General features: G+C 64.9%; 50 protein-coding genes (2 of these 50 cut by a window edge). 27 read left to right on the plus strand and 23 right to left on the minus strand.

Annotation, left to right across the window (positions count from 1 at the left end):
* Positions 1-2,134, plus strand: the 3' portion of a protein-coding gene (locus J2W94_RS09245; RefSeq protein ID WP_310092463.1) for a hybrid sensor histidine kinase/response regulator. Its footprint begins 506 nt before the window's first position; only the last 2,134 of its 2,640 coding nucleotides appear in the window; its start codon lies off the left edge, out of view; its stop codon occupies positions 2,132-2,134.
* 22 nt (positions 2,135-2,156) lie between these two features.
* On the opposite strand, the gene J2W94_RS09250 is transcribed toward J2W94_RS09245, so the two are convergent.
* Positions 2,157-2,801: a response regulator transcription factor gene (locus J2W94_RS09250; RefSeq protein WP_310092465.1), complete on the minus strand. Its 645-nt coding sequence runs from the start codon at positions 2,799-2,801 to the stop codon at positions 2,157-2,159.
* Positions 2,802-3,170: 369 nt separating this feature from the next.
* Between J2W94_RS09250 and J2W94_RS09255 the strand changes: the two genes are divergently transcribed.
* Complete coding sequence (locus J2W94_RS09255) at positions 3,171-4,304, plus strand: OprO/OprP family phosphate-selective porin (protein WP_310093662.1); 1,134 nt, start codon at positions 3,171-3,173, stop codon at positions 4,302-4,304.
* Positions 4,305-4,325: 21 nt separating this feature from the next.
* On the opposite strand, the gene J2W94_RS09260 is transcribed toward J2W94_RS09255, so the two are convergent.
* Positions 4,326-5,582 (minus strand): flavohemoglobin expression-modulating QEGLA motif protein, encoded by a 1,257-nt coding sequence (locus tag J2W94_RS09260; RefSeq protein ID WP_310092467.1) that lies wholly within the window; start codon positions 5,580-5,582, stop codon positions 4,326-4,328.
* Here J2W94_RS09260 and J2W94_RS09265 point away from each other — a divergent pair.
* The gene (locus J2W94_RS09265) at positions 5,581-5,946 is read left to right on the plus strand and encodes a hypothetical protein (protein WP_310092469.1); all 366 of its coding nucleotides are present in this window, start codon (positions 5,581-5,583) and stop codon (positions 5,944-5,946) included. The two genes, J2W94_RS09260 and J2W94_RS09265, sit on opposite strands and share 2 nt — an antisense overlap.
* A 45-nt stretch (positions 5,947-5,991) precedes the next feature.
* Here J2W94_RS09265 and rsgA read toward each other — a convergent pair whose 3' ends face one another.
* Positions 5,992-7,089 carry a ribosome small subunit-dependent GTPase A gene (rsgA, locus tag J2W94_RS09270; protein ID WP_310092471.1) on the minus strand — a complete coding sequence of 366 codons (1,098 nt, stop codon included), beginning with the start codon at positions 7,087-7,089 and terminating at the stop codon, positions 5,992-5,994.
* Positions 7,090-7,282: 193 nt separating this feature from the next.
* On the opposite strand from rsgA, the gene J2W94_RS09275 reads away from it, so the two are divergent.
* The 3 genes from J2W94_RS09275 to J2W94_RS09285 all read left to right on the plus strand — a co-directional run bounded on the left by J2W94_RS09275 (position 7,283) and on the right by J2W94_RS09285 (position 10,038).
* Positions 7,283-8,572, plus strand: a complete 1,290-nt coding sequence (locus tag J2W94_RS09275; protein WP_310092472.1) for a pyridoxal phosphate-dependent aminotransferase — start codon at positions 7,283-7,285, stop codon at positions 8,570-8,572.
* A gap of 120 nt (positions 8,573-8,692) precedes the next feature.
* Positions 8,693-9,346 carry an SGNH/GDSL hydrolase family protein gene (locus J2W94_RS09280; protein ID WP_310092474.1) on the plus strand — a complete coding sequence of 218 codons (654 nt, stop codon included), beginning with the start codon at positions 8,693-8,695 and terminating at the stop codon, positions 9,344-9,346.
* Entirely contained in the window at positions 9,343-10,038 is a 696-nt protein-coding gene (locus J2W94_RS09285; RefSeq protein WP_310092476.1) for a class I SAM-dependent methyltransferase, read from the plus strand. Before J2W94_RS09280 ends, J2W94_RS09285 begins: the two co-directional genes overlap by 4 nt.
* A 57-nt stretch (positions 10,039-10,095) precedes the next feature.
* On the opposite strand, the gene J2W94_RS09290 is transcribed toward J2W94_RS09285, so the two are convergent.
* Entirely contained in the window at positions 10,096-10,902 is an 807-nt protein-coding gene (locus J2W94_RS09290) for a polysaccharide deacetylase family protein (RefSeq protein WP_310092478.1), read from the minus strand.
* Positions 10,903-10,966: 64 nt separating this feature from the next.
* On the opposite strand from J2W94_RS09290, the gene grxD reads away from it, so the two are divergent.
* Positions 10,967-11,896 (plus strand): Grx4 family monothiol glutaredoxin, encoded by a 930-nt coding sequence (grxD, locus tag J2W94_RS09295; RefSeq protein WP_310092480.1) that lies wholly within the window; start codon positions 10,967-10,969, stop codon positions 11,894-11,896.
* A 128-nt stretch (positions 11,897-12,024) separates the two neighbouring features.
* Here the strand turns inward: grxD and J2W94_RS09300 are convergent, their stop codons facing one another.
* Genes J2W94_RS09300 through J2W94_RS09310 form a run of 3 tightly spaced genes read right to left on the minus strand, consistent with a single transcriptional unit; the run spans position 12,025 to position 13,974 of the window.
* A complete protein-coding gene (locus J2W94_RS09300; protein ID WP_310092482.1) occupies positions 12,025-12,573 on the minus strand; it encodes a DUF924 family protein in 549 nt (182 codons plus the stop codon).
* Positions 12,566-13,162 (minus strand): hypothetical protein, encoded by a 597-nt coding sequence (locus J2W94_RS09305; RefSeq protein ID WP_310092484.1) that lies wholly within the window; start codon positions 13,160-13,162, stop codon positions 12,566-12,568. Before J2W94_RS09305 ends, J2W94_RS09300 begins: the two co-directional genes overlap by 8 nt.
* 35 nt (positions 13,163-13,197) lie before the next feature.
* Positions 13,198-13,974 (minus strand): AMP nucleosidase, encoded by a 777-nt coding sequence (locus J2W94_RS09310; RefSeq protein ID WP_310092486.1) that lies wholly within the window; start codon positions 13,972-13,974, stop codon positions 13,198-13,200.
* Positions 13,975-14,261: 287 nt separating this feature from the next.
* Between J2W94_RS09310 and J2W94_RS09315 the strand changes: the two genes are divergently transcribed.
* Together J2W94_RS09315 and J2W94_RS09320 are read left to right on the plus strand one after the other, a co-directional pair.
* Entirely contained in the window at positions 14,262-15,689 is a 1,428-nt protein-coding gene (locus J2W94_RS09315; protein WP_310092489.1) for an amidohydrolase, read from the plus strand.
* Positions 15,690-15,826: 137 nt separating this feature from the next.
* Complete coding sequence (locus J2W94_RS09320; RefSeq protein ID WP_310092491.1) at positions 15,827-17,089, plus strand: amidohydrolase family protein; 1,263 nt, start codon at positions 15,827-15,829, stop codon at positions 17,087-17,089.
* An 85-nt stretch (positions 17,090-17,174) separates the two neighbouring features.
* Here the strand turns inward: J2W94_RS09320 and J2W94_RS09325 are convergent, their stop codons facing one another.
* A complete protein-coding gene (locus J2W94_RS09325; RefSeq protein WP_310092493.1) occupies positions 17,175-18,737 on the minus strand; it encodes a sensor domain-containing diguanylate cyclase in 1,563 nt (520 codons plus the stop codon).
* Positions 18,738-19,109: 372 nt separating this feature from the next.
* Between J2W94_RS09325 and J2W94_RS09330 the strand changes: the two genes are divergently transcribed.
* The 3 genes from J2W94_RS09330 to J2W94_RS09340 are packed head-to-tail and all read left to right on the plus strand — an operon-like array spanning position 19,110 to position 21,158.
* Complete coding sequence (locus tag J2W94_RS09330; RefSeq protein WP_310092495.1) at positions 19,110-20,057, plus strand: DegV family protein; 948 nt, start codon at positions 19,110-19,112, stop codon at positions 20,055-20,057.
* A gap of 57 nt (positions 20,058-20,114) precedes the next feature.
* The gene (locus tag J2W94_RS09335; RefSeq protein ID WP_310092497.1) at positions 20,115-20,459 is read left to right on the plus strand and encodes a hypothetical protein; all 345 of its coding nucleotides are present in this window, start codon (positions 20,115-20,117) and stop codon (positions 20,457-20,459) included.
* A 15-nt stretch (positions 20,460-20,474) separates the two neighbouring features.
* A complete protein-coding gene (locus tag J2W94_RS09340; protein ID WP_310092499.1) occupies positions 20,475-21,158 on the plus strand; it encodes an ATP-binding protein in 684 nt (227 codons plus the stop codon).
* Positions 21,159-21,242: 84 nt separating this feature from the next.
* Here J2W94_RS09340 and fghA read toward each other — a convergent pair whose 3' ends face one another.
* The 4 genes from fghA to J2W94_RS09360 form a co-directional block, all read right to left on the minus strand.
* The gene (gene fghA, locus J2W94_RS09345; RefSeq protein ID WP_310092501.1) at positions 21,243-22,079 is read right to left on the minus strand and encodes an S-formylglutathione hydrolase; all 837 of its coding nucleotides are present in this window, start codon (positions 22,077-22,079) and stop codon (positions 21,243-21,245) included.
* Positions 22,080-22,139: 60 nt separating this feature from the next.
* The gene (gfa, locus tag J2W94_RS09350) at positions 22,140-22,715 is read right to left on the minus strand and encodes an S-(hydroxymethyl)glutathione synthase (RefSeq protein ID WP_310092503.1); all 576 of its coding nucleotides are present in this window, start codon (positions 22,713-22,715) and stop codon (positions 22,140-22,142) included.
* Between the two features lie 77 nt (positions 22,716-22,792).
* On the minus strand, positions 22,793-23,902 hold the full coding sequence (locus J2W94_RS09355) for an S-(hydroxymethyl)glutathione dehydrogenase/class III alcohol dehydrogenase (RefSeq protein ID WP_310092505.1): 1,110 nt from the start codon (positions 23,900-23,902) through the stop codon (positions 22,793-22,795).
* Between the two features lie 165 nt (positions 23,903-24,067).
* On the minus strand, positions 24,068-25,447 hold the full coding sequence (locus J2W94_RS09360) for a glutamate--cysteine ligase (RefSeq protein ID WP_310092507.1): 1,380 nt from the start codon (positions 25,445-25,447) through the stop codon (positions 24,068-24,070).
* A gap of 81 nt (positions 25,448-25,528) precedes the next feature.
* Between J2W94_RS09360 and J2W94_RS09365 the strand changes: the two genes are divergently transcribed.
* From J2W94_RS09365 to J2W94_RS09375, 3 genes are all read left to right on the plus strand, one after another.
* Positions 25,529-27,121, plus strand: a complete 1,593-nt coding sequence (locus J2W94_RS09365) for a peptide ABC transporter substrate-binding protein (RefSeq protein ID WP_310092509.1) — start codon at positions 25,529-25,531, stop codon at positions 27,119-27,121.
* 16 nt (positions 27,122-27,137) lie between these two features.
* Positions 27,138-27,833: a VIT1/CCC1 transporter family protein gene (locus J2W94_RS09370; RefSeq protein WP_310092511.1), complete on the plus strand. Its 696-nt coding sequence runs from the start codon at positions 27,138-27,140 to the stop codon at positions 27,831-27,833.
* A gap of 135 nt (positions 27,834-27,968) precedes the next feature.
* The gene (locus tag J2W94_RS09375) at positions 27,969-28,886 is read left to right on the plus strand and encodes an ABC transporter permease subunit (RefSeq protein ID WP_310092513.1); all 918 of its coding nucleotides are present in this window, start codon (positions 27,969-27,971) and stop codon (positions 28,884-28,886) included.
* Positions 28,887-28,893: 7 nt separating this feature from the next.
* Here the strand turns inward: J2W94_RS09375 and J2W94_RS09380 are convergent, their stop codons facing one another.
* Both J2W94_RS09380 and yihA read right to left on the minus strand, forming a co-directional pair.
* Positions 28,894-29,868, minus strand: a complete 975-nt coding sequence (locus J2W94_RS09380; protein ID WP_310092515.1) for a polysaccharide deacetylase family protein — start codon at positions 29,866-29,868, stop codon at positions 28,894-28,896.
* A 47-nt stretch (positions 29,869-29,915) separates the two neighbouring features.
* Positions 29,916-30,524 (minus strand): ribosome biogenesis GTP-binding protein YihA/YsxC, encoded by a 609-nt coding sequence (yihA, locus tag J2W94_RS09385; protein WP_310092517.1) that lies wholly within the window; start codon positions 30,522-30,524, stop codon positions 29,916-29,918.
* A gap of 187 nt (positions 30,525-30,711) precedes the next feature.
* Between yihA and J2W94_RS09390 the strand changes: the two genes are divergently transcribed.
* The 5 genes from J2W94_RS09390 to J2W94_RS09410 all read left to right on the plus strand — a co-directional run bounded on the left by J2W94_RS09390 (position 30,712) and on the right by J2W94_RS09410 (position 34,707).
* Entirely contained in the window at positions 30,712-31,551 is an 840-nt protein-coding gene (locus J2W94_RS09390; RefSeq protein ID WP_310092520.1) for a c-type cytochrome, read from the plus strand.
* A gap of 97 nt (positions 31,552-31,648) precedes the next feature.
* Positions 31,649-32,272, plus strand: coding sequence for a thiol:disulfide interchange protein DsbA/DsbL (locus J2W94_RS09395; protein ID WP_310092522.1), 624 nt, complete (start codon positions 31,649-31,651; stop codon positions 32,270-32,272).
* Positions 32,273-32,318: 46 nt separating this feature from the next.
* Positions 32,319-33,080, plus strand: a complete 762-nt coding sequence (locus tag J2W94_RS09400; protein ID WP_310092524.1) for a thiol:disulfide interchange protein DsbA/DsbL — start codon at positions 32,319-32,321, stop codon at positions 33,078-33,080.
* A 46-nt stretch (positions 33,081-33,126) separates the two neighbouring features.
* Positions 33,127-33,921: a thiol:disulfide interchange protein DsbA/DsbL gene (locus J2W94_RS09405; protein WP_310092528.1), complete on the plus strand. Its 795-nt coding sequence runs from the start codon at positions 33,127-33,129 to the stop codon at positions 33,919-33,921.
* A gap of 18 nt (positions 33,922-33,939) precedes the next feature.
* The gene (locus J2W94_RS09410) at positions 33,940-34,707 is read left to right on the plus strand and encodes an endonuclease/exonuclease/phosphatase family protein (protein WP_310092530.1); all 768 of its coding nucleotides are present in this window, start codon (positions 33,940-33,942) and stop codon (positions 34,705-34,707) included.
* 47 nt (positions 34,708-34,754) lie between these two features.
* Here J2W94_RS09410 and J2W94_RS09415 read toward each other — a convergent pair whose 3' ends face one another.
* On the minus strand, positions 34,755-35,567 hold the full coding sequence (locus J2W94_RS09415) for a sulfite exporter TauE/SafE family protein (protein ID WP_310092532.1): 813 nt from the start codon (positions 35,565-35,567) through the stop codon (positions 34,755-34,757).
* A gap of 89 nt (positions 35,568-35,656) precedes the next feature.
* On the opposite strand from J2W94_RS09415, the gene J2W94_RS09420 reads away from it, so the two are divergent.
* The 4 genes from J2W94_RS09420 to J2W94_RS09435 all read left to right on the plus strand — a co-directional run bounded on the left by J2W94_RS09420 (position 35,657) and on the right by J2W94_RS09435 (position 41,572).
* Positions 35,657-37,633 (plus strand): transglycosylase SLT domain-containing protein, encoded by a 1,977-nt coding sequence (locus J2W94_RS09420; protein WP_310092534.1) that lies wholly within the window; start codon positions 35,657-35,659, stop codon positions 37,631-37,633.
* Positions 37,634-37,826: 193 nt separating this feature from the next.
* Positions 37,827-39,071 (plus strand): multifunctional CCA addition/repair protein, encoded by a 1,245-nt coding sequence (locus J2W94_RS09425; protein ID WP_310092536.1) that lies wholly within the window; start codon positions 37,827-37,829, stop codon positions 39,069-39,071.
* Between the two features lie 168 nt (positions 39,072-39,239).
* Complete coding sequence (locus J2W94_RS09430) at positions 39,240-40,658, plus strand: glycosyltransferase family 2 protein (protein ID WP_310092538.1); 1,419 nt, start codon at positions 39,240-39,242, stop codon at positions 40,656-40,658.
* Positions 40,655-41,572 (plus strand): hypothetical protein, encoded by a 918-nt coding sequence (locus tag J2W94_RS09435; RefSeq protein ID WP_310092540.1) that lies wholly within the window; start codon positions 40,655-40,657, stop codon positions 41,570-41,572. Before J2W94_RS09430 ends, J2W94_RS09435 begins: the two co-directional genes overlap by 4 nt.
* A gap of 28 nt (positions 41,573-41,600) precedes the next feature.
* Here the strand turns inward: J2W94_RS09435 and J2W94_RS09440 are convergent, their stop codons facing one another.
* The 6 genes from J2W94_RS09440 to J2W94_RS09465 form a co-directional block, all read right to left on the minus strand.
* Entirely contained in the window at positions 41,601-42,671 is a 1,071-nt protein-coding gene (locus tag J2W94_RS09440) for a PQQ-dependent sugar dehydrogenase (RefSeq protein ID WP_310093664.1), read from the minus strand.
* Between the two features lie 304 nt (positions 42,672-42,975).
* Complete coding sequence (locus J2W94_RS09445) at positions 42,976-44,052, minus strand: acyltransferase family protein (protein WP_310092542.1); 1,077 nt, start codon at positions 44,050-44,052, stop codon at positions 42,976-42,978.
* The gene (nagA, locus tag J2W94_RS09450; protein ID WP_310092544.1) at positions 44,049-45,191 is read right to left on the minus strand and encodes an N-acetylglucosamine-6-phosphate deacetylase; all 1,143 of its coding nucleotides are present in this window, start codon (positions 45,189-45,191) and stop codon (positions 44,049-44,051) included. The genes J2W94_RS09445 and nagA overlap by 4 nt, the downstream gene beginning before the upstream one ends.
* Entirely contained in the window at positions 45,188-46,240 is a 1,053-nt protein-coding gene (locus tag J2W94_RS09455) for an SIS domain-containing protein (RefSeq protein ID WP_310092546.1), read from the minus strand. The genes nagA and J2W94_RS09455 overlap by 4 nt, the downstream gene beginning before the upstream one ends.
* Before the next feature lie 15 nt (positions 46,241-46,255).
* Complete coding sequence (locus J2W94_RS09460) at positions 46,256-47,302, minus strand: LacI family DNA-binding transcriptional regulator (protein WP_310092548.1); 1,047 nt, start codon at positions 47,300-47,302, stop codon at positions 46,256-46,258.
* 42 nt (positions 47,303-47,344) lie between these two features.
* Complete coding sequence (locus J2W94_RS09465; RefSeq protein ID WP_310092550.1) at positions 47,345-48,637, minus strand: sugar MFS transporter; 1,293 nt, start codon at positions 48,635-48,637, stop codon at positions 47,345-47,347.
* Positions 48,638-49,071: 434 nt separating this feature from the next.
* Here J2W94_RS09465 and J2W94_RS09470 point away from each other — a divergent pair, with 434 nt between their 5' ends.
* From J2W94_RS09470 to J2W94_RS09480, 3 genes are all read left to right on the plus strand, one after another.
* Positions 49,072-50,082, plus strand: coding sequence for a glucokinase family protein (locus tag J2W94_RS09470; RefSeq protein WP_310092552.1), 1,011 nt, complete (start codon positions 49,072-49,074; stop codon positions 50,080-50,082).
* A 135-nt stretch (positions 50,083-50,217) separates the two neighbouring features.
* Positions 50,218-52,998: a TonB-dependent receptor gene (locus J2W94_RS09475; RefSeq protein WP_310092554.1), complete on the plus strand. Its 2,781-nt coding sequence runs from the start codon at positions 50,218-50,220 to the stop codon at positions 52,996-52,998.
* Between the two features lie 228 nt (positions 52,999-53,226).
* A complete protein-coding gene (locus J2W94_RS09480) occupies positions 53,227-55,539 on the plus strand; it encodes a family 20 glycosylhydrolase (protein ID WP_430540579.1) in 2,313 nt (770 codons plus the stop codon).
* 79 nt (positions 55,540-55,618) lie between these two features.
* On the opposite strand, the gene J2W94_RS09485 is transcribed toward J2W94_RS09480, so the two are convergent.
* Positions 55,619-56,023 (minus strand): VanZ family protein, encoded by a 405-nt coding sequence (locus J2W94_RS09485; RefSeq protein ID WP_310092556.1) that lies wholly within the window; start codon positions 56,021-56,023, stop codon positions 55,619-55,621.
* Positions 56,011-56,815, minus strand: partial view of a class I SAM-dependent methyltransferase gene (locus tag J2W94_RS09490; RefSeq protein ID WP_310092558.1) — the 3' portion only. 377 nt of this gene lie beyond the right edge of the window; the window shows 805 of its 1,182 coding nt (coding positions 378-1,182); the start codon falls outside the window, past its right edge; the stop codon is at positions 56,011-56,013. The genes J2W94_RS09485 and J2W94_RS09490 overlap by 13 nt, the downstream gene beginning before the upstream one ends.

Consider the following 56,815-nt stretch of genomic DNA (forward strand, 5'->3'; position numbering starts at 1 on the left):
GGTGCGCGACGCGCAGGGCCGAGCGCTAGGCGTGCTGGTGGTGAAGCTGGTGTTCTCCGAACTGGAAGCGGCCTGGCGCGCCTTGCCCGACCCGGTCTTCGTCAGCGACGCGCATGGCGTGATCTTCCTGTCCGGCCGCGACCGCTGGCGTTATCTCGATCTGCGTCCCCTGCGCGAGAACGAACGCAGCGAACTGGCGCGCACCCGTCAGTACGGCGATGTGCCGCAGCGCTTGCTGCCCTACCGCGAGCTGCAAGCGTTCGCGCCGGATGTGCGCCGCGTACGCATGCCCGGCCAGGGCGAACAGATCTGGCTCTCGCAGACGTTGCCCGAACAGGGCTGGACGCTGCATCTGCTGCACAGCACCCGTTCCTCGATGATCGCCGCGCGCACGGTCGCCATCGCGGTGGCCGCCGGCCTGCTGGCGGTGACCTTCCTGCTGCTGTTCATCCATCAGCGTCGCCGACTGGCCCGTATGCGCGAACGCGGCCGGATAGAGCTGCAGCAACTGGTCGAACAGCACGCGATCGAACTGCGCACCGCCCAGGACGGCCTGGTGCAGGCCGCCGGCGGCGCCGACTACGGCGAAAGCCCCAGCCTGCAGCATCTGCCGCAGGGTGTATCCGTGATCGATGCCGATCTGCGCCTGGTGGCGTGGAATCGCCGTTACATCGATCTGTTCAAATTTCCCGCCGGCTTCATCCATGTCGGGCTGCCGATCGAGGACGTGTTCCGCTACAACGCGCGTCGCGGCTTGTTGGGACCGGGTCCGGTCGAGCACGCCATCGCCCGCCGGCTGGACCACCTGCGTTCGGGCAAGCCGCACATGCACGAACGCGAACGCAGCGACGGCACCGTGATCGAGATCCGCGGCAACCCGTTGCCCGACGGCGGCTTCGTCACCAGCTACGCCGACATCACCGCCTACAAGCAGGCCGCGCGCGATCTGCGCTCGCTCGCCGACGCGCTGGAGCACCGCATCGGCGAGCGCACCCGCGATCTGGCCGTGGCCAAGAGCGAAGCGGAAAACGCAAATCGCTCCAAGACCCGTTTCGTCGCCGCCGCGGTCCACGACCTGCTGCAACCGCTGAACGCCGCGCGCATGTTCGTCTCCGCGTTGCGCGACAAATTGCAGGAACCGCAGGCGCAGGGGCTGGCCGACAACGTGGAGGACGCGCTGGCCGCGCAAGACGCCATCCTCAACAGCCTGCTGGATATTTCCCGGCTGGAATCGGGCGCGCTGGAAACCCGGGTGCGGGATTTCGCGCTCGCGCCGCTGCTGGAAACGCTGGCGCGCGAGTTCGGCATGCTCGCCCACGCCCGCGGACTGCGCCTGGATTGGGTACCCACGCGAGCCGTGGTGCGCAGCGACGAAGCGCTGCTGCGGCGCATCCTGCAGAACTTCCTGTCCAATGCGCTGCGCTACACGCCCAAGGGCCGCATCGTGCTGGGCTGCCGGCGCGTGGAAGGCGGATTACGCATCGAAGTGCACGACACCGGCCCGGGCATTCCCGAGGCCCGCCAGGAGGAAATCTTCGAAGAGTTCCGGCGCCTGGACGACGGCATGGCCGACGATCGCGGCGCCGGCCTGGGACTGGCCATCGTGGAGCGCATCGCGCGCCTATTGGGGCATCGCGTGGGCCTGCGTTCCAGCGTGGGCCGCGGTAGCTGCTTCAGCATCCTGGTGCCGTGGGGAGACCGCAGCGCGGTCGCTGCGCCCGCAACCGAAGCTGCGGCGACCGACGACGATCGAGACCTGCGCGACTGCACGGTCTGGTGCGTCGACGACGATCCGCGCGTCTGCGAGGCCAGCCGCACGCTGCTGCAACGCTGGCACTGCCAAGTGCAACTCGCGGCGGGCGCAGGCGACGCGTTGGCGGCCGCGCAACCCGGCGCGGCGCCGCGCCTGTTGTTGCTGGACATGCGCCTGGGCAACCTCACCGGCCCCGAGCTGTATCCGCAACTGGTGGAACGCTGGGGCAGCGAACCCATCGTGATCCTGGTGACCGCCGAGCAGGACGACAGCGTGCGCGCCATCGCCCGGCAACATGGCTGGGGTTTCCTGCCCAAGCCGGTCCGCCCTGCGGCGCTGCGCGCGCTGATCATGCAGAGGCTGATGCGCGAGCAGGCCTGAGAGCTCCCGATCCGTCCCGCGGCTACGGATCGATCCCGCCTTCCTGCTCCAGCGCCTTCACCAGCACCGCCGCCTGGGTGCGGCTATTGCATTCGAGTTTCTTGAGAATGGCGGTCACGTGGACTTTCACCGTGTTTTCCGCCAGGCCCAGGTCGTAGGCGATCTGCTTGTTCAACAAACCGTCGGCGATGCACAGCAACACGCGAAACTGCTGCGGGGTCAGCTGCGCCAGCCGCGCCGCCAGCCGCGCGTCGGATTCCGAGCGCTCGGCGGTGATCGGCGGGAACCAGGTGCCGCCTTCGAGCACCGTCCGCACCGCGGTGCGGATGGTTTCCACCGGCGAGGATTTGGGAATGAAACCGGCGGCGCCGAACTGCTGCGCGCGGCGGATCACCGGCGGATGGTCGTTGGAGGAAATCACGATCACCGGAAGTTCCGGCCGCTCGCCGCGCAGATAGACCAGCGACGAGAAACCGCGCGCGCCGGGCATGGTCAGGTCCAGCAGCACCAGTTGCAGATCGGGATGCTCGGCCAGCAGCGCGGTGAGCGTGGAGGCGCTGGAAGCCTCCACCGTCGAAAGGTTTTCCACCGCTCCCTGCAACGCATGCAGCACCGCTGCGCGGAACAGCGGATGGTCGTCGGCTACCAGGATTTTGGTTGCGGTCATTGGGCAAGTCTGGCACGGACTTGAGGTTGGCGATGCCGCCATGCAGCAGAGTTCTTCCCTTCTCCCACCGGGAGAAGGTGGCGCGCAGCGACGGATGAGGGCGGGAGAATGACTTGCTACGGAAGGTTCAGTACAAACTGATTTGCCATGCCCTCATCCGCCCCCGTATCAAGTACGGGGCAGGCTCTTCGGGCACCTTCTCCCGGCGGGAGAAGGAAAATCAAGCTGCTAATACCAATGCGCTATTGGTACCGCACGCTGCCGCTGCCATCGTGCGGACCATCGACCACCGCCGGATCGCACCCGATGACTTCGCCACGCGCTCGCCTGCTCCCTGCCGTTTCCATACTGCTCCCCGCGGCCTCCGTCCTGCTGCTCGCCTGCGCGGCCAGCGCGCAGGCCGCCGATGCGGAGAACGAGGACAACGTCACCGGCAAGCTCGGCGGCCGCCTGCACTGGGACATCGCTGACTTCGACAACGATACGCGCGGCGCGCCCAACGCCAACGATTCGGATCTGCGTGCGCTCTGGCTGGATCTGTCCGGCAAGTTCTACGGACTGAACTACAAACTGGAAGCGGATTTCTCCGGCGACGAAGTGCTGGCCAAGGATGTGTACGTCAGCAAGAAATTCGCGCCCGGCACCCTGACCGTCGGACAGTTCAAGCAGTATTTCAGCCTGGACGACCGCATCAGCTCCAATCACATGACCTTCATCGAACGCAGCTATCTGGTCCAGAACCTGGCCCCCACTTACCGCCTGGGTGCGGCCTGGCTGACGGCGCGCGACGGCTACACCGTGGGCGGCAGCATCTACAGCCTGGAAAGCATCGATGTCTGGCAGACCGAAGGCTTGGCCGTCGCCGCACGCGGTACTTACGCGCCGTGGCGGGAGGAAGGAAAAGTGCTGCATTTTGGCCTGTCGCTGGCGCATGAGGACTACGACCATCCTGGCGCCGACGGCGCCTCCGCGCTGCGCATCCGGCCGCGGCCGGCCGGGATTTTTTCCGACAACAGCCGAGTGACGCTGGCCGATTTCAGCCAGGGCCGCGATACGCGGGTGGACAAGTATTCGCTGGAGCTGGCCGCCGTGAAGGGTCCCTGGACGTTCCAGGGCGAAGCCGGCGGCGCGCGTTTCGACGATGGCCAACAGGAGGCGCGGCTCTCCACCGGCTATGCGCAGGTCGCCTGGATGCTGACCGGCGAAGTGCGCCCCTACGACGCCAAGGCCGGCCGCTTCGGCCGCATCAATCCGCAGGGCCGCGCCGGTGCATGGGAACTGGCGCTGCGTTACGACACTATTTCCGGCCGCCAGCGGCCGGACGGCGAACCGTTGCTGCGCGACGTGCAGGTGAGTTCGCTGACCGCCGGCGTGAACTGGTATCCGCGACCGCATCTGCGGCTGATGCTGAACTGGATAGACAGCCGCAACCGCGACCGTCTGCAGGACCTCACCCTCGACCGAACCCGCGCCCTGGTCGGACGCGTGCAAATCGATTTCTGATCGAAGGGCAAAGCGGGAGCGCTAGTTTCCTTCTTCCGCTTCCGATATCCGATCCAGGCGGATGCGGTTGGCGAACAGCGAGAACGCCAGCACGCCCGCCAGCCCGTTAGCGCGGCTGACCCAGTGCGGCAACCATCGCGGCAGCGCCAGTACGCCGCTGTCGAACAGCGGCTCGAACGCCTTCACGTCGCCCAGGGTCATCTTGCCCGCGAACAGGCGGCGGCACAGGCGCAGCCGATCCTGCTGCAACGAGCGACGGAAAAAGGTATGCACGCCCACCAGGCCGCGCAGGTACACCGTGTCCTTGGTGAACGCCGCGCCGCCGCCGGTGGGCACGCCGCGGAACACGCGTTGCGCCGAGGAAAAACTTTCGGCGGGGTTCTGTCCCGCCTCGATGAAATAGTCGAACACCTGGATGAAGTCGGCGCCGTCCAATGCCATCGCCACCGCTTCGATGCGCAGGCTGATACGCTTCATGCGCTCGATGTCGATGCTGCCGGTGATCTGTTCGGCGAAGGTGGCCAGGCCTTCCTGGGTGGCGGTGACGCGCGGCGAGGACAGGGCCAGGCTGGGCAGATGGATCTGTTCGCGCCCGTTCAAGGCCGTCAGCGAGTGCACCAGCGCTTCGTGCTGCAGCAGTTGGCGGCGATCGTAATCGCTGAACGCGGCTCCCTGGCGCAGACGGATGCGGGTGGCGCCGGCGGCGGCTTTGGCGATCAGGTCCGGATCCAGCTCCACCACGATCACGCGGCTGCCGAAGAAATCGTCCAGATCGCCTTGCAGTTGCAGCTGCAATGCGGTGGCGGACACCGGAATCTGCTCTTCCGGCGCCAGCAATTCGTGATCCAGATCGTTGGCGATATCGATGAAATGCCGCGCCGCCTCGCGCGCGGTCGGCCCATCGCCGGGCAGGGCTTCGTCGGGCTGGCCGAACAGCGCGATGGAATGAGTGGTGACCGTGGGCGAACCCAGCGATTCCAGCAACTGCGCCGCAGTGTCCCAACTCTGCGCCGATTCGCGCAGATAGACGCCCAAGGGATGCGAAGCATCGGCGGCGGCGGCGATCTGGGCGAGTTCGCCTCGCGCCTCGGCGAAATCCAGCTTCGGGTAGTCGATCTCCGGCAGCACCGGCTGCCCGCGCGCGTAACTCTCCAAAAACGGCGCCTGCGCCGCCGCCGGCCAACTGGCCAGACTCAACAACCTGATCCCGCGCACGGCCTTGACCATGCGCGCATCGAGCGCGGCATGGTAGGGGATATCGGAAATCAGATCGGTCATGTCGGCTGCCTTGCTTCTGATTTTGCTGTTGTTGTTGCTGTTGTTGTTGCTGTTGTTGTTGCTGTTGCTGTTGCTGTTGCTGTTGCCAGAAAAATCCCGTGAGGCGCGGCAAGCGGGACGGGATCAACCCCGCAGGGGCGGCGCACAAGGATGTGCGCCGTTTCCGGAGGCGCAGGAGGCGCCTTACGGAAATTCCCGGCCTGCTTGCGAACCTGCGCAAAGCGCAGGCGCGCCGTTAGGGTGTGCTTTCTTTGGTTACTTTCTTTGCACAAGCAAAGAAAGTGACTCGCGCAAAGCGCGAAACTCTTTCAAGGTGGAGGTCAGCGCGAAAAGCCCCATCCGCCTTCGGCACCTTCCCCCGTAAACAGGGGAAGGGCTAATTCTGATGGCGCTCGGCCTCCGATTATTTTTAATGCTTTCCGTACTTCTCCTCCAATCGCTTGTGCAATGCCTTGCCCTGCACCCGCGCCTCCGACTTCTGCGCCAACCGCGCCGCCAGCTTGTCCGCCGCCGCCGCCACCTCATCGCGCAACTTCAGATAATTGATGAAACGCTCCTCATCGATATCGCCCCGCTCGATCGCCGCGCGCACCGCGCAGCCCGGCTCGGTCTGGTGCGAGCAATCGCGGAACTTGCACTGCTCGGCCAATGCCTCGATATCGGCGAACCCGCTTTCGGAAAGCTCTTCCTCGCCGGTCGGCTTCAACTCGCGCATGCCCGGCGTGTCGATCAGGCACGCCCCCGAGGGAAGAGGAATCAGCGCGCGATGGGTGGTGGTGTGGCGCCCGCGCGAATCGTTCTCGCGCACCGCCGCCGTCTTCATCCTGTCGATGCCCAGCAGCGTGTTGGTCAGGGTCGACTTGCCCGCCCCGGAGGAACCCACCAGCACCGCCGTCTTGCCCGCGCCCAACCAACCGTGCAGCGAGGCCACGCTGTGCGGATCCTTGGCGTTGACCGCGCACACGGTGATGTCCTGCGCGGCGAGTTCGGCCAGCGTCTCGACCGCGTCGGGCGCGTAGTCGGTCTGGTCGGCCTTGGTCAGCACCACCACCGGCTCGGCGCCGCCTCCGCCGACCAGCATCAGATAGCGCTCGATCCGGCGCGGATTGAAGTCGTCGTCCAGTCCGCAGACGATGAATACCGTATCCACGTTGGCCGCGATCACCTGCTGGTGATAGTGCTCGCCGGCGGCGCCGCGCTTGATCGAGGTGTGCCGCGGCAGCAAGGCGACGATCTTCTTGCCTTCCATCAGCACCCAGTCGCCGACGGCGGCGCGTTCATGGGAAGGAAAGCGCGGCTTCTGCCATTCGGGCAGGGATTCGGCCTTGAGCGCCGCTTCCGGCCCGTCGGCGACCACGTATCCCGACCGGTGTTGCTCGCTGACCCGCGCCGGTTTGGCCCGCGGATGGGCCGCGAAGGCCTGGGCCCAGAGCGTGTCCTCGGGCGGACCGGGGTAAGGCCAGCCGATCTGGCGCAGGGTGGGGAAATCGATGGGGGTACCGGGCATGAACCCATTGTAGGCGTGCCCGCCCCTCTGCCGTGGGAGCGCGGTCTCGGCGCGAGCTCTCTTCCGAGCCGCCTCAACCCGAACAGCCAAGCTCGCGCCGGGACGGCGCTCCCACACCAACATTTGGGCTGGTTCATCGCGATTGGGGGCAATTCCGCTAAGATTTAGTACTTTCCGCCGCCAGACCGCTCCGATGTCCACTCCGCCGATCAAACCGCTCGCGACCCGCGAGCGCCTGTCCGAGGTCCGTTACGAGATCCGCGGCGAACTGGCACGGCGCGCGCGCGACCTGGAAGCCCAGGGGCGCAAGCTGATCAAGTTGAATATCGGCAATCCCGGCGCCTTCGGTTTCCGCGCGCCGGAACACCTGCAACATGCGATCACCGGCGACATCGACCACACCGATCCCTACACCCACCAGCAAGGCCTTCCGGCCGCGCGCGAAGCGGTCGCCGCCGCCTACCTGCGCCGCGGCACGCCGAATGCGCATCCGGACCGCGTGTTCATGGGCAACGGCGTCAGCGAACTGATCGATCTGTCGCTGCGCGCGCTGCTCAATCCCGGCGACGAAGTGCTGGTGCCTTCGCCCGACTATCCGCTGTGGTCGGCCGCCACCATCCTCAACGACGGCCGCCCGGTGTATTACCGCTGCGATCCCGAGAACGACTTCCTGCCCGATCCGGCGGAGATCGAAACGCTGGTGTCTTCGCGCACCCGCGCCATTGTGCTGATCAATCCCAACAATCCCACCGGCGCGACTTATCCGCGCGAGCTGCTGGAGCGCATCGTCGCCATCGCCGCCAAGCACAAGCTGCTGTTGATGGTCGATGAGATCTACGACCAGGTGTTGTACGACGAGGCGAAATTCCAAGCGGTCGCGCCGCTGGCCGGCGACGTGCCCTGCCTGACCTTCAGCGGTCTGAGCAAGGTGCACCGCGCCTGCGGCTGGCGCGTGGGCTGGGCGGTGCTGTCGGGCGACGGCGAGGCGGTCGGCAATTTCCACCATGCGATGGACCTGCTGGGTGCGTTGCGCCTGTGCGCCAACGTGCCGGGACAGTACGCGGTGGAAGCGGCGGTCAACGGTCCGGACACCATTTCGGCGCTGTGCGCGCCGGGCGGACGCCTGTACGAAACCCGTCGTGCGGTGATCGAAGCCTGCGAGGCCAGCGACCACCTCGAACTGGTCGCGCCCGCCGGCGCGCTGTACGCGTTCCCGGCCGTGATCGGCGCTGCGGCCAAGGGGTTCGACGACCACGACTTCGCCCTGGAACTGATGGAAACCGAAGGCGTGCTGGTGGTGCCGGGCTCGAGCTTCAACGTGCCCTACCGCAACCATTTCCGCGTGACCCTGTTGCCGGAAGCCGACACGATGCGTGAAGTGTTCGCGCGCATCGACCGCGTGCTCGCGCGTCGCGCCGAGGCGGTGACCAAGGTGGTGCCCATTACCGCAAGCAAGGCGAAGTCGCGACCCGCGGCGGCGTGACGATTCTGCCGTCATCCCAGCGAACGCTGGGATCCATCTTGATCTTGCCGTTGCTTGTCCCCCTGGCGACTCGAAACAAAGTCAAAATGGATCCCAGCGTTCGCTGGGATGACGACAAGAATGACTGAGCTTTTCCGCACCCAGACTCACACTGCCGCCACCGAGCTTCGTTACCTCGCACTCGGCGATTCCTACACCATCGGCGAAGGCGTGCCGGAATCCGGCCGCTGGTCCGTGCAGCTTGCGCGGGCGTTGCGCGCCGATGGCATTCCCCTAGCCGACCCGCGCATCATCGCGCAGACCGGCTGGACCACCGACGAACTGGATGCGGCCATCGACGCCGTGCATCCGTTGGCCGAATACGACCTGGTCAGTCTGCTGATCGGGGTCAACAACCAATACCGCGGACGCAGCGTGGACGAGTACCGCGCGCAGTTCGCCGGCCTGCTGGAACGCGCCATCGGTTTCGCGCAATGGCGGCGCGAACGCGTGCTGGTGCTGTCGATCCCGGACTGGGGCGTCACCCCATTCGCACACGAGGCCGCGCGCGATGCGGGGCGGATCGCCATCGAGATCGACGCGTTCAATGCGGCCGCGAAAGAGGTCTGCGACGCACGCGGAGTGGCTTTCGTCGACATCACCGCGGTGAGCCGCGCGTACGGCGCAGAGCCGAGGATGCTGGCCGAAGACGGACTCCATCCTTCCGCCACGATGTATAACGAATGGATGCGACTGGCGCTTCCGGTCGTGCGCGCCATGGAGGCCGTTGGATGACCCACTCCTCTACTCGACCCTTCGACAGCGTCACCGCCGCGCGCATCGCCCGCGCTTATCTGCCCCGGCACCCGCTGGGCAATCGCTGGGACTATTACTACACCCGCGCCAAGCTGGGCAGCGATCCGCTGTATCCCGGGGTATTGCAAGCCTTGCGCGGCAGCGACGCCCCGGTGCTGGACCTGGGTTGCGGCCTGGGTCTGTTGGCGCATGCCTTGCGGCTGGACGGACAAACGATGGACTATCGCGGTGTCGACAACGACGCCGCCAAGATCGCGCGCGCGCAGAAAGTGGCCGAAAGGAATGGACTAGTCGATGCCAAGTTCGAGCTGGTCGACCTGGCCAAGGGGACACCCGAACACCGCGGCAGCGTCGCGATCCTGGACGTGCTGCAATACCTCACCGCCGACGATCAGCGGCGACTAATCGCCAATGCGATGGAGATGCTCGTTCCGGGGGCGCGACTGGTTATCCGCACCGCACTGGGCGACGACAGCCGGCGCGGCAGGACCAGCCGCATCACCGACCGCCTGGCCAATCTGATCGGCTGGATGCAATTCCACCCCAGGTGCTATCCGGACGCCGAAGCCCTGCGCGCGCGATTCGATGCAGCCGGACTGGAGACCGCCTTCTCGCCGTTGTACGGCAACACGCCTTTCAACAACTGGCTGATCGTCGCCAGCAAACCGTAGGTCGGGGCTGCGTCTGCGACTGATTGCAGTGTCGGGGACGTAGCCCGACCTACGCTCTTACAAATTCTCCGGCAGAATTGCGGCGTAGCCGCGTTCGCGCATCGTCTGCAGCACGCCTTCGATGATCGCCAGATTGTGGCCGTGCGCAGCGCCTTCGTGCAGCAGGACGATGGCACCGGGCTGAAGCCGGCCGACGATGCGTTTCACCACTTCACCGGGTTCGCCTCGCACACCGTCGAATCCACGTGCACTCCAGGCCACCCGCGCCAGTCCGTTTTTCTTCAATGAAGCGGAGACGAAGGGATTGGCCATGCCGACCACCGCGCGGAACCAGCGTGGCGGCTGCCCGGTGAGGTCGCGCAAGGTCGCTTGCGCTTGGTCTATTTCCGCGGCCATGCGCCGCGGTCCCAATGCCCAGAACCAGGCCTGCGGGTGCGAGCGACTGTGGTTGCCGATGCCGTGACCGCGATGCAGGATTTCGCGGGCGAGTTCGGGCCGTGCCGCGGCGCGGTCGGAGACCAGAAAGAAAGTGGCCTTGGCGCCGTAGCGGTCCAGCAGGTCCAACAAGGCGGGAGTTTCGTGCGAAGGCCCGTCGTCCACCGTCAGCCAGACCACGTTTTTCTCAGTCGGCAGGCGGCTGAGCACGGGACTGAACAGCCGCGATTGCGGTCGCATCGTTCCCCACAGGAACAGCATGTGGGTCGCTAACAGGCTCGCCAGTCCGATCGCCCAACCCCACCGCCACCAGACCAGGATCACGCCAAGGTGCAAGGCCAGCGCCAGCCAGATCCACGCATGCGGCTGGCGCGGGACGCGGTGCAATGCGCTATTCGGCGCGCAATTCTGTGTTTCCGACGCGGTCATGCCGCAATCATGCCATGCAGCGTAAAATCACGGCCCCGAAAGTCCGAAAGCCGGTATTCCCCCGATGTCCCTCGACCCCGCCCTGCGTTCCCGTATCGAATCCCTGCTGCAGTCCAACCGCGTCGTACTGTTCATGAAGGGCCAGCCGAGCATGCCGCAGTGCGGATTCTCCGCCAAGGCGGTCGGCGCGCTGTCCACGCTCGGCGTCGATTACGCGCACGTCAACGTGCTGGCCGACCAGGACATCCGCGAAGGCATCAAGGCCTACGGCGACTGGCCTACCATCCCGCAGCTGTACATCGACGGCGAGCTGGTCGGCGGCAGCGACATCATCGAGCAGATGAGCAACTCCGGCGAACTGGCTTCGCTGCTCGGCGTGGCCGCGCCGGACCGCACGCCGCCGAAGATCACCATCACCCCGGCGGCGGCCGAAATGCTGTCGAACGCGGCGGCCGATGCCGGCCCGGGCGGCGCGCTGTCACTGTCGATCAATGCGCAGTTCCAACCCAATTTCCAGCTGGCGCAGTTCGACGCCAATGCCATCGCCGCCGAATCCAATGGGGTGCGCATCCAGTTCGACCTGGCCAGCGCACGCCGCGCCGACGGCATCACCATCGACTGGGTAGACGACATCCGCGGCAAGGGCCTGGCCATCGACAACCCCAACGCGCCCAAGCCGGTGCAGACGCTCTCGCCCGCCGAAGCCGATGTACGCGTGGCGGCTGGCGAAGTGCTGCTGGTGGATGTGCGCCCCGCCGAAGAGCGCGCGATCGCGGCGGTAAAGTTGCCGTTCAAGACTTTCGATGGCAATGGCCGCGCCGAACTCGAAGCCTTGCCGAAAGACACGGCGATCGCCTTCCTGTGCCGCAGCGGGGGCCGCAGCCAGCAGGCCGCCGAAGAATTCCGCGCATTGGGTTTCTCCAACGTCTACAACGTCGTTGGCGGCACCAATGCCTGGGCGGACGAGATGGATTCTGGGTTGACGAAGTATTGAGTTTCTGAGCCCCTCTCCCTGTGGGAGAGGGGTTGGGGTGAGGGTACGGAGCATCCGAATCTGGGCGCTCGCGCCGTACCCTCATCCTCCGCCCTTCGGGCACCTTCTCCCGCAGGGAGAAGGGACTCTCAGCCGCTGAACCCGCCGCTGGCCAGATAATCGACCTCTTCCTGCGTCGACTCGCGCCCCAGCGCCTTGTTGCGATGGGGGAAACGCCCAAAACGCGCGATCAAGTCGCGATGCAACGCCGCGTACTTCATAAGCTCATCGTCGCCGATCTTCGCGAACAACTCCATCGCGTAGTCCTGGTCGGCCATCGCCTCCGAATGCTCGAACGGCAGATAGAAGAACGACCGTAGCGCGGCGTCCACCTGAAGATCGAAACCCGCATCGATCGCGCGTTGCGCGTAATGCCGCGCCAGCCCGTCCGTCGCATAGGAATGCGCGCTGCCGCGGAAACAGTTGCGTGGAAATTGATCCAGCAGCAAGGTCAGCGCCAACGCTCCTTCGGCGTCGCCCATCCAGCTTTCCAATTCGCAGCGCGCGGCGGCGAAATGCGCATCGCGGAACCGGTCGACGAAGGCGGCGTCGAAGGCGGCGTCGCGCGCGAACCATTTCTCGGCACCGGCAGTACGCCAGAAATCCAGCAACGCGCGCGACTCCACCCGGTTACTCATTGGTCGGCGAGTACTTGACCGTGTCCAGGATCAGGGCGAATGCCTTGCCCGCCATGGGTTCGTTGGCCTGCAGATTCTGCGTATAGGCATAGCACGTCCATTCCCCGCCGCAGGCCGCGCTTCCGACCATCACCAGATGCTGGCTGTATAAAGGCCCCACCGCCTCGACCTCGTTTTGATAGTGCGCCGCAAACAGCTCGTGCTTGCCGTATTGGCGCGAAAGAACCTCGGTTCGGTCGTATTCGCCGCCGTCGTCCGTCTGCGTGGCGGTGACCAGGTAGTCGACATACTCCCGCGGAACCGGCGCATCTGCGTTTTGGCAGGCGATGACGTGCGCATCCAGGTTAAGCACTTCGAACTCGGTTTTGTCGGCCTCCAGATAAACGTTGTAGCAGCTGCTGCCTTCGACTTGCTCGTGGCTGACCGCGTTCCAGTTGCCCGGGTATTTGAATGCCAGCCCATTGGCGGAGAACGCTTTGGGTCGGTCGACTTGGGGAGCGTCCGCCGGACGTGCCTTGAACTCCTGGGCCATCGCCGTGGAGGCAAGCAGCAACAGAACCGGAACGACGGCGGCAATACGATAATCCATTCGGTTTTCTCCTTCGTTGATTGTCGATCGATATTTTACTCGTCGAAACGCAAATGCCGCACCGACTTGCCGTGCCGGCGGATCAGCTTCAAGGCCTCGATGCCGATATTGATGTGACGGTTCACGAAGTCCGCACTGACGCGCGCGTCCGAGGCTTCGGTCTTCACGCCTTCGGGAATCATCGGCTGGTCCGAAACCAGCAACAAGGCGCCGCACGGAATGCGGTTGGCGAAACCGGCGGCGAAAATGGTGGCCGTTTCCATATCGATTGCCATGCAGCGCACCTTGCGCAGGTATTCCTTGAACTCGACGTCGTGTTCCCATACGCGACGGTTGGTGGTGTAGACCGTACCGGTCCAATAATCGTGGCCGAGGTCGCGGATCATGGTGGACACCGCGCGCTGCAGGGCGAAGGCGGGCAGCGCAGGCACTTCCGGCAACAGGTAATCGTTGCTGGTGCCTTCGCCGCGGATCGCCGCGATCGGCAGGACCAGATCGCCGAGCTGGTTCTTGCGCTTCAGGCCGCCGCACTTGCCCAGGAACAGCACCGCCTTGGGCATGATCGCCGACAACAGATCCATCATCGTCGCCGCGTTGGGGCTGCCCATGCCGAAGTTGATCATGGTGATGCCGTCGAAGGTGGCGCTGGCCATCGGCCGGTCCAGGCCTACCACCGGCGCGCCGGTCAATGCGGAGAACGCGTGCAGGTAGCCGCCGAAATTGGTCAGCAGGATATGTTCGCCGAATTGGTCCAGGGGCACGCCGGTGTAGCGCGGCAGCCAGTTGTCCACGATCTCGGTCTTGTCTTTCATCGCATGCTCTCTGTTCTTGTTGGTCCCCTCAATTGTGGCATGGGCCTGCGCTATAGCACTTGGCAAGCGCGGACCGGCCGGTTAGGTTTCGTACTGCCGGCTTTCGGTCGGCCGGCTTTATTGGGACTTGCGTATTTGCGTGACGACAGAAAGTAGGGCGGGCACTGCCCGCCGCTATTGTTTTCCCTATGGCGGGCAATGCCCGCCCTACTCAAACGTCGTCACTTACTTAAGAAAGTCTCAACAAATCAGCCAGTTTTGAAAATCAGAATTTCCGGGGAATCACCATGCGCTTCGTTCTGTTGGCCGTGATCGGCCTAGTTTCCGTGTGCGGGAATACCGGCATCGCCACTGCCAAGTCACGATTCACCCAGGATCCTTACCCCAGCACCTACCGCAGCATCGCCTCCGGTCCGGTGCTGATCGAGCACGCTACCGTGCTGACCGGCACCGGCGAACGCCTGGACGACGCCGATGTGCTGCTGACCGACGGCAAGGTGGTGTCGGTGGGCCGCGGACTGACCGCGCCCGCGGAGGCGACCCGGGTCGACGGCAGGGGACGCTGGGTCACGCCCGGCATCATCGACGTGCATTCCCATCTGGGCGTGTATCCCAGCCCAGGCATGAGCGCGCACAGCGACGGCAACGAAGCCACCGCGCCGGTCACCGCGAACGTGTGGGCCGAGCATTCCATCTGGCCGCAGGACCCCGGTTTTCAAACCGCGCTCGCCGGCGGCATCACTTCGCTGCAGATCCTGCCCGGCTCGGCCAATCTGGTCGGTGGACGCGGCGTGACCCTGAAGAACGTGCCCGCCACGACCTACCAAGCGATGAAATTCCCCGACGCGCCCTGGGGTTTGAAAATGGCGTGCGGCGAGAATCCCAAGCGCGTCTACGGCCAGAAGGGCGGACCTTCCACGCGCATGGGCAATATCGCCGGCTATCGCGCCGCCTTCATCGACGCCAGCGAATACCTGAAGAAGAACAATGCCAAGCAACAGCCGAAGAAGAAGCGCTGGTGGGAGCGCGCTTCGGGCAATGGCAGTGAGGACAGTTCCGGAGACACCGGCGGCAAGCGCGATCTGAAACTGGACACGCTGGCCGGCGCCATCGAGGGCGATATCCGCGTGCATATCCACTGCTATCGCGCCGACGAGATGGCCACGATGCTGGACCTGGCCAAGGAGTTCGGCTTCAAGGTCGCCGCGTTCCATCATGGCGTGGAGGCTTACAAGATCGCCGATCGCTTGGCCGCCGAGGGCGTGTGCGGCGCGCTGTGGGCGGACTGGTGGGGCTTCAAGATGGAGGCCTTCGACGGCATCCAGGAAAACATCGCGCTGGTCGACCGCCCCGCCAATAGCTGCGCCATCGTGCATTCGGATTCCGACGAAGGCATCCAGCGCCTCAACCAGGAGGCGGCGAAGGTGATCGCCAATGCGCAGCGGGTGGGCATCGAGATTCCGCCAGAACGCGCGATCCGTTGGATAACGCAGAACCCCGCCAAAGCGATGGGCATCCTGGAGCGGACCGGCACCCTGGAGCCGGGCAAGATGGCCGATGTGGTGGTGTGGAGCCAGAACCCCTTCAGCGTGTACGCGCACGCGGAACAGGTCTACATCGACGGCGCGCGCATCTACGACCGCAACGATCCGGCGCGGCAGCCGAAATCGGATTTCATGCTGGGACAGGAAGCGGCGATGGGAGGTGGGAAATGAGCGTCTTGAACCGCCGGTTGTTCGCGCCGTCATCCCAGCGAAAGCTGGGATCCATCTTGATCTTGCCGTTGCTGTCGCCATTGCAGCTGCGTTCGACCCCGCGCCCAAGGTCAAAATGGGTCCCAGCTTTCGCTGGGATGACGACAAGGTTGTTCTGGGTTTCAGTCCTTACCTTGCTATTCGCAGGCACGGCGTCCGCCCAGGACGTCCTCATCCGCCACGCCACCGTGCATACCGCCGGCGCCCAGGGCACGCTGCAGAACGCCGACGTACTGGTGCAAGGCGGCGTTATCCGTGCGGTGGGCGTCGACCTGCAGGCGCCTGCTTCGGTCGGCGTGGTCGAAGCCAACGGCAAACCGCTGACCCCCGCTTTCTTCGGCGGCATTACCGAGATCGGCATCGAGGAAGTGTCGGGCGAAGCCGAAACGGTCGACAGCGCGGTGACCCTGGCCACCGACCAGCCGATGCGGCCCGAGTTCGACGTGACCCTGGCCTACAACCCGGAATCGGTACTGATCCCAGTGGCCCGCATGGAAGGGTTGGGATTCACCCTGCTCGGCGCCAATACGGGCGGTTCCTTCATCGCCGGACAGGGCGGGGTAATGCGTTTAGATGGCGGCGCCGATCCGATCGGACCGCGCGTGCTGTTCGTGAAACTGGGCAGCGACGTGCTGGGCAAAAGCGGCAGTTCGCGGGCGGCGCAGTGGATGCTGCTGGATCAGATGGTCGGCGAAGCGCGCGGCCGTATCCCCGCCGATTCGCCGCATGCGCTGCTGACGCCTACCGGCCGCGCGGTCCTGGCCCGCTACCTGGCAGGCAACGGACGCATCGTGGTCAACGTGAACCGGGCGGCCGATATCCGTCAGCTGCTGCGCTGGGCGCAGCGCGAGAACGTGCGCATCGCCATCGCCAGCGGAGTCGAGGCCTGGAAACTCGCGGGACAGATCGCAGCGGCGAAAGTGCCCGTTTTCGTCGATGCGCTGGCCGACCTTCCCGGCGACTTCGACCAGATCGGAGCGACCTTGGAGAACGCCGCACGTCTGCACGCGGCCGGCGTGGAAGTGAGCTTCGCCCAGTTCGGCGACGCCTCGCACAACGCGCGCAAGATCCGTCAGTACGCGGGCAATGCGGTGGCCAATGGCTTGCCCTGGGAAGCGGGACTGCAAGGCCTGACCCGGGTGCCGGCGCGGGTACTAGGCGTGGACGACAAGCTGGGCACGATCGCACCGGGCAAACTGGCCGATCTGGTGCTTTGGACCGGCGATCCGCTGGACGTAGCCAACGTCGCGAGCCAGTTGTGGCTGGGCGGTCGCGCCATTCCCATGCGCTCGCGCCAGACCGAATTGCGCAACCGCTATCTGCGTGCGGCCGGGGCGTTGCCGCGTGCGTATTCGCCTTGAGTTACCTGCGAATTCCTAATGGTGCGTCATCCCCGCGAAGGCGGGAATGACCATCAAGAGGGCGCTAAAGCGCAGTTCGGGAACCTCAGACCGCCGCAGCTTCCAGGGTAGCCACGCGATTGCGCCCGCCGTGCTTAGCGATATACATCGCCTTGTCGGCGCGTTTGATCAAGGTCGCCACCGTATCGACGGCGCTGCACTGGGTGACGCCGATGCTCACGGTGACCGCGACCGGCACGCCTTCCACTTCCTGGCATTGGGCCTGGATTTTCAGGCGCAAGTGTTCGGCCATGGCGATGGCGCGCGCGCTGTCGGCGCCCGGCAAGCCCAGCACGAACTCCTCGCCACCCAGACGCCCCAGATGGTCTCCGTACTGCAGCTCTTCGCTCACCAGCCTTACCACTGCGCGCAGGCAGGCATCGCCCGATGCGTGGCCGAAGCAGTCGTTGACCTGCTTGAAATTGTCCAAGTCCAGAAACAGCAGCGACAGCGGCATGCCTTCGCGGCGCGTATTGAGCACCGCCCAGTCCAGGCGGTGCTCGATACCGCCGCGATTGAGCACGCCGGTCAGCCAATCGCGTTCGGCATGTTGCTGGGCGGTATCGCGTTCGCGGCGGAAGGTGAGCATGCGATCGGCCAGTCCCAGCGCCAGCACCACCGCGGTGAAGGCGAGCACCAGCGGCAAGCCGTATTGCAGCCACGGTTCGACGGCAATGCCCATGCTCAGTTGCACCGCGCGCGCGGTGCTGAAGAACACCAATGGAACCCAGGCGATCAGGATGAAGCCCGCATGCCGCCCACCCCCACGCCAGGCTTTGTACAGGGCGGTGATCGCCAGCAGATTGGTGAGCAGGAACAGGGCATTACCCAGGTTCGGAAACCATTCCTTGCGCGCAGGCCACGGCGATACCAGCAACAGCAGCAGCACCGCGGGAATGTAGATTCCCGCCCAGCGCATGGCCCGGCTCAGACGGGGCACGCGCAGCCGCAGGCCGGCGTAGTCCTGCAACATCCATACCGCGGCCATGGTCGACAGGGTGGCGATGAACCAGATGCCCGGTGCGCCGAACACCGCCAGCGCGCGCAAGCCCGGCAAAGCGTAGGCCTCTCCATACGAGCACAGCAGAAACAGCATCTGCAGCGCCATGGTCGCCGCGTACAACAGATACACCCGTTCCCGCAGCATCGCCCAGAACAACAGCACGGTCAGCGAAACGCCCACCAGCACCCCGACCGCTAGCAGCAGGATGCGCACCTGGGTCAGATCGTAGGCGATGTGCCGGGTGCGTGGCACCACGGCCACCTGCAAGGGATAACGCGCACCTTCCACGTTGATGGTGACTGGACCGTCGCCGTGCAGCGGAAACACCAACGCATGCCGCGAGTACTGCGGATCCAGATCTCGATCGAACAGGGTCTGGACGACCGGTGCGGCCGGGCCAGGACCCTGCACGCTGACGCGAGCGCTGTACGGGTGGTAGACAAGCAACAACGGCTGGTCGATTCCCGCGACGGGCTGCAATCGCCATTGGCCGTTGCCGATGACAGAGGGTTTGCGGGGATCGGCGATGAAATCGCGTTCGGCGAAGATGCCCGCATGCTGTTCGGCGGTGGGACTGGCATCGGCGGCGAGAGGATCGATACGCACGACGCCCCCCTCCTGGGCCTGGGCAGAACAAAGCGCTGCCATGCACCACGCCATCCCCAGCAGCCACCGCTTGCTCATCACGCCCCTTGCTTGCCCGGCACCAGTGTCGACCTCAGGCACAACCATTAACAAGCTTTACGCATATATAAATGTGACGAACGTCACGTTTCATATACGACTGAATGCCATCGAAGCCGCAAGGTACGGGCCTAGGCAAAGACGCCTGCCTTTTTGCCTAGTGCGAGAGGCAGCGGACATCTGGAACAGCCAGAACGCGATAGTGTGCACAAGCTCACATTTCTGCAGCGCAGCGGGTTGCAGATTTGCGCTACGTTGCCGGGCTTGTTTGCGATGCATGCCGGGAGGGGCTTCATGCGCATTGGGATAGTGGTGGACTCCGCCTGCGATTTGCCGCAGGACTTCATTCAACAGAACGATATCGTGCTGCTGCCCATCACCGTGCGCATCGGCGATGCGGTGCTGGCCGATCACCGCGACGAGGAAGCCACTCTGAGCTTTCTGCATGCGCACGTGGCAGAGCGCGGCCATGAAGCGGAAACGACCCCGTTCACGGTCAACCAGATCCGCGACTTGTTCCTGAGCCGGCTGGTGATCGACTACGACCACGTCTACTGCATGACCATCACCAAGACGCGCAGCCCGATCCACGAGAACGCGATGCAAGCCAGCTTCGCCATCCTCAACGACTACAAGCCGGTGCGCCAGGCCGCGGGCCACAACTCGCCGTTCGCGCTACGCGTGATCGATACCCAGACTCTGTTCGCCGCGCAGGGCGTCACCGCGGTCGAAGCGGTGCGCATGCGCGCCGCCGGCGCCAACGTGCAGCACATGCGCACCAAGCTGGAATACCTGGCCTCCAACAGCCACGGCTACATGATCCCGCGCGATCTCTACTACCTGCGCGCCCGCGCGCGCACCAAGGGCGACCGCAGCGTAGGCCTGCTCAGCGTGGCGCTGGGCAGCGCGCTGGACATCAAGCCGGTGCTGCACGGCCATGCCGGCAAGACCGAGCCGGTGGCCAAGATCAAGGGTTTCGAAAACGCGGTCGAGCAGATGTTCAAGTTCGCCGGTAACCGCGTCATCGCCGGCCTGCTGACGCCCACCGTCTGTCTGAGCTACGGCGGCGAACTCGGCGAGATGCGCGCGCTGCCCGGCTACGACCGGCTGCGCGATATCTGCGCCAACAACAACGTGGAAGTGTTCGAAAGCGTGATGAGCCTGACCGGCATGGTCAACGTGGGCAAGGGCGCGGTGGTGGTCGGCTTCGCCGCCGAACCGCATACCTTCAGCGTTTCGTAACACCTGGCTAACGCGCAACGGCTAGGCTGGTGGCGACTCCACGAGGATAGCCGCCGCATGCCGATCCGCTACTACATCAGCCTCAAGAATCCCGGCAAGGCGCGCGGCAACGACGCCGCTTTCAGTTTCACCGCGCACGGCGCCGGCGAATTCGCAGCGCAGCTGCAGGATGCGCTGCGCAGCGACGGATTCTTCCAGCGCTGGCGCGCGGCGCAGCCCGATCCGGATTCGGTCGATGCCGGCCTGGGCGCCAGCGACCCGGCGGCGACGGTGACCGGCGAACAGCACGACCTGCAGATCGACCTGATCGCGGTGACTTCGATCCCCGGCAGCGTATTCAAGCATCGCCTGCGCCTGCTCGCCGGCAGTGCGTGGGAGCTGCGCGACGTTTCTTCCGCCTGAGCGGGTGCCGGCAAGATGACCGTCGAGGCGGTGTTGTTGTCCTGGAGCGGCGGCAAGGATGCGGCCTGGGCCTTGCATCGCCTGCGACAGTCCGGCGTGCCGGTGGCGGGACTGATCACCACGGTCACCGCCGGCTACGAACGCGTTTCCATGCAGGGAATCCGCAGGGAGATCCTGCATGCGCAGGCCGTCGCCGCCGGATTGCCGCTGATCGAAGCGATGATTCCGCCGGCCTGCGACAACACGGTTTACCAAGCGGCGTTCGCCTCCGCGCTCCGCTCCGCGCGCGAGCGCTGGCCGCGAGCGTTGTCCATCGCCTTCGGCGATCTGTTCCTGCAGGATATCCGCGATTACCGCGTGGCGATGTGCGCATCGCTGGGCTGGCGGGTGCTGACGCCCTTGTTCGGCAGCGATACCGCGTCGCTGGCGCGGCAGATGCAAGCGGACGGATTGAAGGCGGCGATCTGTTGCGTGGATACCCAGCAACTCTCCGCCGACTTCGCCGGACGCGATTTCGATGCGGCATTGCTGGACGCGTTGCCGGCGAAGGTGGATCCCTGCGGCGAGAACGGCGAATTCCACACCTGCGTGCAGGCCGGGCCGATGTTCTCGCATCCGCTGGCCATCGAGCGCGGGGAGACCGTATTGCGCGACGGACGTTTCGCCTACACCGACTTCAGCCTCGCACCGCGCCCGTAGGAGCGACGTAAGTCGCGAAGGGTTTTCTAGAGAAAAGCTCCTTCGCGACTTACGTCGCTCCTACGTCCTACGAACCGGTGCCGATCAGGCTTTCAGGGCATGGGCGTGATACGCGATGTGCTCGCCGATGAAGCTTTCGATGAAGTAGTAGCTGTGGTCGTAGCCGGGCTGCAGACGCAGTTCCAGCGGATGATCCGCGGCCGCGCACGCGGCCTGCAGCAGCTCCGGCTTCAACTGTCCGGCCAGGAACTCATCGGCATCGCCCTGATCCACTAGCAACGGCAGACGCTCGGTCGCATCGGCGATCAGGGCGGCGGCGTCCCATGCTTTCCAGGCTTCGCGATCTTCGCCAAGGTAGGCGGTGAACGCCCTTTCGCCCCACGGCACCCGCGTAGGCGCCACGATCGGCGAGAACGCCGACACGCTGCGATAGCGACCGGGATTCTTCAACGCCACGATCAGCGCGCCGTGCCCGCCCATCGAATGTCCGCTGATGGCGCGCGCCTCGGTCGCCGGAAAATTCGCCTCGATCAAAGCCGGCAGTTCGGAGACGACGTAGTCGTACATCCGGTAATGCTTGGACCAGGGCGCCTGCGTGGCGTTGACGTAGAAGCCAGCGCCTTTGCCCAGATCGTAGCCATCCGCATCGGCGACGTCCTCGCCGCGCGGGCTGGTGTCGGGCGCGACCAGGATCAGGCCATGCTCGGTGGCGTAGCGTTGCGCGCCGGCCTTGGTGATGAAGTTCTGCTCGGTGCAGGTCAGGCCGGAAAGCCAGTACAGCACCGGAAGTCTCTGCGTCTGCGCTTGTGGCGGCAGGTAGACGGCGAAGTTCATGCCGCAGGCCAGCGTTTCCGACGCGTGCCGGTACACGTCCTGCCAGCCGCCGAAGCAGGCGCGGTGTTCGATGCGTTCAAGAGTCATGTGTTTTCCGGTGGTTCCTTCCTCCCAGGAAGAAGGAACCGATTGAGCGCTTGCGCGGTTTCACGAAGCCAGTACGCCACGCAACTTGGCTACTTGGGTGGAGAGAGCGTCCATGAGGGCCGGCGAAAGACAGTCGTAAGGCTCCAGGCCCAGTTCGCGCAGGCGCGCACGCACGGCCGCCATCTGCGCCGGCGGGGTACCGGTTTCGATAATCGAGGACACGAACGCGGCGAAACCCGGCGCCGACCAGCCGGTTTGCGGCGACAGCTCGGTATGGATGAAGTCCAGACCGTGGAACGCGTGCTCCGGGTTCTCGATGCGGCCGAACATATGCACGCCGCAACCGCTGCAGGCATGGCGCTGGATCGTCGCCTTATCGTCGACGACCTTCAGCTTCTGCGCATTGGCGGTGACGGCCACCTTATCCCGCGGCACCACGGCGACGACCGAGAAGGTGGCGCCCTTCGGCTTCCAGCATTTACTGCAACCGCAGGCATGGTTGTGGGCGGTTTGCGCGTCCACCTCGACGGTGACCTGGTCCTGCGCGCAATGGCAGGCCAACGTGCCTCCCGCGAAATTCTCGTCGCCCACTTTGATGCCGTTGTCTACCGATGGATGAATCTTGACTGTGCTCATGGTGACCCTCCGGTGCGGAAACCACCGATTCAGCGGATGCGCGGAACGCCCGCGCGACGCCCCTGTAGCAACGCGTGTCAGTAGTGGATCACCGTCCGGATCGACTTGCCTTCATGCATCAGATCGAAGGCTTCGTTGATTTCATCCAGCGGCAGAGTGTGGGTGACGAAGGGCGCCAATTGGATGTCGCCGCGCATCGCGTCTTCGACCATGCCCGGCAACTGGGTGCGTCCCTTCACGCCGCCGAACGCGGTACCCATCCACTTGCGCCCGGTGACCAGTTGAAACGGACGCGTGGAGATTTCCTGACCTGCGCCAGCCACGCCGATGATCACCGACTGGCCCCAGCCGCGGTGCGCGCATTCCAGCGCCGCACGCATCACGTTGACGTTGCCGATGCACTCGAACGAATGGTCCACGCCCCAGCCGGTCATTTCCACGATCACCTGCTGGATCGGCTTGTCGTGATCCTTCGGATTGACGCAGTCGGTGGCGCCCATCTCCTGCGCCATCGCGAACTTGCCGGGATTGGTGTCGATGGCGATGATGCGGCCGGCCTTGGCCTGGCGCGCACCCTGGATCACCGCCAGGCCGATGCCGCCCAGGCCGAACACGGCCACCGAATCGCCGGCCTGCACCTTGGCGGTGTTGTGCACGGCCCCTATCCCGGTGGTGACGCCGCAACCCAGCAAGCAGACCTGTTCGTGGTTGGCCTGCGGATTGATCTTGGCCAGCGACACTTCGGCCACGACCGTGTATTCGCTGAAGGTCGAACAACCCATGTAGTGGTAGATCGGCTGGCCGTTGTAGGAGAAGCGCGTGGTGCCGTCGGGCATCACGCCCTTGCCCTGGGTCGCACGCACCGCAACGCAGAGGTTGGTCTTGCCGGATTTGCAGAACTCGCACTCGCGGCATTCGGCCGTGTACAACGGAATCACGTGATCGCCCGGCGCGACGCTGGTAACGCCTTCGCCGACTTCGACCACCACGCCTGCGCCTTCGTGGCCCAGCACCGCCGGGAACAGGCCTTCCGGATCGTCGCCGCTCAGCGTGAACGCGTCGGTATGGCAGACGCCGGTATGGGTGATCCTGACCAGCACTTCGCCCTTCTGCGGCGGAGCCACGTCGATCTCGACGATCTGCAAGGGTTCGCCTGCGGCGAAGGCGACGGCGGCGCGTGATTTCATTGGGCAACTCCAGCGGGAATGCGGCCGGAGCATTTTAGCCCCAAGGCGGCTCCTAGGCGCTGGATGCGGGTAAGAGCGGGTAGGAGCGACGTAAGTCGCGAAGGAAATTCCATAGGAAAGACCCTTCGCGACTTACGTCGCTCCTACGACAGCGTTAGGCCTCTCTCAATAAGCGAACTCGCGGAACACGCGATCTATGTCGCCGTTCCACTGGCCATGGAACAAAGCCAGCTTGCGCTCGGCCGGGGTTTCGTTGGCCTCGGCGAATTCGATCAACGGATCGAGGAAGCCGGACTCGTCGCTGCCCTTGCTGTTGAGCGCGGCGCGGCGCTGCAGGCCCGCTACCGCGATCTTCAACGCCGAGGCGGCCAGGTCGCGCACGCTGCCGCCGCGGAACGGAAGTTTCAGCGCATGCTTCGGCACGCCATCGCGCAAGGCGTTGCGCTCTTCCAAGGTGAAATCCTTGACCAGGTCCCACGCCGCATCCAGCGCGGTCTGGTCGTACAGCAGGCCGACCCAGAACGCCGGCAATGCGCACAGCCTTCCCCACGGGCCGCCATCGGCGCCGCGCATCTCCAGGAATTTCTTCATGCGCACTTCCGGGAACGCGGTGGTCATGTGGTCGGACCAATCGGTCATGGTGGGCAGCGCGCCCGGCAACGCGGGCAGCTTGCCGGCCATGAAGTCGCGGAAGCTCTGGCCGGAGCAATCTATGTATTCGCCGTTGCGGTAGCTGAAGTACATGGGTACATCGAGCAGGTAATCGACATAGCGTTCGTAGCCGAAGCCGCCTTCGAACACGAAGTCGAGCATGCCGGTGCGGTCCGGATCGGTGTCGGTCCAGATGTGCGAGCGGTAGCTCTGATAGCCGTTGGGTTTGCCTTCGGTGAACGGCGAATCGGCGAACAACGCGGTGGCGACGGGTTGCAGCGCCAGCGACACGCGGAATTTCTTCACCATGTCCGCTTCGCTGGAGAAATCCAGATTGACCTGCACGGTGCAGGTGCGTTTCATCATGTCCAGGCCCAGCTTGCCGACTTTGGGCATGTAGTTGCGCATGATCTGGTAGCGGCCCTTGGGCATCCACGGCATTTCATCGCGCGTCCATTTCGGCTGGAAGCCCATGCCCAGGAAACCGAGCTGCAATTCGTCAGCGACGGTCTTCACTTCCTTCAGATGGGTGCCTACTTCGCTGCAGGTCTGATGGATGTTCTCCAGCATGCCGCCGGACAGTTCCAGCTGACCGGCCGGTTCCAGCGTGACCGAGGCGCCGTCGCGCAGCAGCGCGATGACGTTGCCCGGCCCTTGTCCGATATGTTCTTCGACGGGTTCCCAACCGAAGCGGGTCAGCCCCTTCAACAACGCTTCGATACCGCGCTCGCCTTCGAAGCTGGGCGGACGCAGATCATCGAGCCGAAAACCGAACTTCTCGTGCTCGGTGCCGATGCGCCATTGGGACTTCGGCTTTTCGCCCGAGGCGATGTAGTCGACCAGTTGGCTGCGGTCGGTGATCGGCGTACCCGCGACATGGCTGGGACTGGACAAGGGCGGATACTCTGCGTCGGAGACTAGGGAATGTTGGGCCGCTGCCCTGACATCGCAAGGCCCGCACTATATCCTGAGCCGATGCGCCTGATCGTTGCCGCCCTGCTGTTTCTGTGTTCCGCCGATGCCGTGGCGCAGGCCGCTCCGCCGCTTCAACAGGAGCATGCTCAGCTGGAACGCGGCAACGGCCCCGAACCCAGCACGCTCGACGCGCACCGTTGCCAGGAAGTGTCTTGCGGCAATGTGCTTCGCGACCTTTACGAAGGGCTGGTGACCGAGGACTCCGCGGGAAGGTTGATTCCGGGCATCGCCGAACGCTGGGAGGTGTCGGCCGATGGCCGCACCTGGACTTTCCACTTGCGCGAAGGCCTACGCTGGTCGAACGGCGAGCCGCTGGATGCGCCGCAGGTAGTGGCGAGTTTCCGTCGTGCCTTCGCGCCGAAAACAGCCGCGCCGTTCGCCGAGTTGTTCGACGCCCTGAGCAATGCGCAAGCCGTACAGGCCGGCAAGCTCGCGCCCGAGGCGTTGGGAGTCGCCGCGCCCGACGCGCGCCGGGTCGTGTTCACCCTGAGCCGCAGCGCGGCCTTGCCTGCGCTGTTGACGTTGCCGATCGCGTTTCCGGTCTATTTGCCGGCGGTGGAGAAATACGGCGCGCAACACACGCTACCCGGTCGGCTGGTCGGCAACGGCGCCTATCGGTTGCTCGCATGGACGCCGCAGGCCAACCTGACCCTGGAACGCAACGCGCGATTCCACGATGCGGCCAACGTGTCGATCCAACGCGTGCGATTCCAGGTAACCGAAGACGCGTCGGCCGAACTGCAGCGCTTCGCCGCCGGCGATCTGCACTTCACCGAGACGGTGCCGCCGCAGCCATTGGACGTACTACGGAAACGTTTCGGAGCGCAGTTGCGCATTTCTCCCTATCTGGGCGCCTTCTGGCTGGGAATGAATCTTTCCAAGCCGCCTTTCAGGAACAATCCCGCCCTGCGCGAGGCGCTGTCGCTGGCGGTGGATCGCGACAAGCTCACCCGTTACGTCACCGGGCTGGGCGAGCAACCTGCGTATGGATTGGTGCCTTCCGGAATTCCCGGGTATACCGGCGCCCGGACTCCGTGGGCGGACGCCACCCAGGCGCAACGGGAGGCGCGCGCCAAGGCGCTGTATCGCGCCGCCGGCTATTCGGCCGACCGGCCGCTGGTGCTGGAGTTCCGCTACAACACTTCTACGCCGCACCGGCGCATGGCGCTGGCGGTAGCGTCGATGTGGCGCGACGTGCTGGGCGTGCAAGTGCGGCTGCGCAACGAGGAATGGAAGGTATTCGTGCAGAACCGCAAGCAACGGGTGATCACTCAGGTGTTCCGTGGCGGCTGGGTGGGCGATGTGGTGGACGCGCGCAACTTCCTGGCCGCGTTCGGCAACGACGGGCCGCTCAACTGGACCGGCTACGACGAGCCGGGTTTTCGCGAACGTCTGGCCAAGGCCGACGCGGCGAATACCGAGACCGCGCGCAACGCCTGGCTGCACGCGGCGGAGCAGAAGCTTTTGAACGACCAGGCGGCGATACCGCTGTATTTCTACACCTCCAAACATCTGGTCAGAGCGGAAGTGCTCGGCTTCGAAGCGAATCCGCTCGACCGGCACGCCTCGCGCTGGTTACGCTGGCGCGACTGAGGGAATCGGAGCACGCATGCGCGCCAGGCACCGGGAACTGCACCGCTCCAATCGGGTCGGCTGGTTGCGCGCGGCGGTGCTGGGCGCCAACGACGGCATCGTTTCCGTCGCCGGACTGGTGGTGGGCGTGGCCGCCAGCGGAGCGAGCCACAACACCGTACTGCTGAGTGGAGTGGCCGGTCTTGTGGCCGGCGCCATGTCCATGGCGGCAGGGGAATACGTTTCAGTGCAATCCCAAGCGGATACGGAAAAGGCCGATTTGCGCCAGGAAAAACAGGAGCTGGCCGAGGACCCGCATACCGAGCTCGCCGAACTGGCGCATATCTACGTGCGCCGCGGCCTGACTCCCGCGCTTGCGCATCAGGTCGCCGAACAGCTGACCGCGCACGACGCCCTAGGCGCGCATGCGCGCGATGAGCTAGGCATCACCGACACTCTGCGCGCGCGCCCGGTGCAGGCGGCCATGGCTTCGGCGGCCGCTTTCACCGTGGGCGCACTGATACCGCTGGCCGCGGTGTTGTTGGTGCCGACAAAGAATGTCGGCGTGGCGACCATCGCGGTCACGCTGGCAAGCCTTTTCGTCTCCGGCGCTTTGGCCGCTTACGCCGGCGGTGCGCCTTTGCTGCGGGGCGCGTTGCGGGTGGGTTTCTGGGGAGCGATGGCGATGGCGGCTTCGCACTTGATCGGCAACTTGTTCGATGTGCGCGTGTGATGCGTAGCGACGCAGACAAGAAAGCATGATGCGCTCGCGGTGGGATCGCTTCAGCGTTGAGTTGGGTCCCGGTCTCATTGCGCCAGAAGGCACAGCTCGGTGCCGGGATGACGACCCGAAGAAGAGGACGTTTCGATGAAACGCCTGCTTTCCCGACTGCTGGAAGCATTGATAACGCTATGGTTGCTGGCGACGCTTTGCTTCATGCTGCTGCGCGCCGCGCCCGGCGGTCCGTTCGACACCGAAAAATCCGCGCCGCCCGAAGTGCAAGCCGCGCTCGCTGCGCAATACCGGTTGGACCAGCCCCTCGTCGCGCAATACGGCGCATGGCTGGGCGACGTGCTGCGCGGCGACCTGGGTCCGTCGTTCCAATATCCGGACTACACGGTCAACCAACTCATCGCGCAGGCGCTACCGGTGTCCGCGCTCAATGGCGGACTCGCTCTGTTGCTGGCGTTGGCGCTTGGGATTCCACTGGGCGTTTTCGCGGCGTTGCGGGCGGGCAAGTGGATCGATCGCGGCCTGATGCTGCTGGCCGGACTGGGACTGGCGATCCCGAAGTTCGTTGCCGCGCCGCTGCTGGTGCTGCTGTTCGCGGTGACCCTGCACTGGCTGCCGGCCGGCGGTTGGGGCGAGTGGAGCAATCTGGTGTTGCCGGTGATCGCGCTGGCCCTGCCCAACATCGCCTACTGCGCGCGCCTGACCCGCGTCTCGATGCTGGAAACCCTTTCCGCCGATTATCTGCGCGCGGCGCGCGCGCGCGGATTCTCGGAAACGCGCCTATTGTTTTCGCATGCATTGAAACCCGCGTTGCTGCCGGTGGTGGCGTGGCTGTCGCCGGCGTTGATCAACGTGGTGACCGGCTCTGCGGTGGTGGAACAGGTGTTCGGCATCCCCGGTATGGGACGTTATTTCGTGCAAGGCGCCTTGAACCGCGACTACACCCTGGTGCTGGGCGTGGTGCTGGTGGTGGGCGCGCTGATCGTGGCGATCAACACGCTAGTGGACGCGCTGCGCGGATGGATGGATCCGCGACTGGAAAACGACGCGTAGCCCCGACCTACTCGGAATCCACGTCGGCCAGGTCCATCACCCACTTCGGTACAGCGGGTTCGCCGGCATAGAACTCTTTCGGTTTCTTCTCCGCCATCGCCCAGCGATGCAGCCAGCTGGGCCCGTAGCGTCCTTCGTAGCCGTCGGCATGCGCATACGCAGGGTCGCGCAAGGCTTCTTCCAGGCCGACGAAGCGATAGCCGCGACGACGCGTGGCCTCGATCAGCGTCGCGAAACAATCCGCGTTGAGTTCGTTGGCATGCATCAGCCAGACTTGTGGCAGCGCGTAGCCCAGCAGCTGGATGGATTGCGCTTCGTAATAGTCCAGCTTGTTGAGCATGTACGGCACATAGCCCAGGCGCAGGCGCGAGAGCAAGTCTTCCCGCTCGGGCGAATCCGGCTGCGCGTTCATCACGTTGGCGTAGGCGAACGCCCACACCCATTCGCCGTTGTCGACGGTGACTGGCGCAATACGGTAACCGTGCGCTTGCAGGAAGGAGGCTACGTTCGCCTTTTCTTCCGCGGTACGGCCGGCGCGCAGGTAGGGATGGCGAAACCAGCGCGGCGCTTGCCCGCGTTCGGCCAGCAACGGCCGTAGCTGGCGCTCGCCATCGAGGATTTCCTTCTCGAAAGCGTCGACGCCCACTTCGTTGATATCGGCATGCGAGTAAGTGTGGTTGCCCAACTCGTAGCCGGCGTCGAGCCAATCCTCCAGCATCGCCAGGCGCCGGGGATCGACCTTGCCATCGACTTCCAGCTTGTTCTCGTTGACGAAGCCGACGCCGGGCACGGCCGCCTGTTTCAATGCCGCGATCAATCGCTCATGGCGCGCCTGCAGATCCGGCGGGGTGATCCCGTCCAGCCGCGCCCATGGCAGGTCGTCGATGGTGACGGCGATGCGGCGGTCGGTTGCATCGGCTGCGGATGCGGCGTGCGCGGGCAGCCCCACACAGATCCAGATCAGGAAAAGGAAAAGCCGCATCGGAGGTGTCTCTCGGAAACCGCAGAGGATAACCGCGGAGCGAAGTCCTAGGCCTGCGGGAATCCCAACCACCCGTTCACCACCGCACGCGCCTCGTCCACGCCCTGCTTGGACTCGCCGGAGAAGGTCTGCACGCTGACGGTGTCGCCGAACAGGGAGAACAGTTCCTTCTTCACCGCCTGCAGCGAGTTCGCCTGCTGGCCGCGGCCCAGCTTGTCGGCCTTGGTGAGCAGCGCATGCGCGGGAATGCCGCGCTCCACCGCGTAGCTGAGCATGTGCCGGTCGTAGTCCTTCAGCGGGTGGCGGATGTCCATCACCACCACCAGACCCTTGAGCGCCTCGCGGCTGCGGAAGTAGCGATCCAGGAAGGCCTGCCAGTGGTCCTTCAGTTCATGCGGGACCTTGGCGTAGCCGTAGCCGGGCAGATCGACCAGGTACTTGTCCGGTTCGATTTCGAAAAACACCAGCTGCTGGGTGCGGCCCGGGGTCTTGGAGACCCGCGCCAGTGCGTTCTGCCGGGTCAGGGCATTGAGCGCGGTGGACTTGCCGGCGTTGGAACGGCCGGCGAAAGCGACCTCGTGGCCGATGTCGGGGGGAAGCTGGCTGGGAATATGCGCCGCCAGCAGATATTTGGCTTTTTCTAGGGGATTGAACATGCGACTAGGATGGCACGCCACGGCTGGAATCGGCATCGCAGTGGCCGCTTGAGGGCCGTGGATCGGCCGCGACGGGCGCTTTCATTGACCCGCAAGGCCTGCCGCGACGATAATTCCCCTGTTTCGCGGCTGCCGCTCGGCTCCGCTTTTTTCGCCGCTTTTTCGATATTGCCCCCGGAGCTTTAGCATGCGCCACGCTCGCGTTTTTGGACTTGCCGGACTGGCCATTGCGGCCGTGGGTGCGGTCGCATTCGCCCAGACCACCGTCGCTCCGCTGCCGGACAATGCGCCCGTGGTCACCGCGCCGCTGGAGATCGACCTCAGCAAGACCACCTGGGGCGATGCCAAGGCCGGCCAGACCAAGGCCTCGGCCTGCGCCGCCTGCCATGGCGCCGACGGTAACTCCAGCGACCCGCAATACCCGCGCATCGCGGGCCAGAGCGAGCGCTACGTGGCCCATCAGATTGCCCTCATCGCCAGCGGCCAGCGCACCGGCACGGCGGTGGCGATGGTCCCGTTCGTGAAGGATCTCACCCCGCAGGACATGCGCGACATCGGCGCGTATTTCGCCACCCAGAAGTCCGGCGCCGGCCTGGCCGACGACACGGTGATCGCCGATGGTCCCTACAAGGACATGAAGTTCTACGAAGTGGGGCAGCAGCTGTACCGCGGCGGCGACGCTTCCCGCGGCATTCCGGCGTGCATGGCGTGCCACGGTCCCAGCGGCGCCGGCAATCCCGGCCCGGCCTATCCGCATCTGGGCGGCCAGCGCCAGGATTACGCGGCGCGACGACTGCAGGAATACCGCACCGGCACCACCACCGAAAAGGATCCGGCGCTGTTCAACATCATGGCGCAGGTCGCCAACAAGCTGACCGACCAGGAAATCCAGGCGCTGGGCACCTACTTGCAGGGCCTGCACGATCATGCCGACGATGCCGCCGCAAGCGGCGCGCCGGCTGCCGCGCCCGCAGTCCCGGCAGCGGCGCCCGCACCCGCTGCCGAGCCGACTCCACAAAAATCGTGAACTTCGCGCGCCCGGCGCGGTCCGAGGATCACAGCTCTTGTTCATCGCGCCGGCCCAATCATGGCCGGCGTTTCTTTTTGCGCCAGGAGTACCAACGATGAAATCGCGTTTTGCCGTTCTGCTGCTGGCGCTGATGCCGCTGCTCGCATTCGCCGCCGACCCGGTCGCCGGTGTCGACTACGTGTCTATCCCGGAGGGCAAGCCGTATGCGCCGCTCAAGGGCAAGGTGGAGGTGGTCGAAGTGTTCGGCTACACCTGCATCCACTGCGCGCACTTCCAGCCGATGCTCAACGCCTGGCACAAGAAGCAGCCTTCCTGGGTACGTTTCACTCCGGTCCCGGCAGCATTCGGTGGCTTTTGGATGCCTTATGCGCGGGCCTACTACGCCGCGGCGAAGACGGGCGTTCTGGGCAAGACCCACGACGCGGTGTTCAAGGCCTTGCATGAGGATGGCACCCTGCCGATCCAGAACGCGTCGGCGCAGGAAATCGCCGCGTTCTACAAAGGCTACGGCGCAGACCCCAAGGCCTTCGTGGCGGTCATGGAAAGCCCGGCGACCGATCTGCTGCTGGAACGGTCCAAGGAATTCGCCATGGCCTCCGGCATCGAAGGTACGCCGACGATCATCGTCAACGGCAAGTACCGGGTGACCGCGCGCAATCCCGAAGAGACTTTGCGCGTGACCGACTACCTGGTGGCGAAAGAACGCGCCGGCAAGTAATCGTAATCGCCGTCCCGAAGCGACCTGCCCTCTGGAGCCGCGCTCAATGAAATCCCGCATCGCTCTATTGCTGTTGGTCGTGCTGCCGCTGCTTGCCGCGTGCGGCCCGCAAAAGGCACCCGCCGATGCGACGACTGCGGAGCCTGCCGGCAAGGCAACCGCAACCGCGCCCTCAGCATCGGCTAGCGGAACCGCGACGACTCAGGTTGCAGTGGTACCTCCTGCCTGGGAAGGGCCGATCCCAACGGCGGGCGTGGACTATGTGGAGCTAGCCGAAGGCCAGCCATACGCACCGCTTAACGGACAGGTGGAGGTGGCTGAGGTGTTCGGTTACGTCTGCTCGCACTGCGCCAATTTCGAACCGCTGTTCGTCGCCTGGAAAAGCAAACTGCCGGCCGACGTAAAGATTTCCCTGGTCCCCGCTTCACTGGGCGGCCCTTGGGTGACTTATGCCCAGGCTTTCTATGCAGCCGAGACCCTGGGGGTACTGGAGCAGAGCCATGAGGCCGTGTTCAGCGCGCTGCACCGGCAACACAGCCTGAGCCCGACGGCTACGCCGGAACAGATTGGCTCGTTCTACGCACAATTCGGCGTGGATCCCAAAACCTTCACCAGCACCATGCAAGGCTTTGCCGTGGGCGCCAACATCAACCGCTCGCGGCAGTTCGCGGTGCGTTCCAGGATCGAAGGCACGCCTTCGCTGGTGATCGACGGCAGATACTTGGTCTCGGTAGATCAACGCGGCTACGGCACGATGCTTCGCACTGCCGAGTATCTGGTCGCGCAACGGCGCGCGGCATTGAAGTGAGCGACACTACTGATTCTCTTCTCCACCAATTCCTAAGGTCCAGATCATGAAAATCCGCCATGCCTTGATGCTGTCGATCCTGTTGCCCGTGCTGGCCGCCTGTTCGAAGACCGAGGCTCCCGAAGCGCCCGTGGCAGCCACCCCGGCCGCACCCGCCGCTACCGAGACCCCGCCTGCCGCCACGCCCGCCGAAGCGGCCGCACCCGCAGCGCCCGAGGCGCCGAACAACAACCCGGTCGTGGCGCCGCAGGGCCCGGCACCCGTGGTCGGCACCGACTACGTGGAAATCTCCGGCGGCCAGCCGTGGCAGCCGCTGGACGGGAAGATCGAAGTGGTCGAGATGTTCAACTACATCTGCCCGGCCTGCTACGCGTTCGATCCGACCTTGCGCAACTGGAAGGCCAAGCAGCCTGCGGACGTGCGCGTGGTCTACGTGCCGGCGCAGTTCCGTCCGGACTTCGTGCCCTACGCCAAAGCGTTCTACGCGGCCGAATCGCTGGGTCTGGAAGAAAAGACCCATTCGGCGGTGTACGAGGCGATCCACGTCAAGCACAGCATCCCGGCCGAAGGCGACAAGCCCGATGAGGCCAAGGTGGCGGCGTTCTACACCGCGTACGGCGTCAGCGCCGAGCAGTTCCTCAACACCATGAAGAGCTTCGCCATCGCCGGCAAGATCAACAAGGCCAATCAGTTCGCCCTGCGCAGCAAGATCGAAGGCACGCCTTCGCTGGTCGTCAACGGCAAGTACCTGGTCAAGGGCCGCAACTGGGACGACATGGTCCGCATCACCGACCATCTGGTCGCCATGGAACGCGCGGCGCAAAGCGGTACGGCGAAGTAACGGTCGGTCAAACCCCACATGACCGCAGCGGACACCCGCCGCCTCAGGCTGCTCAGCGCCAACATCCAGGCCGGCTCCAGCACGCGTCGCTACAGCGACTACGTGACCCGCAGCTGGTCGCATGCAATGCCTTACGGCAACAAGCGCGTGAGCCTGGATTCGATCGCGAAGATGGCCGGCGAACACGATATCGTCGGCCTGCAGGAAGCCGATCCCGGCAGCCTGCGCTCGGGGTTCACCAACCAAACCCATTACCTGGCCGAACAGGGTGGCTTCGACTACTGGAGCCACCAGCCCAATCGCAATGTCGGCCGTGTGGCGTCCAGCGCCAACGGTCTGTTGAGCAAACTGGAACCGGTGGAAGTCAGCGACCACGCCCTGCCCGGCCGCATCGGCGGACGCGGCGTGCTGATGGCGCGTTTCGGCGACGGCGACGAAGGCTTGGTGATCGCGGTAGCGCATCTGTCGCTGGGTGCGGCTTCACGACGCTCGCAACTGGCGTTCATCGCCGAGCTGCTGGCCGACCACCCGCATGCGGTGCTGATGGGCGATTTCAACTGCCTGCCGGATCGGCCTGAAATGGATCTGCTGTACAACCGGACCCACCTGCGTCCGCCTTCCTTCTGCGTGCCCACTTTTCCCAGCTGGCGCCCGCAACGCGCCATCGACCACATCCTGGTCAGCGAACGGCTGACGTTCGCCGACGCGCGTGCGATTCCCGCCGCCTTCTCCGATCACCTGGCCCTGGCGATGAGCATCGACGTTCCGCATCTCGCCTTGCGCTGACTCGATCCCGGAATCCCGCGAGTTTCGATTACTTCATCTGCTCGCGTTCAAACCAGCAGAGTGATCGCCACCGCAGTCAGGAATACGGCGAACACCCGCTTCAAGGCCAGACCGCTGATCCTGTGGGCCAGGCGCATGCCATAGGGGGCGGCCAATACCGACGCCACGGCCACGCCGATGGCGGCGGGCAGATAGACGTAACCGACCGCGTACTGCGGCAACGCGCCCGCGGGCGCATGCATCGCATAGCCGATGGCGCTGGCCAGGCCGATCGCCACCCCGCAGGCGCTGGAGGTGCCGACCGCGCGCACCGGCGCGACGCCGCGCCAAACCAGGAGCGGGACGGTCATGCTGCCGCCGCCGATACCGACCACCGCCGACATCGCACCGATGCCGGTACCGGCAGCGCTCATCGGCAAGCCGGTGGGCGGCGCCGCCATCACGCCCTCGGCACCGACCCGAGTCTTGCCGAACAGCAACTGCGCCGCCGCCAGCAGGCAGTAGCCGGCCACGATCCAGCGCAGCACGCTGTCGTCCAGTTTCACCGCGATGCCGCTGCCCAGCCATCCGCCCAGCAATAGCCCGGGCACCATCCATTTCACCGTCGGCCACAACACACTGCCGCGTCCGTGATGGGCATAGGCGGAGGACGCAGCGGTCAACACGATGCTGGCCAGCGAACTGGCCAGGGCCGCATGCATCGCCGCCTCCTTGGGAACGCCGTACAAGGGCAGCACCCAGGCCAATGCGCCGACCAGTACCAGCCCGCCTCCCACCCCGAGCAGACCCGCGAGGATGCCCGCGATTACGCCGAGCAAGGGAAATATCCAGATTCCTTCCAACCAGCTTGCGTCGAACACGTTCGCTCCGTTGTCGATAAGCGCGGAAACGCCGCCAAGGCCACCCACGAGAAAGCGGTATTCATCCGCCGTCCCTTACTATTTCGGCCATGAAACGACCCCATTCCGTCATCGTACTCGCTGCCGCCTTCGGCTTATTCCTGTCGCGCGGCGCGCAGGCGCAGAACCTCGAGGCCCAGCGCCCGCAGATCCGGGCAGCGCTGGCAGCGGCGGAAAGCGGCAGTTTCAATGCCTCCGATTATCCGGGACTAGGCGCGCATCCGCTGTACGGCTGGGTGGAATTGACCGATCTGAAGCGCAACATCGACACTTTGTCCACGGCGCAGGCGCAGTCCTTCCTCAAGCGCTATGACGGGCAGGCCGTGGCCGATGCTTTCCGTGCCCTGTGGCTGCCCGCGCTGTCGCGGCGACAGGATTGGCCCACGCTGCGTGCGGTATGGAAACCGACTTCCAACGTCGGTCTGCAGTGCGCCGAACTCAATGCGCGTCAAGCTTTGGGCAAGGCCGATGCGCAATGGACGCTGGACGCGCAGAAGATCTGGACCAGCACCGGCAAGGCCCTGCCGGACAGCTGCGATCCCGTGTTCGCCCTGCTCGGCGCAAACGGCGGATTGCCGCCCGCCCTGCGCTGGGAGCGCATCGACAAGGCCGCTGCCGAACAACAACCCGCCGTCATGCGCAGCGCAGCGCGCGGACTGCCTGCGGCCGACGCCGCCCTGGCCAACGACTACGCCGCGTTCCTGGGCGCCGTGCATACGCGCGCGCTCGGTTGGCCGAAAACCGAACGCAGCCGCAAGATGGCGATGTACGGTCTGATGCGTCTGGCCAAGTCTTCGCCGGCCAGCGCGGAATTGCAGTTGCCGCAATATGCGGCGGCGCTGGGCATGAGCGAAACCGAACGCGGCAAGGTGCTGTACGAAGCGGCGCTGTGGACGGTGGCGTCCTACGAACCCGATTCCGCACGCCGCTTGAACGCCGTGCCCGAAGCGGTCTACGACGAGAAGCTGCACGAATGGCGCGCGCGCGAAGCCATGGCGCGCGGCGACTGGCCCGCGGCCCTGACGGCGATACGCAAGATGCCGAAAACCCAGCGCGAGGATTCGCGCTGGCGCTATTTCGAAGCGCGTTTGGCGGAGAAGGCCGGCGACAAGGCCGAGGCCCAGCGTCTGTTCCGCGAAGCCGCCAAGTCGGCCACCTTCCACGGTTTCATGGCCGCCGACCGCATCAACCAGGGTTACGCCCTGTGCGCCTGGATTCCCAACGACGGCGCCGCGGCACGCGCCGCGGTCGCCCGGGATCCGGCGATCGTCCGCGCGATGGAGCTGTGGAAACTGGAACGCCCCGGCTGGGCCACCAGCGAATGGAACAGCGCCCTGTCGCGCTTCGACGATACCCAGCGGCGCCTGGCGGTGGAGGTGGCGCGCGACAATGGCTGGTTCGATCGGGCGGTGTTCTCGCTGGGCAGCGTTGCCGGTCAAAGCCGGCCCGACGAGCAGCGTTTGTACGAACTGCGTTTCCCGCTGCACCACGGCGAGACGATCCGCCGCGAAGCGGCCAGGAACGCCATCGACCCGGCCTGGGTCGCGGCGGAAATCCGCGCCGAAAGCGTGTTCAACCCCAATGCGCGTTCGGGTGCCAACGCCATGGGCCTGATGCAGGTCCTGCCCAGCACCGGCGCGGCCACGGCCAAGAGCCTGGGCCTGCCCTGGGGCGGCGCGGCCAGCCTGTACGACTCGGACACCAACATCATGCTGGGCACCGCCTATCTGCGGCAGATGGAAAACAAGTACGGCACGCCGTACGTGGCCATCGCCGCCTACAACGCCGGCCCCGCGCCCACCGCACGCTGGCAGTCGCAACGCCCCAACTACGATCCGGATTTCTGGATCGAGACCATCAGCTACAAGGAAACCCGCGAGTACGTGGCGCGCGTGCTGGCTTTCAGCGTGATCTACGACTGGCGCTTGAACGGCAACGCCTTGCCGGTGACCGACCGCATGCTCGGCCGCGTCGACGCCAAGCGCAAATCCTTTACCTGTCCGACGGCGCAGGTGCCGAAGAGCTGAGTTGCGCTTTTCCTTCTCCCACCGGGAGAAGAGCCTGCCCCGTACTCCATACGGGGTAGCGCGCAACGACGGATGAGGGAATGGGAATTACTCGCCAGGGAAATTTCCCAACAGCTGAAAATCCATTCCCTCATCCGCCCTTCGGGCACCTTCTCCCTGTGGGAGAAGGAAAAAACAAGGCATCATCCTTAGTATGAAAACCTACCTAGTCGGCGGCGCGATACGCGACAGGTTGCTGGGCCTGGAGGCCGGCGACCGCGATCATGTCGTAGTCGGCAGTACCCCCGAGGAAATGCTGGCGCAGGGCTTCAAGCCGGTCGGCCGCGATTTCCCCGTGTTCCTGCATCCGCGCACCGGCGAGGAATACGCGCTGGCCCGCACCGAGCGCAAGAGCGGGCGCGGCTACCGCGGTTTCGTGGTGGACGCCGATCCGTCGGTGACGCTGGAGGACGATCTGGCGCGCCGCGACTTCACCATCAATGCGATCGCAGAGGACGAAGACGGCAACCTGTCCGATCCACTGGGCGGCGTGCGCGACATCGAAGCGCGCTTACTGCGGCATGCCGGACCCGCCTTCGTCGAGGATCCGCTGCGGGTGCTGCGTGCCGCGCGTTTCATGGCGCGCTTCGCGGACCTCGGCTTCAAGGTCGCGCCGGAGACGCTGGCGCTGATGCGGGAGATGGCGGAGGGCGGCGAGCTGGGCGAGCTGGTGCCGGAACGCGTCTGGCAGGAACTGGTACGCGCATTGCGTTCGTCCACACCCTCGGCTTTCCTGCGCACCTTGCGCGACTGCGGCGCATTGGGCCAAATATTGCCGGAGGTGGACGCGCTGTACGGCGTGCCGCAGCGCGTCGAGTTCCATCCGGAAATAGACACCGGCCTGCATCAGGAACTAGTCAGCGACATGGCCGCGCGGCTGGCGCCCGGCGATGACGTGATCGGCTTCGCCGCGTTGACCCACGACCTGGGCAAGGCGCTGACGCCGACGGAGGTCTTGCCGAAGCACATCGGCCACGAGCACGCGGGCCTGGCCCCGCTGAAAGCATTGTGCGAACGCCTCAAGGTACCGGCCGCGCATCGCGAGCTGGCGATCATGGCCTGCCGCGAACACCTCAACGTGCATCGGCTGGACGAGCTGCGCGACACCACCGTGCTCGAGCTGCTGGCCCGTTGCGATGCCTTCCGCAAGCCGGAGCGCATCGCCCAGCTGGCCCGGGTATGCGAGGCCGACAAGCGCGGCCGCCTGGGCAGCAGCGAGCACGACTATCCGCAGGGCCGCGAACTACAGCGCCTGCACGCCGCCGCATTGGCGGTGAACGCCCGCGATCTGGCCGAGGGTCCGCTGACCGGCCCGGAAGTCGGGCAGGCGCTGAAGAAGGCGCGCCTGCTCGCCCTCCAGCAGGCGCGGCGCCCCAAAGCTGAGCCGGCTGCGCCGTAGCGGCTCTGGCAAGGCAGCAGCCGGTAAAAATGTGACGCAGTCCGCCATCTGCGGCCATTCCCTTGCCTTCCCTCAACCCAAAGCCGAGCACGAGAGGGGGTCTCACATTTGACACGATAATTGCTGTTACTTCAGGGCCGCTACCCCGTAGGCACCTGGACACTGGATATGTACAACCTCGATTCGACGGCGCCTATCGACCCCGCGGCCGATCCATTTCCCGAACTGACCGGCGAACTCTCGCCCAGCCCCGCAGTAACAGCGCGCCGCGGTCTGTACGTGCCGTTGCGGCTCAAATTCGTCCTGGTCCTGACCTTGGCCGCGGCCTGGATGGGTTTCAGCGTGTGGCTGTCGCAATCTTGGCTGGGCGAACTGTCGCAGGTAACCGGATTCGCGGTGGCGCTGATGGTGATCGCCTTCATCGCCTACGTGCCCGGTTTCATGAATGCCTTCCTGATCGGCTCGATCCTCAGCGATCGCCGTCCTTCGCGGCGCGAGTTCGCCGTGTATCCGGATCTGTGCGTGCTGGTGGCCTGCTATAACGAAGCCGAGAACATCGACGACACCCTGCTCAGCCTCTCGCTGCAGGACTACGTCGGCCAGGTCGAGGTGGTGGTGATCGACGACGGTTCCACCGACGATAGCCTGGCCATCGCGCAAGCGGCGGCCGCTCGGCTCTCGCGCCCGGGCATGCGGATCCGCGTGCTGGCGCAGCCGCGCAATCAGGGCAAGTCGGCGGCCTTGAACCGCGGCTTCGCCGAGACCCGGCAGGGCCTGGTGCTGACCGTCGATGGCGATTCCTATCTGCGCACCGACGCGCTGCGCAAGATCGTGCAGCGCTACCTCTCCGATCCCGTCGGCACGGTCGCGGTCGCCGGCGCGGTGCTGGTGCGCAATTCGCGCGACAACTGGCTGACCCGCGCGCAGGAATGGGATTACTTCCACGGCATCGCCGCGGTGAAGCGCATGCAGAGCATGTATCACGGCACGCTGGTGGCGCAGGGCGCGTTCTCGTTGTACGAACGGCAGGCGCTGGCAGAGGTCGGCGGCTGGCCCGAGTGCGTCGGCGAAGACATCGTGGTGTCGTGGGCGCTGCTGGCCACCGGCGCGCGCATCGGCTATTGCGAGGACGCCTGTCTGTTCACCAAGGTTCCGGCCAAGGTCGGGCAATTCGCGCGTCAGCGCCAGCGTTGGTCGCGCGGGCTGATGGAAGCCTTCGCGCGGCACGGCCGCCTGCTGTTCGCGCCGCGCATGAGCACGCTCTTCATCTGGTGGAACCTGTTGTTCCTGCCGCTGGACCTGGTCTACACGCTGGCGTTCCTGCCCGGCCTGGTGCTGGCGCTGTTCGGCTACTACTGGATTGCGGGACTGATGACGCTGCTGGTGCTGCCTCTGGCCATGCTGTGGAACGTGGTCATCTTCAGCGTGCAGACCCGCATGTTCAAGCGGCAGGATCTGCAGGTGCGGCGCAATGTCAGCGGTTTCCTATTCTATTCGATCGGCTACACCATGCTGCTGCAACCGGTATGCGTATTGGGCTATGCCGCCGAACTGCTGCGCCTGCGCAAGACCTGGGGCACGAAATGAAGCGCGGCGCACTGGCTTTCGCGCTGTTGATGGCGCTGTCGGGCATGGCGGTCGCCGGCGAAGAACCGTCGTCGAAACAGGCGTTGCGACCGGAGCTGTGGCTGTCCTCCGACGCCGACGGCAACGAAACGCAGAAGTACGGACTGGGGTGGGACCTGCGCCGCTACAGCGACGATCGCTGGTTGGGAATGAAGGTGGAACGCGCGCGCTTCGCCGGCGACGGCTGGTCGCAGAGCGAAGAGCGCCTGTATGTCCGCGCCGCGGGCGGCGGCGAACTGTGGCGATGGAAAGTGGACGCGGGCACCAACGGCGATGCGCTGCTGGGCAGCGCTTCGCTGCATAGCGAGGACGCCCGTCGCAAAGAATTCTTCCTGGAGCGCGAAGTCCTGGAGACCCACGAGGGCGCCGAACGCGGCCTGGTGCAGACCTTCGCCGGCGCCGCGGTGGATCTGCCGATGGGCGAGCGCTGGACCGCCACCGGTCTGGTCGGCCTGCAGGACTTCGGTTCCGGCAACAATCTGCGTACGCACCTGCGCGGCAACCTGATCTTCGCGGCCTTGCCCGAGCAGGGCATCAGCGTGCAGTTGCGCAGCCGCTACTTCCGCAACAGCGAGGCGCGCGAGGGGGACTATTACTCTCCGGAATGGTACGGGGAAGTCCTGGGCGTAGTCGCGCTTCGGCGCCGCTACCACGGCTATCAATGGCGTGCGGCGGCGGGCTTCGGCCGCCAGCGCAGCGACAGCGAGGGCTGGAGCAATGCGCGCATGCTGGAAGTCGGCGTCGACACTCCGCACTGGAAGAAGGCCTGGCTGCGCGCCAGCGCGGGATACAAGGACACCCCGGTGCTCAACGAAACCGGCTCCGATCGCTACGCGTACCGCTACGTGAGCGTGGAAGCCGTAATCGACCTCTGATCGCGGCGCGTGCCGGCACGCACGACGCTCAAGTCGGCGTCAGCTTCAACAGACGTACGTTCGAACCGTCCTCCAGCAGCCAGATCGCGCCGTCCGGACCCTGCTCCACTTCGCGGATACGCTGACCCATCGGGTAGCGCGACACTTCCCTGCCCGTGTCGCCATCGAACTGGATGCGGATCAGCGCCGTCGAAGCCAGGCCGCCGATGAAACCGTTGCCGCGGAAATAGGGGAACAGGTCGCCGGTATAGATGATGAAACCCGCCGGTGCGATGACGGGTGTCCACCAGGCTTCGGGGGCGTTGAATTCCGGCCGTGTGGAATGGTCGGGAATGTCGCTGCCGTCGTAGTTGCTGCCATTGGAAACGATGGGCCATCCGTAGTTGGAACCGCGTTCGATCAGGTTGAGTTCGTCGCCACCCATAGGACCCATTTCGTGTTCCCAGAGCTGGCCTTGCGTGTTGAAAACCAGTCCATAGACGTTGCGGTGGCCCAATGACCACACTTGTGCGGCGACACCGCCTTGGTTGACGAAAGGATTGTCCGCAGGAATCGAACCGTCCGCATTGAGGCGCAGGATCTTGCCCAGATTGGATTGCAGATCCTGCGCCGGCGTGCCCTTCTGACGCTCGCCCGAACTGATCCACAGCTTGCCGTCGCGGTCGAAGGCGATGCGGTGACTGTAATGCGCATCGCCGCTGACCTTGATCTGCCGCCACAGCACCTGCAGGTTGGACAGGCTGCCATTGTTGCCGCTCGCATCCAGATTCAAGACGGCGCGGGCCACGGCCGCGCCGCGGACGCCGCCGGTGCCTTCCTCCGCATAGCTCAGATAGACCCAATGATTGCTGGCGAACTGCGGGTGCAGCACCACATCGCCCAGGCCGCCCTGCCCGCCGTAGGCGACGGCCGGCACGCCGATGATTTCGCCGATCTGCTTGGTGGCGACATTGATCAAGCGCAATCTGCCCGGTTTCTCGGTGACCAGCAGACGTCCATCGGGCAGGAAGGTCATCGCCCAGGGCTGGTCGAAACGCGCGACTTCGGTGCTCTTGAAAGCGGGATTGGGAATCTGCCGGGCGGGCAGATTGCCGCCCATCGAGGGGGGCTGCCCAGGCGCGGCTTGCGCAACGGCGCTGGCCTGGACGCCGGCCGGCCGATTCGCCGGTATGACGCGTGGAAAAACTGCACGCCGGGGCGCAGCGCGTTCGGGCGCTTCCTGTGCCGAACGTTTGCTGTCGTCCTCAGTGCCTGGCAGATCGCACGCGGTCAGCAACAGCAAGCAGCAGGCAAGCAGGTATCGAGACGGGCGCATGGCGGCACTCACACCGGGGGATGCCCGCCTTTCTACTCCAATGCAGCGGAGAAAGCTGTGATCGGAAGCAGAAGGATGCAGGGAGCGGTCAGAGCTTGAGGTACCACCGACGGCGGTCCATCCAATACACCACTCCCCACCACAATCCCACGAACGCCAAGGCGAAGGCCAACGACGGCAAGTAGGGCCCGAAACGCGGGCTCATCCATTGGCTGAAACCGACACGGTAGATCGGTTCCCACCAACCCAGGCCCGCCAGGGCATAGACCATAGCCGCCGATCCGACATAAGCGGCAATGGCGTTCGCCCCGAAACGGCGGCCTAGCGCAGGCCACTTCCTTTCATCAATCAGCGCATGACACAGGACCAGCGCCAGCATGGCCCAGCCCGCCGTCCACAGCGCATAAGAGGACGTCCACAGATTCTTATTGAACGGGAACCAGTACGACCAGGCGAATCCGGCCGCCATTGCGATCACTGCGGCCAACAGCAGTCGCTTCACGTCGCCGCCGCGCAGCCATTGGCCCGCGCGCACGCCCAGCAGCGTGGTGGCGATGGCGGGCAGCGTGCTCAACAAGCCTTCCGGATCGTGGCCACGTCCGCTGGCCGCGTCGAACTGGTAGGCCAGTGGCCCCAGCAGGGCGGCGTCGAGGCGACTGGCCAGATTGTCCCACGGCGCCAACGAACCGCCCGCCACAAGCGACGCCCAATAGCCCAGCAGCAGGAGGGCGATGATCGTCCATTGCGCCTTCGCGCGGGTCAGGGTCGCCAACATCCCCGCTACCGCGAAACATAGGCCGATGCGTTGCAGCACGCCCCACGGCCGGAACCAGGGTTTGTCCAGCAACCAGAACGCCAATAGGTGCAGCAGCAAACCCAAACCGATGATCTTCGTCGCGCGCAGCAGCACCGCACGTCGCAGCGAAGCCAGGTCGGCGCCCGCTTCCACGCGCGGCACGATGCCTAGGGCGATCGACACGCCGACGATGAAGAGGAAGAACGGAAACACCAGGTCGGTCGGCGTGCAGCCGTTCCATTCCGAATGCAGCAGCGGCGCGTACACGTGACCCCAATCGCCCGGGTTATTGACCAGCAGCATCGCCGCGACCGTGATTCCGCGCAGCGCATCGACGGAATCGAAGCGCTGCGGCGTGTTCGCCTTCATTGCCCGCCGTTGATCCACGTGGCGACCACTTGCAACGAATCGTCCAGCGCCACCAGATCGGCGCGATAGCCCGGCGCGATATGTCCGTAACGATCGCCGATGCCGAGGAATTCGGCAGGATAGGTCGAGGCCATGCGCGCGGCTTCTTCCAGCGATATCCCGAGCAGAGAGATGCTGTTGCGCACCGCGGTAGCCATGTCCAGCGCCGAGCCGGCCAGCGCGCCGGCCGCATTGCGCACCACGCCGTCGCGCGCGGTGATCACCTCGCCGTATAGTTCATAGCTGGGATCGTCCGCACCCACGGGCGGCATCGCATCGGTGACCAAAAAGATCTTGCCGCGCGGCTTGGCCGCCAGCGCCACGCGCAGGCTGGCCGGATGCACGTGATGTCCGTCGACGATGACGCCGCACCAACAATGCGCGTCTTCCATCGCCGCGCCGACCGCACCGGGTTCGCGGCCGGTCAGCGGCGACATCGCATTGAACAAATGGGTGAAACCGCTGATTCCCGCATCGATGCCGGCGCGGGTTTCGTCGTAGCTGGCGGCGGTATGGCCGGCGCAGACGATGGCCCGGCGATTCACGAACGCCCGCACCGTTTCCGCGCCGACCCGCTCGGGCGCGAGCGTGATCAGCGTTATGCCGTTATTCAGGGCGGTAGCGAACTCGATCTCCTGCGCGTCCGGCACGCGGAACTTGCTGGCGTCGTGGGTGCCCTTGCGCGCGGGCGCCAGATAAGGGCCTTCCAGATGAATGCCCAGCACACCCGGCACGCCCTGCGCGATCGCCGCGCGCGTGGCGGCGATCGCCTCGCGCATCCTGTCGGCATCGTCGCTGATCAAGGTGGGCAGGAAACCGGTGGTGCCGAACTTGCGGTGCGCCGCGCCGATCCGCCGCAGCGATTCCACGTCTGGAGAATTGTTGAACAGCACGCCGCCGCCGCCGTTGACCTGGCAATCGATGAAGCCCGGCAGCAGGATCGCGCCCTGCAGGTCGTGCGCATCGTCCGCGCGCTGCAATGCCTCGTGCTCGGGAACGACCGCGGCGATGTTTCCCGCTTCCAACAGCACCGCGACGCCCTCTTCGATCCCGCGATCGGTGAGGACACGGCCATTGACCAGGGCCAGACGGTTATTCATACGGTCTCGGTGACTTTGTTCAGATGCGGCGGCACATCGGGATTGTGCCCGCGACGCAACGCCAATGCATTGATGGCGCGATAGAAACTCTGGATGGTCAGCAGCGGGGCGCAGGCCGGATGCGATGCTTTCACCAGCGGCAGCTCGCCGTGCGCCGACGATACCCAGACCTCGGCGCCGCGTGCGCGGAATTCCTTGGCCAAGGCCAGCATTCCGGCCTCGGTTTCATCCGGTTGCGCGAAGCAGAGCACGGGGAAGCCTGGCCCCACCAGCGCCATCGGCCCGTGCTTCACTTCCGCCGAACTGTAGGCTTCGGCATGCAGTCCGCAGGTTTCTTTGAACTTGAGCGCGGCCTCTTGCGCCGCCGCCAGGCCGAGACCACGGCCGAGCACGAACAGGTTGTGCGCATCGACCAGCCCTTCGGTCAGCGGCGACCAGTCGGCCTGCCAGGCGGCGCGCAGACTGTCGGGCAAGACGTCCAGCGCGTCGAGCAGCGGGGCCTGGTTTTTCCAGTTCGCGGCCAGTTGCAGGATCGCCGATAGCGACGACAGATAGCTCTTGGTCGCGGCGACGCTGCGTTCGGGCCCTGCATGCAGCGGCACGACCGTATGCGCGAGTTGCGCCAGCGGAGAATCCTCCACGTTCACCAATGCGACCACGCGCGCGCCGGCTTCGCGCGCGGCTTCGGCGTTGCGCAACAGGTCCGGGCTTTTGCCCGATTGCGAAATGACCAGATACAACGCGCCTTCCAGTTTCTGTTTCGCTTCGTAGACCGAGCCGACCGAGGGCGAAGCCGAAGCGGTGACGATGCCCAGCTGCGTTTCGAACAGGTATTTCGCATAAGTGGCGGCATGGTCGGAACTGCCGCGCGCGCAGGTCGCCACGAACGGCGGCGGGTTGCGGCGCAGATCTTCGGCCAGCGTGGCGATGACCGATGCGTTGCGCGCGAACTGGGTGGCGACCACCTCGGCGGTCTGTGCGGCCTCGGCGTACATCAGGGTGTCGTGGGGGGCGGGCAAACCGGTCTGGTTCGTTGCTGCAGTGTTCATGGGGGTGGGGTGGCTTCAATCGTTGCGCGGGCGTACCGGCGCGGTGGAGCCGCGCACCACCAGTTGCGGCACGAAGCCCTGGTTGTGCAACGGCGTGGGGTTGTCGTCGTAGGCGTCGTGGCGCAGTCCTGCGATCAGCAGACGTGCGGCCTGCCGGGCGATGTCTTCGGTAGCTTGCTTGGCGGTGGTCAGCGCCGGCCAGGACTGTTTGGAGAAAGGGCTGTCCTCGAAGCCGGCGATGGACAGGTCGTAGGGCACGTTCATGCCCGCCGACTTGGCCGCGGCCAGCACACCGGCGGCGATTTCGTCGTTGGAACCGAAGATCGCGGTTGGCGGTTCGCGTAGTGCGAGCAGGCGCCGCGCGCCGCGGAAACCGTCGTCGAAGGTGTAGTCGCCAGGCACGACCAGGTGCTTGTCCAGGGTGATGCCGTAATCCTTCAGCGCCTTTTCGTAACCGTTGTAGCGTTCGATGCTGGAGCGGTGCGCCAGCCCGCCCCACAGGAAGCCGATGCGCTGGTGGCCGAGCTGGATCAGGTGTTCGGTGATCTCGTAGGCGGCGTCGTGGTCGTCCACGTATACGCAGGGGTAGCCGTCGTTGGGATCTTCTGTCGCGGCGATGATGCGCACCAGCTTCACGCCCCGTGCGGCCAGCGCGTGCACCAGCTCCATGCTTTCGGACATGGGCGCGGTCAGCACCAGGCCGGCCAGGCGCGAACGCTGCACCAGTTCGGACAGCTCCTCGGCCAGCAGCGGCGAGGTGGAATCGCAGGGATGGATCTGCAGGCCGAAGCCGGTTTCGCGGCACGCCGCCAGCACGCCGTTTTGCACGCCGATGATGTGGTACGGATTGGGGTTGTCGTAGATCAGGCCGACCACGAACGGCGTGCCGCTGCGCAGGTTGCGCGCGGACTGGTCGGGTTCGTAGTCCAATTCGGCGATGGCATGCAGTACGCGCGCGCGCGTGCCCTGCATGACCGAAGGCTCGTTGTTGATGACGCGCGATACGGTCTTCAACGAGACCTTGGCGCGCTCGGCGACATCCTTGATAGTGGGTCTGCGCATGTTCGGTTCAGCCATGGCCGGTGATTTCCGCTAAGGCGTCCATCATGCCTGTTTAGCTTTGCCCACGCGGTGTCCGCGCAGGGCGAAGAACAGGATGTACAGGTAGCACGGCACGGCGAGCGTCACGAATACCAGTTGGAAATCGTGGTGCTGCTTCAATACGGCGAACAGCTGCGGAATGATCGCGCCGCCCGCGATGCCCATGATCAGCAGCGCCGAACCGGTTTCGGTGAAACGGCCCAGGCCCTTGATGGCCAGCGGAAAGATCGCCGGCCACATCATCGCGTTGGCGAAACCCAGCGCCGCCACGAAACCGACCGACACATAACCCTTGGTCAGGAACGCGCAGAGGGCGAACACGATGCCCAGAACCGCCGATACGCTGAGGTAGCGCTCCTGGGAAATGAAGCGCGGAATCGCCACCAGGCCGCTCAGATAGCCCAGCAGCATCGCGCCGAGAGTGAAGGAGGTGAAGAATTTGGTTTCGTCCAGCGGCAGGCCGAAGCCGTTGCCGTAGGTGCCGATGGCGTCGCCCGCAAGCACTTCGACGCCTACGTACACGAACAGGCACAGCACGCCCAGCCACAGGTGCGGAAACTGGAACACGCTGCCCTTGCCACCGGCTGCGCCGTCGACGCGCTCGGCATTGGCGTCGGAAGGCTTGATTTCAGGCAGCGACGAAAACAGGATCGCGATCGCCACCACCACCAGCACCGCCGCCATCACCAGATAAGGGGTATGGATCTTCGCGGCGAACTCGTTCAACAAGGTCGCTTTGGTCGCCGCATCGGCGGCGCTGACCTGCGTGGCCAGGTCACCGATGCCATGCAGCACCAGCGAACCGATCAGCAACGGCGCCAGCATGCCGGCGATCTTGTTGCAGATGCCCATCAAAGCGATGCGTTGCGCCGCGCTTTCGATCGGGCCCAGGATGCTGATGTAGGGATTGACCGCGGTCTGCAGCAAAGCCAAACCACCGCCGATCACGAACAACCCGGTCAACGCGCCCGCATACACGCGCTGCGTGGAAAGCTCGCCGAACAAGGCCGCGCCCACCGCCATGACGAACAGACTGAGCGCCAGCCCTTTCTTCAGGCCGGTGCGCTTCAGCACCAGCGAAGCGGGCAACGCGAGCACGAAATAGGAAATGTAGAAGACGAAGACGACGAAGAACGCCTTCACCTCGTCCAGATCGAAGGCGAGCTTCACGAACGTGATCAGTGGTCCGTTGATCCAGGTGAAGAAGCCGATGATGAAGAACAGCACGCCGATGATGGCGATGGAACCGACATGCCGGTTGGCGGCGGCAGCGGCGGTAGCGGGTACTGCGGTCATGGCGATGGACTCCCTGGGGACGGTGGCCGCAATCACGCCGGTAAGCGAGCGGCGCCGGAGGCAGATCTGCGGCTCTAGCTGGGAATAACGTTGTCATACTTTTCTCTCCAGGGCCACTTTGGAGGCACACCGCACCTATGGAGAGCTCCAAATCCTCGCCTGAATTTTCTTGCGCCGCAACAAGATGACCGTATGGAAGACAACCATATGTGCATGAATATGAACATTAATATTCAAAAATGCGCTGAATTTGTCAGAATTATTACTGACATCGATACCGTTGCAACCCTCCTGGCCGGCCCTGCCAGTTTTTCGTGACCACCTGTTGACAACGTTGTCAGACCGATCCCACACTCCGGCGCAATGGCCCTGCGGATTTCTGCGCCGCGGCTCGCGAAGACATGGGGAGATGTGTGGTCGCCAACGCCAATCCAATGCCGGTTAGCCCCCTGGACACGTTGCATGAGCGGTTCATCGCCGCCGACGTGGGCGGGACCCACGTACGTATCGGACTGGTACAGGGCAGCGACGATCCCGCCCACCCGGTGGTCGTGCTCCAGTACCGCAAATACGTCTGCGCCCAATACCCGGGCCTGACCGAAATCATCGAGGATTTCCTCGGCACCCTCGAAGGCGAGACCGTCAGCCGCGGCGTGATCGCCAGCGCGGGTTATCCGCTGGAAGACGGTACGGTGATCACCGCCAACCTGCCCTGGCGCCTGTCGCCGCAGGAAATACGCGAACGCCTGGGCTTCCGCGAGTTCCGCCTGGTCAACGATTTCGAGGCCGTGGCCCATGCCGCCGCTTATGTGGACGCCAGCGAAGTGCTGCGCCTCACCGGTCCGGAAATCGCCCCGGTGGTCGGACCCACGCTGGTGCTCGGCCCCGGCACCGGCCTGGGCGCGGCGGTGTGGATTCCCACCGGCAAGCGCGCCGTGGTGCTGGCGACCGAAGCCGGCCAGGCCGCGCTGACCGCCGGCAACACCATCGAGATGGCGCTGCTGGCCGAAATGCTGAAAGACCGCACCCACGTGCCGGTCGAATACGCCCTTTCCGGCCCCGGCCTGATGAACCTGCATACCGCCTTGTGCGCGCTGCGCGGTTCGCGCAACGAATACAAGACCCCGGGCGAGATCACCGCCGCCGCGATCGCCGGCAGCGACGCTCTGGCTCGCGAGAGTCTGGAGATTTTCTGCGGCCTGCTGGGCAGCGCGGTCGGCGACATGGCATTGCTTTATGGCGTGCAGGGCGGCGTCTACCTGGCCGGCGGCATCCTGCCGCAGATTCGCGAATTCCTCTTGAACAGCAGCTTCGTCGAACGGTTCCTCAACAAGGGACCGATGCGCGCGGCGCTGGAACGCATACCCGTGCGGTTGGTCGAGCACGGACAACTCGGCGTCATCGGCGCCGCGAACTGGTATCTCGGCCAATGTGAGGGTGGGTAGGAGAAAAGTCGTCGGAGCGACCACGGACCACCTGCTTGGGGCAGGCGCGGTCCAACTGCAAACGATCAGCAACAACAGGCATAGGCACGGCAGCGGTCTTCGTTGCCACAACTCAACCAGCGATGGGGAAGCATCATGAACTGTAAGAAATCAATCCTTTCGGCTGCGATCGTGGCGAGCCTCAGCTTCGCTGCGCAGTTGCATGCGCAGGAAACGACCAGCGCCACGTCCACCCAAGAAGCCACGGACCTCGATACGGTCGTCGTCGTGGGTATCCGCGGCAGCATCGAGAAGTCGCTGGACGCCAAGCGCGGCGAGAACTCCCGCGTCGAAGTCATCACTTCCGAAGACATCGGCAAGATGCCCGACAAGAACGTCGCCGACTCCCTGGCCCGCGTGCCCGGCGTCAACATCAGCGCCGCCAGCGCCAACGAAGGCGCTTTCGACGAAAACGACCGCGTGTCGATGCGCGGCACCAGTCCCAGCCTCACCCAGACCCTGATCGATGGCCACAACATCGGTACCGGCGACTGGTTCGTGCTCAACCAAACCGGCACCGTCGGCCGCAGCGTCAGCTATTCGCTGCTGCCCGCCGAACTCGTGGACAAGGTCGTGGTACGCAAGTCCTCGGAAGCCAAGATAGTTGAAGGCGGCGCTGTCGGCAGCATCGACATCATCACTCGCAACCCGCTCAACTTCGAGGAAGGCTTCAGCATCTTCGGTTCGGTGGGCGCGGTATACGCCGAACTTCCCGGCAACACCGACCCGCAGATCTCCGTGCTTGGTAACTGGAAGAATGCCGATGGCAGCTTCGGCCTGTCCGTCCAGGCTTTCAGCGAGGAACGTCACCTGCGCCGCGACGGCCAGGAGCTGCTGGGTTACGACACCATCGGCGCGGGCACCGCGGCCGGCACGGCGCATCCGGACCTGGTGGGCGTGTACTTCCCGACCTTGGTGGGTTCGGCGCTGTTCGAACAGGAACGCAAGCGCACCGGCGGCATGCTGACTATGCAGTTCAAGCCCAGCGATTCGGTGGAAATCGAGGCGAACTACTTCCGCTCGGACATGAAGGCCGACAACTACAACCGCAACTACATGCTGTGGGGTTCGCGCATCATCAACGGTACCGCCGGCAACAACGGCCAGGTACCGTTGGCCGGATACGTCGTCCGCAACAACACGCTGGTCGAGGCCGAGTTCGCGCCGACGCCGGGCGCCGATCCCAGCAACGCATTCGGCATCTACGATGAGATCTCCCGCCCAGGCGCCAAGTCCAGCACCGAATTCTTCAGCGTCGACGGCAAGTGGAGCGTCAGCGAAAACCTGACTTTCTCCGGCCAGGCCGGCACTTCCGAAGGACACGGCGAAAGCCCCGTGCAGGATGTGGCGGAATGGGACGTCGGACTCAACAGCGGCGGCGGCTGGGCTCTGCACGGTGTGGGCGCCGCCGACTGGCATCTCGGCAATGCCGTGACCGGCGTTCCGGGCGTGGCCAATGTCGATTATCGCCTCGACTGGATCTTCGGATTCCAGGACATCGACGTAGTCGACAAGGAAGACTGGGCCAAGATCGACGGCGAGCTGCTTTTCGACAGCAACAGCGCGTTGAGCTCGCTGGATTTCGGCGTCCGTAGCGCCAAGCACGAGCGCAATCTGGACCAGGTCACCGCGCAAGGCCCGGCCTGCCTCGTCAACGGCGTGGTGGATCCCTCCTGCCCGGTCGGTTCCTCCTCCCCCTTCGATCCGGCCAACTGGCCGAGCGGCTTCCAGAACTATCCGGGCGACTTCGGCGACGGCCTGGGCGGCAATTTCCCGCGCGATATCTGGTACCACACGCCGGAGCAACTGGCTGCGCTGAATGCGTTCACCAATCGCGACAAGGAAGCGCGCTTCTACTTCCCGGGCGCCTACGGCCTGGAAGAGCGCAGCACCGCAGCCTATGCGCAGTTGAATTTCTCCGGCGAAAAGTGGAGCGGCAACGTCGGCCTGCGTTACGTGCGTACCGAAGAAGACGTCAAGAACTACGTCAACGCGGACCCGACCGATCCCGACGCGATCACCACTTCGCTGTTCGGCGCGTTCAAGACCGTGCAGACCAAGAACACCTACAACGACTGGCTGCCGAGCGCGAACTTCAAATACAACCTCAATGACGACATGGTGCTGCGTCTGGCCGCTTCGCGGACGCTGACGCGCCCGGACTTCTCGGCATTGGCGGGTGCGGTCTCGCTCAGCCCGCCTGCGGCCGTCGGCGGCGTGGGTACGGGCTCGGGCGGCAACCCGAACCTAGAACCGATCCTCTCCACCAACGTGGATGCCACCTTCGAGTGGTACTACGGCGAGCGTTCGCTGTTCTCGGTCGGCGTGTTCTACATGAACATCGACAACTACGTGGCCCTCGGCACCGATCGTCAGTCCTATTTCACCATCGATTCCAACAACCCCAATGGCGCACTCATCGACTACGACCTGACCGTGCCGGTCAGCTCAGGCGCCAAGGTGAAGGGCTTCGAACTGGCCTGGGAAGCGCCGATCGGCGAATACTTCGGTGCGTTCGCCAACTACACCTACGCCGATGGCGACACCGACGACGGCACTGCCATGCTGGGCACCTCGAAGAACACCTACAACGTGGGCGCCTACTTCGAGAACAGCACGTTCAACGCACGCGTGAACTACACCTACCGCTCGGAGTTCTACAGCGGCCTGGATCGCGCTTCGGCGTTCTATCAGGACGAGATCGACAACCTCTCGGCTTCGCTGGGTTACAAGATCAACGACAACCTGTCGCTCAGCCTGGATCTGATGAACCTCAACAATCCGAAGACCAAGTACTACGCAGAGAATCGCGACCGTCCGCGTTCGATCTACGAGAACGGCCGCCAGTACTACCTGAACCTGCGCTTCAAGTTCTAAGCGCCGACAGGATACCGATTGCTGTGTTTCCCTCACGGGCCTGGACTTGTCCGGGCCCGATTTTTTTGAGGGATGATGGATGCCAACGATTGATCCGGATACCGAAACATTGTGGGAGCGGCGTCCCGCCGCGAGCTTTTGCTTTCTGCAGCCAGGAGCCAGAGCTCGCGGCGGGACGCCGCTCCCACGACTGTCGGTTAGGATCGACAATATTGCGAGGATGAAGTGATGACGATTTCGGATTGCCTGCGACGTGTCGCATTGATAACGCTGACGGTGCTGGCCATGGCTTCGGCCGGTGCGATGGCCACGACCAGCGCGGCGCCATCGGATCCGATGTTGATCCCCGCGCCCGTATCGATGCAGCGGCTCCCGGGAAGTTTCCTGGTTGATCCGGCCACACAGATCGTGGTGCTGGATCCGCAGGCAAGGGCAGCAGCCGAACAGTTCGCTGCTTTCGTCGCCAGGACCCACAGACTGCAACTGAAGCTGCGCGAAGCCGAAGGCGCCAACAAAGGCGCGATCCACTTCCGCATCGACCCGAAGGCGATCGGCACGGCGCCGGAAAGCTATACGCTGGAGATCGATCCGCAGCGCGCGATCGTGTCCGCGCGCGATCCACGCGGCCTGCTCTACGGCGCGGTGACCTTATGGCAACTGCTGCCGCCCGGCGATGCCCGGTCGCTGTCCCTACCGGCGTTGCGCATCGACGACACGCCGCGTTTCGCCTGGCGCGGGCTGATGCTCGACTCGGCGCGTCATTTCCAGACCGTCGATCAGATCAAGCAGATGCTCGATGCGATGGCGTTGCACAAGCTCAACACCTTCCACTGGCACCTGACCGACGACCAGGGCTGGCGCATCGAGATCAAGCAATATCCCAAGCTGACCGAGGTCGGCGGTTGCCGCATTCCCGCAGGAGATGGCGGTCTGGACGCCGCGGGCAAGCCGAAGCCCTACTGCGGCTATTACACGCAGGAACAGATCCGCGACGTGGTGCGCTACGCGGCCGCACTGCACATCACCATAGTCCCGGAAATCGATGTGCCCGGCCACGCCACCGCCGCGATCACCGCTTATCCGCAACTGGGCGTGCTGGACACGCCGCTGGTGGTTTCCAACGAATGGGGCGTCAACACCAATCTCTTCAATGTGGAGGAAAGCACTTTCGTTTTCCTTGAGAATGTATTGGGCGAAGTGGTCGCGCTGTTTCCTGGCGCCTACGTGCATGTCGGCGGCGACGAGGCGGTGAAAGACCAGTGGAAGGCCTCGGCGCGCGTGCAGGAGCGGATCCGCGAACTGGGCGTCAAAGACGAAGCGGGGATGCAGAGTTACCTGATCAAGCGGCTGGAAAAATATCTGGTGGCCAAGCACCGGCGCCTGATCGGCTGGGACGAAATCCTGGAGGGCGGTCTGCCCGAAGAAGCCACGGTGATGTCGTGGCGCGGCATCGAGGGCGGTATCGAAGCGGCCAACCAGGGTCACGATGTGGTCATGTCGCCTTCGTCGGAGCTGTACTTCGATTACCTGCAGACCGATTCCGCCAATGAACCGCCCGGGCGCCCGGCGACCATTCCCCTCAAGCAGGTGTACGCATTCGAGCCGGTTCCCGCGGCGCTGGCCGCCGACAAACGCTCGCACATCCTGGGCCTGCAGGCCAACGTATGGACCGAGCACATGCGCACCTTCGCGCGCGTGCAGCATGCGGTTTTCCCGCGCATCGCCGCGCTGGCGGAAACCGCATGGTCGCCTGCGCAGAAGAAAAACTGGGATGGTTTCGTCGCCCGCCTGCCTGCGCAGCTGCAGCGTTACCAGGCGATGGGCATCGGCTACGCGCAGACGCCGTTCGAGGTGCGCAGCACGCTGGTCGAAGACCGCAAGCGCAACCGCGCGGAGGTCAGTCTGTCCAACTCGCTGGGGTATCCGGATATCCGCTACACCACCGATGGCAGCGAGCCTTCCGCTGGTTCGACTGCCTACAAAGGCCCCTTCTCGCTGGCGCTGCCCGCAGAACTGCGCGCCGCGGTATTCGTCGACGGAAAGCCGCTGACGCAAGCCGCGACTCGCAAACTCGACGCCGCCTCGCTCTTGAGCCGCAGCGACGAAGAACTGGCAATGTGCACGGGTGCACTGATGCTGCGGCTGGAGGACGACGGCCCGGCCGACGGCGAACGCGCCATCTTCAACGCGGACATCTTCAATCCCTGCTGGGAATGGAAAGCCGCCGATCTCGACGGCATCGCTTCGATCGAAGTGCGCGCTGGACGCATGCCGTACTACTTCCAGCTGGCGCACGACGAGCCCGCGCGCAAGTTCAAGCCGGCGGCGAGCGCGAACGGCGAACTCGAAATCCGCGCGGGTTGCGACGGTGCGGCGCTGGCGACAGTGCCGTTGCCGGCCGCACCCGACGCCGATGGCTTCATAACCCTGAAAGCGCCGTTGGAAGCGACCACCGGAGCGCAGAACCTGTGCATCTTCTTCACCGGCGATACGCGGCCGGCGATGTGGGTGCTGGATCGGGTGACCCTGCATCCCAAGTAGGAGTCAGCGACGTAGGAGCGACGTAAGTCGCGATGGATTGTCGCAAAGGTCTCATCGCGACTTACGTCGCTCCTACGTTTTACCGGAGCAACCGCTGTTCAATGCGTAGCAACAGGTCGCGCCACGGCGACAGTACCGTGGCCATGCCGAGCACCACACCCAGCGCATTGGCCAGCGCATCGGCCGGATCGGAAGAACGGTAAGCGGTATAGCCTTGGGCGATTTCGATGCCGATGCCCAGCCCGACCAGGCCCAAGCCGGCCAGCAACAGCGAACGACGGCTGCCGAACAACTGCACTGCCGCGGCAGACAGCACGAAATAGCCCAACAGGTGTTCCACTTTGTCGCTGTTGTCCGGCAGCGGCGGCAGCGAATCCAGCGGGATCAAGCAGACCACGATCAGCGCCACGATGGCCGCCATCCATAGGCCCAGCCACAGTCGCGGTCTGCGCAGCGGCTTCAGCGCCGCACTCACAGCCGCCACGACAGATCGCCGGACAGGAAAGCGGCGCCGAATTCCACGTCGCGCGAGAATCCCATCACCTGGAAGCGTTCCCCCATCTCGTTGGGCAGGGTGAGTTGTTTGGCCTCATTGCGCAGACGTTGCAGTTGCGCTGCCGATGCGCGCGCTTCGGCTTCCTGCAGCAGTTGCGGCAGACCGTTGCCCAGCAGGAAACTGGCCTGCGTGCAGTAGCCGGTCAAGTCGAAGCCGGCCTGCGTGCCCGCCTCGGCCAGGGCGGTGAAGTCGACCGATGCGGTAAGGTCCTGCAACCCGGGCCACGCATAAACATCGTTGTGGGTCTGGTGACGATAGAAAGCGCGCAGCGTGCCTTGGTGGCGTTGCGGCTGGTAGAACTCGCGGCGCGGATAACCATAGTCGACGAACAGCATCGCCCCAGCTTCCAGCCCACCCATGACCGCCTGAATCCAGTAGGGCAGCTGGGGCAAGAGTTCGGAACGATAACCCTCCGGGAAAGGCGCGCCCAAGGTGCGCTCCAGATGGCGCACCGCCGCCGCCAGCAGCGCATCGGCGGGCCGATCGCTGCGCACGAAGCGGCCGTTTCCGTCCAGCGCGACGCCTTCTTCGAACACTTCGCCATCGCGCAGGGTGAAGCGCGGGGTCGGCAACGCATCGATCACCTCATTGGCGAACAGCACCCCGTTCCAGGATTGTTCGAGAGGGCCATCCAGCCATTCCACCAGATCGAACACCGGCGGTATCAGGCTGCGACCCAGACGTTCGCGCTGGCGCTCGCGCAGGTCCGCGCTGGGTTCG

Origin of the sequence: Pseudoxanthomonas sacheonensis (assembly GCF_031455975.1) — a bacterium.
In the GTDB taxonomy this organism is placed as follows: domain Bacteria; phylum Pseudomonadota; class Gammaproteobacteria; order Xanthomonadales; family Xanthomonadaceae; genus Pseudoxanthomonas_A; species Pseudoxanthomonas_A sacheonensis_A.

What these genes read in the sequence shown, in the direction of transcription:
- J2W94_RS09365 (WP_310092509.1), top strand. Translation starts at nt 25,529, where the DNA reads ATGCGCCTGATCGTTGCCGCCCTGCTGTTTCTGTGTTCCGCCGATGCC.
- J2W94_RS09475 (WP_310092554.1), top strand. Translation starts at nt 50,218, where the DNA reads ATGAACTGTAAGAAATCAATCCTTTCGGCTGCGATCGTGGCGAGCCTC.
- J2W94_RS09400 (WP_310092524.1), top strand. Translation starts at nt 32,319, where the DNA reads ATGAAATCCCGCATCGCTCTATTGCTGTTGGTCGTGCTGCCGCTGCTT.
- yihA (WP_310092517.1), bottom strand. Translation starts at nt 30,524, where the DNA reads ATGTTCAATCCCCTAGAAAAAGCCAAATATCTGCTGGCGGCGCATATT.
- J2W94_RS09440 (WP_310093664.1), bottom strand. Translation starts at nt 42,671, where the DNA reads ATGGGCGGCAATCTGCCCGCCCGGCAGATTCCCAATCCCGCTTTCAAG.
- J2W94_RS09430 (WP_310092538.1), top strand. Translation starts at nt 39,240, where the DNA reads ATGTACAACCTCGATTCGACGGCGCCTATCGACCCCGCGGCCGATCCA.
- J2W94_RS09410 (WP_310092530.1), top strand. Translation starts at nt 33,940, where the DNA reads ATGACCGCAGCGGACACCCGCCGCCTCAGGCTGCTCAGCGCCAACATC.
- J2W94_RS09480 (WP_430540579.1), top strand. Translation starts at nt 53,227, where the DNA reads ATGACGATTTCGGATTGCCTGCGACGTGTCGCATTGATAACGCTGACG.
- J2W94_RS09435 (WP_310092540.1), top strand. Translation starts at nt 40,655, where the DNA reads ATGAAGCGCGGCGCACTGGCTTTCGCGCTGTTGATGGCGCTGTCGGGC.
- J2W94_RS09315 (WP_310092489.1), top strand. Translation starts at nt 14,262, where the DNA reads ATGCGCTTCGTTCTGTTGGCCGTGATCGGCCTAGTTTCCGTGTGCGGG.
- J2W94_RS09370 (WP_310092511.1), top strand. Translation starts at nt 27,138, where the DNA reads ATGCGCGCCAGGCACCGGGAACTGCACCGCTCCAATCGGGTCGGCTGG.
- J2W94_RS09405 (WP_310092528.1), top strand. Translation starts at nt 33,127, where the DNA reads ATGAAAATCCGCCATGCCTTGATGCTGTCGATCCTGTTGCCCGTGCTG.
- J2W94_RS09425 (WP_310092536.1), top strand. Translation starts at nt 37,827, where the DNA reads ATGAAAACCTACCTAGTCGGCGGCGCGATACGCGACAGGTTGCTGGGC.
- J2W94_RS09280 (WP_310092474.1), top strand. Translation starts at nt 8,693, where the DNA reads ATGACTGAGCTTTTCCGCACCCAGACTCACACTGCCGCCACCGAGCTT.
- J2W94_RS09335 (WP_310092497.1), top strand. Translation starts at nt 20,115, where the DNA reads ATGCCGATCCGCTACTACATCAGCCTCAAGAATCCCGGCAAGGCGCGC.
- J2W94_RS09355 (WP_310092505.1), bottom strand. Translation starts at nt 23,902, where the DNA reads ATGAAATCACGCGCCGCCGTCGCCTTCGCCGCAGGCGAACCCTTGCAG.
- J2W94_RS09470 (WP_310092552.1), top strand. Translation starts at nt 49,072, where the DNA reads ATGCCGGTTAGCCCCCTGGACACGTTGCATGAGCGGTTCATCGCCGCC.
- J2W94_RS09340 (WP_310092499.1), top strand. Translation starts at nt 20,475, where the DNA reads ATGACCGTCGAGGCGGTGTTGTTGTCCTGGAGCGGCGGCAAGGATGCG.
- gfa (WP_310092503.1), bottom strand. Translation starts at nt 22,715, where the DNA reads ATGAGCACAGTCAAGATTCATCCATCGGTAGACAACGGCATCAAAGTG.
- J2W94_RS09445 (WP_310092542.1), bottom strand. Translation starts at nt 44,052, where the DNA reads ATGAAGGCGAACACGCCGCAGCGCTTCGATTCCGTCGATGCGCTGCGC.
- J2W94_RS09250 (WP_310092465.1), bottom strand. Translation starts at nt 2,801, where the DNA reads ATGACCGCAACCAAAATCCTGGTAGCCGACGACCATCCGCTGTTCCGC.
- J2W94_RS09455 (WP_310092546.1), bottom strand. Translation starts at nt 46,240, where the DNA reads ATGAACACTGCAGCAACGAACCAGACCGGTTTGCCCGCCCCCCACGAC.
- J2W94_RS09310 (WP_310092486.1), bottom strand. Translation starts at nt 13,974, where the DNA reads ATGAAAGACAAGACCGAGATCGTGGACAACTGGCTGCCGCGCTACACC.
- J2W94_RS09465 (WP_310092550.1), bottom strand. Translation starts at nt 48,637, where the DNA reads ATGACCGCAGTACCCGCTACCGCCGCTGCCGCCGCCAACCGGCATGTC.
- J2W94_RS09390 (WP_310092520.1), top strand. Translation starts at nt 30,712, where the DNA reads ATGCGCCACGCTCGCGTTTTTGGACTTGCCGGACTGGCCATTGCGGCC.
- J2W94_RS09395 (WP_310092522.1), top strand. Translation starts at nt 31,649, where the DNA reads ATGAAATCGCGTTTTGCCGTTCTGCTGCTGGCGCTGATGCCGCTGCTC.
- J2W94_RS09265 (WP_310092469.1), top strand. Translation starts at nt 5,581, where the DNA reads ATGTCGGCTGCCTTGCTTCTGATTTTGCTGTTGTTGTTGCTGTTGTTG.
- J2W94_RS09300 (WP_310092482.1), bottom strand. Translation starts at nt 12,573, where the DNA reads ATGAGTAACCGGGTGGAGTCGCGCGCGTTGCTGGATTTCTGGCGTACT.
- fghA (WP_310092501.1), bottom strand. Translation starts at nt 22,079, where the DNA reads ATGACTCTTGAACGCATCGAACACCGCGCCTGCTTCGGCGGCTGGCAG.
- J2W94_RS09320 (WP_310092491.1), top strand. Translation starts at nt 15,827, where the DNA reads ATGACGACAAGGTTGTTCTGGGTTTCAGTCCTTACCTTGCTATTCGCA.
- J2W94_RS09275 (WP_310092472.1), top strand. Translation starts at nt 7,283, where the DNA reads ATGTCCACTCCGCCGATCAAACCGCTCGCGACCCGCGAGCGCCTGTCC.
- J2W94_RS09290 (WP_310092478.1), bottom strand. Translation starts at nt 10,902, where the DNA reads ATGACCGCGTCGGAAACACAGAATTGCGCGCCGAATAGCGCATTGCAC.
- J2W94_RS09380 (WP_310092515.1), bottom strand. Translation starts at nt 29,868, where the DNA reads ATGCGGCTTTTCCTTTTCCTGATCTGGATCTGTGTGGGGCTGCCCGCG.
- grxD (WP_310092480.1), top strand. Translation starts at nt 10,967, where the DNA reads ATGTCCCTCGACCCCGCCCTGCGTTCCCGTATCGAATCCCTGCTGCAG.
- J2W94_RS09330 (WP_310092495.1), top strand. Translation starts at nt 19,110, where the DNA reads ATGCGCATTGGGATAGTGGTGGACTCCGCCTGCGATTTGCCGCAGGAC.
- nagA (WP_310092544.1), bottom strand. Translation starts at nt 45,191, where the DNA reads ATGAATAACCGTCTGGCCCTGGTCAATGGCCGTGTCCTCACCGATCGC.
- J2W94_RS09260 (WP_310092467.1), bottom strand. Translation starts at nt 5,582, where the DNA reads ATGACCGATCTGATTTCCGATATCCCCTACCATGCCGCGCTCGATGCG.
- J2W94_RS09420 (WP_310092534.1), top strand. Translation starts at nt 35,657, where the DNA reads ATGAAACGACCCCATTCCGTCATCGTACTCGCTGCCGCCTTCGGCTTA.
- J2W94_RS09285 (WP_310092476.1), top strand. Translation starts at nt 9,343, where the DNA reads ATGACCCACTCCTCTACTCGACCCTTCGACAGCGTCACCGCCGCGCGC.
- rsgA (WP_310092471.1), bottom strand. Translation starts at nt 7,089, where the DNA reads ATGCCCGGTACCCCCATCGATTTCCCCACCCTGCGCCAGATCGGCTGG.
- J2W94_RS09305 (WP_310092484.1), bottom strand. Translation starts at nt 13,162, where the DNA reads ATGGATTATCGTATTGCCGCCGTCGTTCCGGTTCTGTTGCTGCTTGCC.
- J2W94_RS09460 (WP_310092548.1), bottom strand. Translation starts at nt 47,302, where the DNA reads ATGCGCAGACCCACTATCAAGGATGTCGCCGAGCGCGCCAAGGTCTCG.
- J2W94_RS09375 (WP_310092513.1), top strand. Translation starts at nt 27,969, where the DNA reads ATGAAACGCCTGCTTTCCCGACTGCTGGAAGCATTGATAACGCTATGG.